This window comes from Paraglaciecola sp. G1-13 (assembly GCF_055809255.1).
This window is the reverse complement of sequence record NZ_CM147903.1, coordinates 2363102-2420772: the sequence shown is the minus strand read 5'-3', so window position 1 is coordinate 2420772 and position 57671 is coordinate 2363102. Positions and strand designations below refer to the sequence as shown.

The 57671-nt window shown below is 45.1% G+C and carries 51 protein-coding genes and 1 riboswitch (2 of these 52 running past the window's edge); of the genes, 21 read left to right on the top strand and 30 right to left on the bottom strand.

The window, feature by feature from the left end:
* The 4 genes from AC0L6N_RS10095 to AC0L6N_RS10080 all read left to right on the top strand — a co-directional run.
* Positions 1-628: the 3' portion of an ABC transporter ATP-binding protein gene (locus tag AC0L6N_RS10095; protein ID WP_473481002.1), read on the top strand. 227 nt of this gene lie to the left of the window's left edge; 628 of the gene's 855 nt are visible here — the last part of the coding sequence; its start codon lies beyond the left edge, outside the window; it ends in the stop codon at positions 626-628.
* Positions 629-821: 193 nt separating this feature from the next.
* Positions 822-2054: an alginate export family protein gene (locus tag AC0L6N_RS10090; RefSeq protein ID WP_473481000.1), complete on the top strand. Its 1233-nt coding sequence runs from the start codon at positions 822-824 to the stop codon at positions 2052-2054.
* 264 nt (positions 2055-2318) lie between these two features.
* The gene (locus AC0L6N_RS10085; RefSeq protein ID WP_006990913.1) at positions 2319-2516 is read left to right on the top strand and encodes a hypothetical protein; all 198 of its coding nucleotides are present in this window, start codon (positions 2319-2321) and stop codon (positions 2514-2516) included.
* Positions 2517-2522: 6 nt separating this feature from the next.
* Positions 2523-3260, top strand: coding sequence for an SIMPL domain-containing protein (locus AC0L6N_RS10080; RefSeq protein WP_473480999.1), 738 nt, complete (start codon positions 2523-2525; stop codon positions 3258-3260).
* 195 nt (positions 3261-3455) lie between these two features.
* Here the strand turns inward: AC0L6N_RS10080 and AC0L6N_RS10075 are convergent, their stop codons facing one another.
* From AC0L6N_RS10075 to AC0L6N_RS10025, 11 genes are all read right to left on the bottom strand, one after another.
* A complete protein-coding gene (locus AC0L6N_RS10075) occupies positions 3456-3899 on the bottom strand; it encodes a hypothetical protein (protein ID WP_473480997.1) in 444 nt (147 codons plus the stop codon).
* 136 nt (positions 3900-4035) lie between these two features.
* Positions 4036-4407 carry a glutathione S-transferase N-terminal domain-containing protein gene (locus tag AC0L6N_RS10070; protein WP_006990910.1) on the bottom strand — a complete coding sequence of 124 codons (372 nt, stop codon included), beginning with the start codon at positions 4405-4407 and terminating at the stop codon, positions 4036-4038.
* Between the two features lie 217 nt (positions 4408-4624).
* Positions 4625-5176, bottom strand: coding sequence for a TMEM165/GDT1 family protein (locus AC0L6N_RS10065; protein WP_473480995.1), 552 nt, complete (start codon positions 5174-5176; stop codon positions 4625-4627).
* Between the two features lie 5 nt (positions 5177-5181).
* Positions 5182-5369: riboswitch (yybP-ykoY riboswitch) on the bottom strand.
* A 37-nt stretch (positions 5370-5406) separates the two neighbouring features.
* Positions 5407-5829, bottom strand: coding sequence for a hypothetical protein (locus tag AC0L6N_RS10060; protein ID WP_473480993.1), 423 nt, complete (start codon positions 5827-5829; stop codon positions 5407-5409).
* A gap of 193 nt (positions 5830-6022) precedes the next feature.
* Positions 6023-7276, bottom strand: coding sequence for an ABC transporter permease (locus AC0L6N_RS10055; protein ID WP_473480991.1), 1254 nt, complete (start codon positions 7274-7276; stop codon positions 6023-6025).
* A 7-nt stretch (positions 7277-7283) separates the two neighbouring features.
* On the bottom strand, positions 7284-8600 hold the full coding sequence (locus AC0L6N_RS10050; protein ID WP_473480989.1) for an ABC transporter permease: 1317 nt from the start codon (positions 8598-8600) through the stop codon (positions 7284-7286).
* A 9-nt stretch (positions 8601-8609) separates the two neighbouring features.
* Positions 8610-9353, bottom strand: a complete 744-nt coding sequence (locus tag AC0L6N_RS10045; protein ID WP_473480988.1) for an ABC transporter ATP-binding protein — start codon at positions 9351-9353, stop codon at positions 8610-8612.
* A gap of 194 nt (positions 9354-9547) precedes the next feature.
* Positions 9548-10879 carry an efflux RND transporter periplasmic adaptor subunit gene (locus AC0L6N_RS10040; RefSeq protein ID WP_473480987.1) on the bottom strand — a complete coding sequence of 444 codons (1332 nt, stop codon included), beginning with the start codon at positions 10877-10879 and terminating at the stop codon, positions 9548-9550.
* Positions 10880-11256: 377 nt separating this feature from the next.
* On the bottom strand, positions 11257-11721 hold the full coding sequence (locus AC0L6N_RS10035) for a pyridoxamine 5'-phosphate oxidase family protein (protein ID WP_473480986.1): 465 nt from the start codon (positions 11719-11721) through the stop codon (positions 11257-11259).
* 261 nt (positions 11722-11982) lie between these two features.
* Positions 11983-13164: a PepSY-associated TM helix domain-containing protein gene (locus AC0L6N_RS10030; protein WP_473480984.1), complete on the bottom strand. Its 1182-nt coding sequence runs from the start codon at positions 13162-13164 to the stop codon at positions 11983-11985.
* Between the two features lie 89 nt (positions 13165-13253).
* Complete coding sequence (locus tag AC0L6N_RS10025; protein WP_473480982.1) at positions 13254-15395, bottom strand: TonB-dependent receptor; 2142 nt, start codon at positions 15393-15395, stop codon at positions 13254-13256.
* 257 nt (positions 15396-15652) lie between these two features.
* On the opposite strand from AC0L6N_RS10025, the gene AC0L6N_RS10020 reads away from it, so the two are divergent.
* The gene (locus AC0L6N_RS10020) at positions 15653-16630 is read left to right on the top strand and encodes a DUF2608 domain-containing protein (RefSeq protein ID WP_473480980.1); all 978 of its coding nucleotides are present in this window, start codon (positions 15653-15655) and stop codon (positions 16628-16630) included.
* Positions 16631-16756: 126 nt separating this feature from the next.
* Here AC0L6N_RS10020 and AC0L6N_RS10015 read toward each other — a convergent pair whose 3' ends face one another.
* Complete coding sequence (locus AC0L6N_RS10015) at positions 16757-18835, bottom strand: 2,4-dienoyl-CoA reductase FMN-binding domain-containing protein (RefSeq protein ID WP_473480978.1); 2079 nt, start codon at positions 18833-18835, stop codon at positions 16757-16759.
* A gap of 158 nt (positions 18836-18993) precedes the next feature.
* Here AC0L6N_RS10015 and AC0L6N_RS10010 point away from each other — a divergent pair, with 158 nt between their 5' ends.
* The gene (locus AC0L6N_RS10010) at positions 18994-19914 is read left to right on the top strand and encodes a carbon-nitrogen hydrolase family protein (RefSeq protein WP_473480976.1); all 921 of its coding nucleotides are present in this window, start codon (positions 18994-18996) and stop codon (positions 19912-19914) included.
* Between the two features lie 70 nt (positions 19915-19984).
* Here AC0L6N_RS10010 and AC0L6N_RS10005 read toward each other — a convergent pair whose 3' ends face one another.
* Positions 19985-20596 (bottom strand): lysozyme inhibitor LprI family protein, encoded by a 612-nt coding sequence (locus AC0L6N_RS10005; protein ID WP_473480975.1) that lies wholly within the window; start codon positions 20594-20596, stop codon positions 19985-19987.
* 460 nt (positions 20597-21056) lie between these two features.
* Positions 21057-21323: a DksA/TraR family C4-type zinc finger protein gene (locus AC0L6N_RS10000; RefSeq protein ID WP_006990895.1), complete on the bottom strand. Its 267-nt coding sequence runs from the start codon at positions 21321-21323 to the stop codon at positions 21057-21059.
* Positions 21324-22003: 680 nt separating this feature from the next.
* Between AC0L6N_RS10000 and AC0L6N_RS09995 the strand changes: the two genes are divergently transcribed.
* The 5 genes from AC0L6N_RS09995 (at position 22004) to AC0L6N_RS09975 (ending at position 30302) form a co-directional block, all read left to right on the top strand.
* On the top strand, positions 22004-23188 hold the full coding sequence (locus AC0L6N_RS09995) for a cation:proton antiporter (RefSeq protein ID WP_473480974.1): 1185 nt from the start codon (positions 22004-22006) through the stop codon (positions 23186-23188).
* A gap of 259 nt (positions 23189-23447) precedes the next feature.
* Complete coding sequence (locus AC0L6N_RS09990; RefSeq protein ID WP_473480972.1) at positions 23448-23891, top strand: hypothetical protein; 444 nt, start codon at positions 23448-23450, stop codon at positions 23889-23891.
* A gap of 242 nt (positions 23892-24133) precedes the next feature.
* The gene (locus AC0L6N_RS09985; RefSeq protein WP_473480970.1) at positions 24134-25594 is read left to right on the top strand and encodes a TolC family protein; all 1461 of its coding nucleotides are present in this window, start codon (positions 24134-24136) and stop codon (positions 25592-25594) included.
* The gene (locus AC0L6N_RS09980) at positions 25591-27168 is read left to right on the top strand and encodes an efflux RND transporter periplasmic adaptor subunit (RefSeq protein ID WP_473480968.1); all 1578 of its coding nucleotides are present in this window, start codon (positions 25591-25593) and stop codon (positions 27166-27168) included. Before AC0L6N_RS09985 ends, AC0L6N_RS09980 begins: the two co-directional genes overlap by 4 nt.
* Positions 27165-30302 carry an efflux RND transporter permease subunit gene (locus AC0L6N_RS09975; protein WP_473480967.1) on the top strand — a complete coding sequence of 1046 codons (3138 nt, stop codon included), beginning with the start codon at positions 27165-27167 and terminating at the stop codon, positions 30300-30302. The genes AC0L6N_RS09980 and AC0L6N_RS09975 overlap by 4 nt, the downstream gene beginning before the upstream one ends.
* A 73-nt stretch (positions 30303-30375) precedes the next feature.
* On the opposite strand, the gene ahr is transcribed toward AC0L6N_RS09975, so the two are convergent.
* From ahr to AC0L6N_RS09960, 3 genes are all read right to left on the bottom strand, one after another.
* Positions 30376-31377 carry an NADPH-dependent aldehyde reductase Ahr gene (ahr, locus tag AC0L6N_RS09970; RefSeq protein ID WP_473480966.1) on the bottom strand — a complete coding sequence of 334 codons (1002 nt, stop codon included), beginning with the start codon at positions 31375-31377 and terminating at the stop codon, positions 30376-30378.
* A gap of 233 nt (positions 31378-31610) precedes the next feature.
* Positions 31611-32651 (bottom strand): adenosine deaminase, encoded by a 1041-nt coding sequence (add, locus tag AC0L6N_RS09965; protein ID WP_473480964.1) that lies wholly within the window; start codon positions 32649-32651, stop codon positions 31611-31613.
* 268 nt (positions 32652-32919) lie between these two features.
* Positions 32920-34770: a M61 family metallopeptidase gene (locus AC0L6N_RS09960; protein WP_473480962.1), complete on the bottom strand. Its 1851-nt coding sequence runs from the start codon at positions 34768-34770 to the stop codon at positions 32920-32922.
* A gap of 216 nt (positions 34771-34986) precedes the next feature.
* Between AC0L6N_RS09960 and AC0L6N_RS09955 the strand changes: the two genes are divergently transcribed.
* The 5 genes from AC0L6N_RS09955 (at position 34987) to AC0L6N_RS09935 (ending at position 39142) form a co-directional block, all read left to right on the top strand.
* Positions 34987-35613, top strand: coding sequence for a PilZ domain-containing protein (locus AC0L6N_RS09955; RefSeq protein ID WP_473481309.1), 627 nt, complete (start codon positions 34987-34989; stop codon positions 35611-35613).
* A 92-nt stretch (positions 35614-35705) separates the two neighbouring features.
* Positions 35706-36167 carry an Mpo1 family 2-hydroxy fatty acid dioxygenase gene (locus AC0L6N_RS09950; RefSeq protein ID WP_473480960.1) on the top strand — a complete coding sequence of 154 codons (462 nt, stop codon included), beginning with the start codon at positions 35706-35708 and terminating at the stop codon, positions 36165-36167.
* A gap of 136 nt (positions 36168-36303) precedes the next feature.
* Positions 36304-37386, top strand: coding sequence for a sensor histidine kinase (locus AC0L6N_RS09945; RefSeq protein WP_473480958.1), 1083 nt, complete (start codon positions 36304-36306; stop codon positions 37384-37386).
* Positions 37376-38194, top strand: a complete 819-nt coding sequence (locus tag AC0L6N_RS09940; protein ID WP_473480956.1) for a LytR/AlgR family response regulator transcription factor — start codon at positions 37376-37378, stop codon at positions 38192-38194. The genes AC0L6N_RS09945 and AC0L6N_RS09940 overlap by 11 nt, the downstream gene beginning before the upstream one ends.
* 105 nt (positions 38195-38299) lie before the next feature.
* On the top strand, positions 38300-39142 hold the full coding sequence (locus tag AC0L6N_RS09935; RefSeq protein WP_473480955.1) for a DUF6279 family lipoprotein: 843 nt from the start codon (positions 38300-38302) through the stop codon (positions 39140-39142).
* A gap of 158 nt (positions 39143-39300) precedes the next feature.
* On the opposite strand, the gene AC0L6N_RS09930 is transcribed toward AC0L6N_RS09935, so the two are convergent.
* The 6 genes from AC0L6N_RS09930 to AC0L6N_RS09905 form a co-directional block, all read right to left on the bottom strand.
* Complete coding sequence (locus AC0L6N_RS09930; protein WP_473480954.1) at positions 39301-40470, bottom strand: cupin domain-containing protein; 1170 nt, start codon at positions 40468-40470, stop codon at positions 39301-39303.
* A 66-nt stretch (positions 40471-40536) separates the two neighbouring features.
* Entirely contained in the window at positions 40537-41760 is a 1224-nt protein-coding gene (locus AC0L6N_RS09925; RefSeq protein WP_473480953.1) for an adenylate/guanylate cyclase domain-containing protein, read from the bottom strand.
* A gap of 137 nt (positions 41761-41897) precedes the next feature.
* A complete protein-coding gene (gene purB / locus AC0L6N_RS09920) occupies positions 41898-43265 on the bottom strand; it encodes an adenylosuccinate lyase (protein WP_473480951.1) in 1368 nt (455 codons plus the stop codon).
* Positions 43266-43278: 13 nt separating this feature from the next.
* Complete coding sequence (hflD, locus tag AC0L6N_RS09915) at positions 43279-43938, bottom strand: high frequency lysogenization protein HflD (RefSeq protein ID WP_473480950.1); 660 nt, start codon at positions 43936-43938, stop codon at positions 43279-43281.
* Positions 43938-45071, bottom strand: coding sequence for a tRNA 2-thiouridine(34) synthase MnmA (gene mnmA / locus AC0L6N_RS09910; protein WP_473481308.1), 1134 nt, complete (start codon positions 45069-45071; stop codon positions 43938-43940). Before mnmA ends, hflD begins: the two co-directional genes overlap by 1 nt.
* Positions 45072-45180: 109 nt before the next feature.
* Positions 45181-45759: a pseudouridine synthase gene (locus AC0L6N_RS09905; RefSeq protein WP_011575172.1), complete on the bottom strand. Its 579-nt coding sequence runs from the start codon at positions 45757-45759 to the stop codon at positions 45181-45183.
* Positions 45760-45985: 226 nt separating this feature from the next.
* Here AC0L6N_RS09905 and AC0L6N_RS09900 point away from each other — a divergent pair, with 226 nt between their 5' ends.
* Positions 45986-48217, top strand: a complete 2232-nt coding sequence (locus tag AC0L6N_RS09900) for an NADP-dependent isocitrate dehydrogenase (RefSeq protein WP_473480949.1) — start codon at positions 45986-45988, stop codon at positions 48215-48217.
* A gap of 61 nt (positions 48218-48278) precedes the next feature.
* On the opposite strand, the gene cspD is transcribed toward AC0L6N_RS09900, so the two are convergent.
* The gene (gene cspD, locus AC0L6N_RS09895) at positions 48279-48497 is read right to left on the bottom strand and encodes a cold shock domain-containing protein CspD (RefSeq protein ID WP_006990872.1); all 219 of its coding nucleotides are present in this window, start codon (positions 48495-48497) and stop codon (positions 48279-48281) included.
* 201 nt (positions 48498-48698) lie between these two features.
* Here cspD and clpS point away from each other — a divergent pair, with 201 nt between their 5' ends.
* Positions 48699-49019: an ATP-dependent Clp protease adapter ClpS gene (gene clpS, locus AC0L6N_RS09890; protein WP_006990871.1), complete on the top strand. Its 321-nt coding sequence runs from the start codon at positions 48699-48701 to the stop codon at positions 49017-49019.
* Between the two features lie 20 nt (positions 49020-49039).
* Entirely contained in the window at positions 49040-51307 is a 2268-nt protein-coding gene (clpA, locus tag AC0L6N_RS09885) for an ATP-dependent Clp protease ATP-binding subunit ClpA (RefSeq protein ID WP_011575169.1), read from the top strand.
* A gap of 108 nt (positions 51308-51415) precedes the next feature.
* Here clpA and infA read toward each other — a convergent pair whose 3' ends face one another.
* From infA to trxB, 4 genes are all read right to left on the bottom strand, one after another.
* Entirely contained in the window at positions 51416-51634 is a 219-nt protein-coding gene (gene infA, locus AC0L6N_RS09880; protein ID WP_006990869.1) for a translation initiation factor IF-1, read from the bottom strand.
* An 80-nt stretch (positions 51635-51714) separates the two neighbouring features.
* Complete coding sequence (locus tag AC0L6N_RS09875) at positions 51715-52410, bottom strand: arginyltransferase (RefSeq protein ID WP_473480947.1); 696 nt, start codon at positions 52408-52410, stop codon at positions 51715-51717.
* Positions 52410-53114: a leucyl/phenylalanyl-tRNA--protein transferase gene (aat, locus tag AC0L6N_RS09870; protein ID WP_473480945.1), complete on the bottom strand. Its 705-nt coding sequence runs from the start codon at positions 53112-53114 to the stop codon at positions 52410-52412. The genes AC0L6N_RS09875 and aat overlap by 1 nt, the downstream gene beginning before the upstream one ends.
* Before the next feature lie 51 nt (positions 53115-53165).
* Positions 53166-54116 (bottom strand): thioredoxin-disulfide reductase, encoded by a 951-nt coding sequence (trxB, locus tag AC0L6N_RS09865; RefSeq protein WP_006990866.1) that lies wholly within the window; start codon positions 54114-54116, stop codon positions 53166-53168.
* Positions 54117-54374: 258 nt separating this feature from the next.
* Between trxB and yfbV the strand changes: the two genes are divergently transcribed.
* The gene (yfbV, locus tag AC0L6N_RS09860) at positions 54375-54821 is read left to right on the top strand and encodes a terminus macrodomain insulation protein YfbV (protein WP_473480943.1); all 447 of its coding nucleotides are present in this window, start codon (positions 54375-54377) and stop codon (positions 54819-54821) included.
* Here yfbV and AC0L6N_RS09855 read toward each other — a convergent pair.
* Together AC0L6N_RS09855 and sppA are read right to left on the bottom strand one after the other, a co-directional pair.
* The gene (locus AC0L6N_RS09855; protein WP_473480942.1) at positions 54818-55348 is read right to left on the bottom strand and encodes a SprT family zinc-dependent metalloprotease; all 531 of its coding nucleotides are present in this window, start codon (positions 55346-55348) and stop codon (positions 54818-54820) included. The two genes, yfbV and AC0L6N_RS09855, sit on opposite strands and share 4 nt — an antisense overlap.
* Positions 55349-55455: 107 nt before the next feature.
* Positions 55456-57318: a signal peptide peptidase SppA gene (gene sppA, locus AC0L6N_RS09850; RefSeq protein ID WP_473480940.1), complete on the bottom strand. Its 1863-nt coding sequence runs from the start codon at positions 57316-57318 to the stop codon at positions 55456-55458.
* Positions 57319-57549: 231 nt separating this feature from the next.
* On the opposite strand from sppA, the gene AC0L6N_RS09845 reads away from it, so the two are divergent.
* Positions 57550-57671: the 5' end (the start) of a VOC family protein gene (locus AC0L6N_RS09845; protein WP_473481306.1), read on the top strand. Its footprint extends 232 nt past the window's final position; the window shows 122 of its 354 coding nt (coding positions 1-122); the start codon lies at positions 57550-57552; the stop codon falls past the right edge of the window.

Here is a 57671-nt window from a genome sequence, read left to right as displayed (position 1 = left end):
GCCGGGACCTGAGCGCGCTGTTGTGTTTCAAAACCATTCCTTGTTGCCTTGGCTAACGGCGTATAAAAATGTCGAACTAGCGGTCAAGCAAACCAGTAAAGGTCGCAGTAAAGCAGAAATGCGCGACTGGGTTGAGCACAATTTAGAGCTGGTACACATGAGTCATGCGGTAGACAAACTGCCTGCTGAAATATCCGGTGGTATGAAGCAACGCGTCGGTATTGCCAGAGCGCTAGCCATGGAGCCTAAAGTGCTATTGATGGATGAGCCATTCGGTGCGCTAGACGCGTTGACTCGGGCGCATTTGCAAGACTCCATCATGGAAATTCACGCCGACCTAGGTAACACAGTGGTGATGATCACCCATGATGTTGACGAAGCGGTGCTTTTGTCAGACCGCATCGTGATGATGACTAACGGGCCGTCAGCCACCATAGGCGAAATTTTGGAGATTGAGCTTGCTCGTCCTAGAGACCGTTTGGCACTGGCAGACAACCCTCAGTACAACCACTATCGTCACGAAGTACTGACCTTCTTATATGAGAAGCAGCGCAAGGTCGAATCGGTAGCTGCTCACCGCAAAAAATCACAGGTCAATAACAAGGATAAAAGCGCGAATGTCGCCTAATACAGGCTAATGGCGATACGGGTTATCTGCCATTGATGTAAGTAGAACAAGTGGATAAACAGACATAAACGCTGAACAGAATGAACCTAGCCGCTTAGGCTGGCGAAAGGCTCTGTGCGACTAAAAAATCAAATATAAGCTCGACGTAACGGGCACAAACACATTTTACATCACACAATATTAAGGGATATACATGAGCACGCACATCGTAAAACTTAACAAAAAGAAATCTGCACTTGCGCTAATGGTTGGGTTGGTATGTGCTGGGGCGACCATGGGACAGGCACATGCAGCAGAGCAAAGCAGCATTACCAGCGCCTTAAAAGAAGGCACTGCAGCGGTTAACCTGCGATTGCGCTACGAAGATGTTGATCAAGATACCAACGATGCCAGTGCATTAACCTTGCGCACCATGCTTAACTATACCACTGATAGCTACAAGGGTTTTTCAGCCAAAATTGAAATTGAAGACACACGCATTGTATTGGGGCAGGGCGACTACACGGTGGGCCCAAGTGGCTATAATCCTGGGCAATATTCGGTTATCGCCGATCCAGAGCATACAGAGCTTGATCAAGGCTACGTGCAATACCAAAACGCCGGTGTCACGGCAAAGTTTGGTCGTCAAATTATCACCATGGACAATCACAGGTTTGTGGGGCATGTAGGGTGGCGTCAAGATTGGCAAACGTTCGACGGGGTGAGCGTAAAATACGTGGCCAATAAAGATTTAACCTTAAACTACGCTTATTTAAGCCAACGCAATCGCATCTTTGGCCAAGACGCTGATTTAGACAGCAAAGATCATCTCTTCAATGTTGGGTACAACACCGCATTAGGCAAATTAGTGGGTTACAGCTACTTGTTAGAAGTTGATAACGACATTGACAATTCACTGGATACCTATGGTTTTAGCTTTAATGGCGGCACAAAAATAGCGGATACTTCAGTGTTGTACGGCATTGAATATGCCACCCAGAGTAGCGAAACCGCCACCACTGATTTCGACGCTGATTACTTGATGCTAGAAGCAGGGGTGAAACTGTCGGCAGTGACCTTAAAACTTGGTTACGAGTCATTGGGCTCTGACGATGGCGCATATGGCTTTTCGACGCCACTTGCTACTCTGCACAAATTCAATGGATGGGCTGATACCTTCTTGAGTACCCCAGCAGAAGGGCTGGTGGATGTGAGTGTTTCTGCATCCGGCAAATTGGCAGGTGGTGGATGGTCTGTGATTTATCATGATTTCAGTGCCGATAAGGACTCAAGCACGGTTGATGATTTAGGCAGTGAGATTGATTTCAGTTATGTGCGTAAATTTGAAGGCGGCTATGCCACGGGTATCAAATACGCTGCTTATTCAGGGGACAGTGGCCGTCAAGATACTGATAAGTTGTGGGTTTGGGCAAGTGCTGCATTCTAAACGCGATTCTAGTATCACTATCTGACGGTTTTGAACGGACCTCGTTTTTACGCTAAGTGTTCAATACCTAAATAAACCACAAGCGAGCCAGAGGCAAGCCAGAAGCAAGTACGTGCGTCGTTAAATGTTTAGCGGCGTCCAACTTGCTTTTTTTTCATCATATTATCCTAAAGTCGTAAAAAAGCAGCGCGATTGAATTAGCTTTGATAAGCTAGGGTACGAACGCCATTTCGCACGCTATTTTTATTAATTTCAAGGATATATATGTCGGAATTTGAATCCATCGCCAATACAAGCTCTTATTTTGTTGGCTGGTTTACCCTCGCACTGATTAACGCCGGTTTAGCACAAGGCAAAGGCCGTAATGGTCTTATTTGGTTTATCGTATCTTTGTTTGTGGGACCCTTTGCGACGTTACTGATAGTCGTATTCGAGAACCTTAATAAACAACGCCATTTTTAAGTTCCGATGAAGAATACCCAGGACGTGAATACCCAGAGCAAAGGCGCAGCTTTTATATTAGGCACGTTTTTGTGTGCCGGGTTGGTTGTACTGGGTTTTCAGATAAGCAGTGCGGTAATCGAGTACCGCCAATTCGAGCGCAGTGTCACAGTAAAAGGCTTATCTGAACAGGAATATCCCGCAGACATTGTCATTTGGCCAATTCAATACACGGTAGCGGATAACTCACTTGACGCACTTTATGCATCGATTGAAACCAACACCGGTCTCATTTCAGACTTTTTACGTCAACATCACATACCACAGACTGACATCAGCGTTTCTGCGGCGGCCATTACCGATAAATCGGCCCAGCAATACGGCGGTAATGCCACGCCCACCTTTAGGTTCACCGCTGTACAAACAGTGACTGTCTATTCTGGCAATATCAGTTTGGTGCGCGAGGTCATGGGGAAGCTAACTGAGCTGGGTAAAAAAGGCATAGTACTTAATCAAAATAACTATCAAGCCAACGTCGAATATATTTTCACACGTCTAAATGATGTTAAACCTTCGATGATCGAAGAAGCCACCACAAAAGCCAGAGAAGTCGCCGAAAAGTTCGCTAAAGATTCAAACAGTGTGCTTGGTAAAATAAAACGTGCCTCACAAGGGCAATTTAGCATTACCGCGAGAGATAGAAACAACCCCCACATTAAAAAGCTGCGAGTGGTGTCAACAGTAGAATATTACCTGTCTGATTGATGGCATTTTTATCTCAGGGATGGCACGACATTCTTAATGTCTTTGTGCCGTTTTCATTGGCTAAGGGATTTTTGCATCGCTTCTAGCTTGATTTGAAAAACAGGGTTGTGAAGGACCTAAGAGCCGTTAACCTCAAATTTACTCTTATGGAATATATTTGTTCTGATAACTGACTTGCGAAACAGTTATTGTCAGCTATGGATCCTGTCGCCATAACCGCATTGTACCTAATAAATAAAATGTACCGTAGATGCAGCATACAATGGAACTTACCATCCAAAACGTCATTGAATTTTGGTGAATAACGGGATTCGTGGTAAAAAAAGGAACGACCAAACCAGCGCCCCCACGCACCAAGTAAATAACGCTAATGGCGACTAAACACGTCTTGATAAAGGGCAATTTAAAGATTAACCCTGCACCAGATAAAGCATAAAGCCCCCAAACTGATAAGACTGTCGCGATAACCAGTGTCACAATGGTTGGGTATGAGTCTCCATTAGCAGCCATTTGGGCCATGTGCTCACCAGCTCCAAAGAAACGATACCAGTCTGGGCCTCCATAAATGCAACTAACGTGAAGTAGTGCTGCAAAAAAGCTCAAGTAGCCAGCGCTAACAAGTAAATTATTCCTTTGCATTTATACCCTTTTGGCCCTTAGGCATATTACATTACTACTGCATAACACCGTCTAACAGGCTCAGCATATTGCCCAGATAATTCTTGACCTCAGAAATGCCTAAGTTATGCCGCTTCTTCTTTTAGCCTTTAATTATTTAGGCAAATTTTTGCTGTAAATAATTAATGATTTCAGATGACTCGTACATCCAGGTGTCTTGACCGTCTTTTTGAATACGCAGGCAAGGCACTTTTACGGCACCGCCGCCTTGTAATAAGGCTGCTCTGTGCTCTGAGCCTTCTTTAGCGTTACGCTTTTGCATAGGTAAATTCAGTTTGTGTAACGCTCGGCGCGTTTTGATGCAAAACGGGCAGGCGTAAAACTGATACAACGCATAATTGCTTAACTCGGCTTCTACTTTAGCTTGTGCTTCAGGACTGCGTTTCTGTTTGCGAGGGCGGGTGATTAAATCAATTAAAATGATCAATCGACCTAAGGCTTCGCGGATAAACTTAATAATAAATTTCATTTCTTGTACTTAACTCTTTCATTTAACCCATTGAACCAATCGGCGCATTATAAGCATTAATGCCGCTAAAAGAGAGCCAATAATGATAACAAAACATTTCACCTATTCTTGCGATGCTTTAAGAGCAGCAGCTGATTCAATTAAATGGAGTCCATTAATTTTTTGCCAAGGACTCATTATTGAATGAAATTAGTCTTAATAAAACAGCACGAGCATCTCAAAAAAATCCGTACACACCTATCGCAATAAATACTACTGCTGCAAGCACACGGGTCAGGGAGAATGGAATGTGCTGCATGATGTAGTTACCTGCAAATACCACTGGTACATTTGCCAATAACATGCCGAGTGTAGTTCCCATGGTTACCCATACAAAGGATTGGTACTGCGCGGCTAACAGTACTGTAGCGATTTGGGTTTTATCTCCGATTTCAGCGATGAAAAACAGCACCAACGACACCACAAACGCGCCATATTTATCCAAGCTTGTATTTGGCGCATCGTCTTTATCGGGAATAAGCAACCACAATCCCACTGTGATAAAGCTGGCGTTGATGATGGTTTGACCCATATCGCTGGTGAGAAACTGGCTTATCCAACTCCCAAACCATGCGGAAATGCCATGGTTAAGCAAAGTAGCGATTAAAATGCCGGCGATGATTTGCCACGGCTTTTGCAAGCGAGTCACGAGAAGTAAAGATAAAAGCTGAGTTTTGTCGCCCATTTCGGCAAGGGTAACGGTCAGCGCTGAGGTAAATAAGGCGTCCATTTGAAGATACTCAAGCGGGATACTAAACCAAAGGCAAATAGTCGCCTCCCGCAATGGGGCGCTATTTGCCTTAGGTCTTGCCGATATCAACAAATGTGCATGTTAATACGAAACTGCCATAAGCCATGAGGGCTCAAGTATGTTGACAGTCTCACTCGAATGAACGAGCGGGCTACTCCCCTAAGACGCAGGGGAGATTAGCGAAATAATTTCAATTCTTCAAGCATTACCTATCCAATATCACTGTTTCTTGAGGTCAATGAGAATCCACTCTGGGATAGCCAAGCTAATGCTAATGATGTGCTCGAAAAGATAGCCACCGTGTCTTTTTTCAGATTATTGCCAAGATATTTTTCGAGAGTAAAACGTTTAATTTGGGCGAGCTCTTCACCAACAACAAAAGCTAAATGAGATCGATTATGCGTTCTGGCCCAACTTTCAATCTCTATCAAAGTGTCATCTATTTCTAAAGCGCTTAGTTCCCATTTTTCGGCCAAAATAATGTTACCCCACGGAGCTCCGCAAAGAGGTGTTATTTGCTCTCTGACTTCCTTAAACATTTTGCGATACATGACCTTATCTATGGTTCCGGTAATTTCGGTAACAAGAATATTGCCATCAAGGGCGATGTAGTGAGTAGCGGATTGACGCATTCGTTACCTATATGCAACAGGGTTGCGACTGATGACTAAGAGGCAGCTAAAAGCTGTCATCGAGGTACTATATTATTGCGTAAGGTGGGTGTTAACGCCAAGACAATAATCCATCTTGGCTGACAAATGTGATCAATTTATCAATGCGACCTCGTCATCTTTAACATGACGAGGTTGAAGTGCTATTCATAGGCTATGCGTTTCTCGTGGCTAGCGCCGGGGGAATGTTTGCTGCCTTTTTAGCTGGGCCATATACGGCTAATTGCCCCACAACCCAAAGCGCTAGCATGCCTAGAGGGATGTAATACCAAGTCATTGGGTTTAGGCTGAAAACGTCTACCAGCACGATATTCAGCCCTATGGTGAACATTGCGCCCAAGACCACACCCACAGTACTTATTAGCAAGTTTTCTAACATAAAGTAGCGAACAATCGCTTGCTGACTGGCGCCTAAGGCTCGACGTGTGCCTATCTGTTTTTTACGTTGATTCACGCTAAAGCTTGCTAGCCCCACAATGCCAAGGCCAGTGACAATGACCAAGACCACCATAACCGTTACCAAAATTCGGATCATTGCACTGTTGTCGCGATAGGCGCGAACTCGCGTTTCGTCAATGCTACGCATATCTCGCACAATACGACCCGTGTTACTTTTCGCTAGCAGGCTTTCCACTTCGGTCATAATGCGGTCACGTTGGCCGGGTTTGGTTCGAATGAAATAGCGGCTCGTTTCAGCATCGCGAATTTCTGGGGTCAGTATCACATTATCGACGTTGTCCCAGCCCACCCAAGGCGCTTGCAATTTGTCGATAATGCCGGTGATTATCATGGGTTCGATATCGTTAATGTACACCGTCTTACCCAGTGCCCCTAAGCCATCATCCGGGAATAAACGATTCGCCATAGCAAGTGTGATGATCACTTTATCTGGCCAGTGGTTTTGACTCACAACACGCGTCTGAATGTCGGTTGGGCTGAAGTTTTCACCAGCCACTAACGCCACATCCAAGGTGTTTAAAGCGTGTTCGTCGACCATATAGACAGCGCTGCCCGTGCCATCAAACTCGGCTCCAGGCTGGGTTTGTAAGCCCATTGACCAACCACTGTTGCTCATTGGAATGGCGTTGATTTGAATGGCATCCACCACGCCTTCAAGAGATCTAATTAAGTTTAAGTCTTCTTTGATCGTCACTAACGTGTTGAAGTCATGGGTAAAGCCAACGCTTGAAAGATAAAAACTGTTGGCTTCATCGATACCACTAGGGCGCTTCATCTGTTCGCTGCGCTCATGAATAATATAGATAGCGTTAACGACTATGGTCATGGTAAAGGCGATTTGCAAAGCAATCAGTATGGCGCCGACTTTGTTTCGCAGCAGTGCTCTTAATATCGGGCCCACTTCCCAGTTTTCAGCGAAAAAAGACTGCTCTTTTAGTTTATTCATCATTCAATCCTTATTGACTTTTAAGCTGACTAGCAGGGACTATGTTGCATGCGCGCCACGTTGGGTAAAGGCCAGCACAAACACTGGCAAATAACGACAACAGTAGTGCAGTAACAATCATGGTGCTGTCCAATGTGGCTAAATCATTAAGCTCATCGCCGTAAAGGTGGCGAATGCCCACCAAGCCGAGCAGGGCAAGTAATAAGCCCATTGCTCCACCCGCTAAACCAACCGCGCCGGTCTCAACTGTATACTGTAAAAATAAATCTTGTTTGGTCGCGCCCACCGCTCGGCGCAGGCCAATTTCAGCAGATTTCGCGCTGAACTTAGCCAGTTGCAAGCCTATGGTATTGAGCAAGCACACAATTAAAAACATGAAAGACAGCCACATCATAATTTGAGCGTCATCAGCCACGACTTCCTGGTCGTCCATCCACTGCATCACATTGAGTAATTGATTGTTTAGGGGGCGAGGGAAGCGGCCAAGTTTTTTTTGGTCATTCACGTAATTGTTCAGAAATGTCAGATACGCTTGTTTATCTTGCTCGGTTTCAAGCTCTACCCACATTTGAAAGTTAATGCATTCTGATTGTAAAAATGCCTGAAAGCCTTCCCCTTCGGGGGATTTCCAGCAGTTGGTATTGCCCCAATTTGGCAGCTCAAGTTCTTGCTTTAGATAGAAGGGCATAAATAGATCTTCGGGATCGTCAAATGCGCCGTTGTTAACGTCATAAAATTTTGGCAAGGGTTGCCAAGCATCGAGTACGCCGATAACGCGAAACGATTTGCCGAAGATGATGATGCTTTTACCCACGGAGTTTTCTCCGCTAAACACCTTGTCATTCGTCTCTTTACTCAACACGACAACCAGTTGGCGGTCTTCGTCGGCTTTTTGGTCCCAGCTGTTTCCATATTTAAAGGGCACGTTAAACATAGGGAAAAAGTCACTAAAGGCTAAGCGGATCGAGGCCTCGAACGGATTTATGTCCGGATTATCAGGCTGAATAATGGCCCCAGATTTGGCCATGGCGGTTTGCCGAAAAGCTTTCTTCGCCGTCGTAAGGTTAGTGGCTTCTGTCCAGGTCAGCTGATTAGGCGGGGTGTTTGGCTCATCGTTAAAGCCAGTATTGGGGTCCCAGCTGTCGACTTGTACATGAAATAACTGGCTGCTTTTTTCAGGGATAGGATCCCCAGACATCAAGTAATTGACTGTGACTGTGGTCATGCTTGCACCGATGCCAAGGGCGATAGCCGCAATCATTAACCCTGTGAGTATCGGATTACGTTTGAAACTGTTAAAGGCAAGTTTTAGGTAATAGTTAAACATGGGACGTCCTTATTTAACCAGAGCAACAGCAGGGCCGGTATGTGTGGTCGCCAGATTTGGCATATCGACTTTGGTGACAATGGACTCATTCATTTCACTGACCTTGCCGTCACGCACATGTATGTTGCGCGTTGCTTGCGTTGCCAAACCCGCATCATGGGTGACCATAATGATGGTGGTTCCATTGGCATTGATGTCTTTGAGTAATGACATAACGCTCTGGGCCATATTGCTATCAAGATTCCCTGTGGGTTCATCAGCGAGTAAAAATCGTGGCTCGCCGGCCAGCGCTCGCGCGATGGCAACGCGTTGTTGTTGTCCACCTGATAGTTGAGCTGGAAGGTGTTTCATGCGCTTGGCTAAGCCGACCATCTCAAGGCTATTTTCGATACGTTTTTTTCGCTCTTGGCGATTAAACCCGCGATAGCGCAGGGGCACATCAACGTTATCAAATAAGTTCAGGTCGGGGATGAGGTTAAAACTTTGAAAAATAAAACCTATTTTTTGATTGCGCAGGCGACTGCGAGCGGCATCGTTTTGGTGACTGATATCAACGCCATCTAGTTCAAAGCGGCCCTCTTCGAACGTCTCAAGCAGCCCGGCGATATTCAAAAAGGTGGTTTTACCTGAGCCTGAAGGGCCGGTCACCGCAACGAAGTCACCTTCATTTACTTGTAAGTTGAAATCACGTAGCGCGTGAGTTTCAATTGAGTCGGTACGATAAATTTTCTTTATGTCAGTCATGGTCAGCATGATGTTGTTCCCTGTATGTGTAAACGTTTTTACCGCGTATTAGTGGGTGTTTGTTTATGTCTTTTTAAATGAGCTTTCGTGTTATCTTTTTTATGAATTCGTGTGTTTTCGGTGTCTAAATTTTTATGGGCGCTTTGTTTATCTGGATGTTCTCTACCTGGTCGCTCTTAGCAGCATTATTCTTGTGTCCTGCTTCACTGAGTAATAAGCACGGTTTGCGCATCATTGAATTGTTCAGTGCTTGATATGATTACCTGTTGATCAGCGGTCAGACCCGACAATACTTCGACATTGGATAAACTGCGTACGCCAGTGACAATATTGGTACGTTTGGCTAAGTTACCTTCCACGACATAGGCAATGCGTCCTGAACCACTTTCTAAAAATTGACCGCGAGATAGCATCAATACATTAGGACGTTTGTCCATCAGAATACGCGTGGTTAAGCGTTGATTTTGGCGTAAGCCCTGGGGTTGAATTAAATCATTGCCTTGAGCGTCTTTATTGGCAAAGCGGACCCTTCCGGTAACTTGGTTATTTTCGATTTCTGGGGAAATAGTGACTAATGTGGCAAGGTGCTCATCACCGTTGATATTGACAATCGCTGACATGTTTATCGCTAAGTCATCGGCGTAACTTTCTGGAATATCCACTTCGAGTTCGAACTCAGATAAGTCAACCACACTTAAAATCGCTTGATTCTTTGCTACCTGATTTTTTTGCTGGGCCGCTAAATTGCCTACAATGCCGCTAACAGGTGAGCGCACGTCAAGTGTGTCGACTTTCCTAGCCAAGTCGCTGACTAACAACGCTTGGCGCTTTACTAATAGCTGTTTTGATTGCACTTCAAACGCCAAGCTCTCTTTGCTCAAAGCGGCATCTTGCTTGGCATGTTGAAACACAAGCTTGGCATTTTCGAGCTCATCTTGGGCCTTTTCGAAATCTATTTGGCTAATAGATTGGGTGCCAAAGGCTTTATCGGCTCGACGCTTTTCACGGCCAGCCGCGACAAGGGCAACATTGGCTAAGTCCACCGCTTTTTGATTTTCCAGTGCTTGCTTTTTAGCTTGAATTCGCTGGCGGTCAAGCTCCATTTTGAGCTTTTGTAGGCTTGATTCCTCTTGTTGTAACTCGTTAGTTAATTCTGGACTATCGACACTGGCGACAACTTGCCCCTTGGTGACAGAATCCCCTGCATCTACCAATAGGTTTATCGTGCCTTGTGCTGGGCTATACAAACGCGGGCTAACTGCTGCTACAACCCGCCCCTGAACGGATAAATCACGCACTAAATCACCCCTAACAACTTTGCCTAGGTGAATGCGTTTGGCGGAAATACTGGTGTCGGATGATTGCCAACTGTTTACTGCTGGGGCAACCGCCCAATATAGAATGAGTACGCAGATAACGCTCAACACCGCTATCCACCGTGCATTAGATGACTTCTTTTTTTGAATTATTGTGTCTTGAGCGCTGGTATCTGAAATACCATCATTTTTTGCGCGCCCAGTGTTTGGCGTGTTCATGCTTATCCCTGTTTTTTGCCTTAATCATTGGGTAAGTCGAAGGGAAGGGGAGAAAGGTTTAAATTTGGCGATAATTAATTTAACGAGGCGCTGCACGCTCATCGTTATTTGCTACATTCCTTTTTGACCAGTGCGGTGAATACCTCACAATTAAGCGTCGCCACTAATACGCAGCAAATAACAGTAAACTGTATGGCTGTAAGCGTCTAAAAAATAGTGTGGACACGCCTGAAAGAATGTTAATAGGCATATAAAAAAGCCAGCACTGTGATGCTGGCTCATAATGGGATACGCGTATTACAGACTACGCGTCGCAGATGCGATTTATTTTGCACCGGCGCTTCTTAACAACGAAGGTTCTCTACAACGAAAGTTCTCTACAACGAAACTTTTTCGTGCTCGCCCATTTTTTCTGGTTGCACTTTGCCACCAAAAGTGAGGCTTATCATCGCTTTAAAATCAGGATCAGCGTGCCAGACCTCAGCTTCATTTAATTCAAAACGCAGCATTTTAAGGCTAGGGTCGTCTTTACCGTCTTTGTACCATGCTGCAACCTGCTTAGACCAATACTTGTCTATGATCTTAGGATCGGTTTCTTCTACCAAAGTGCCGGATATGCAAGCAAAGACCTTGTGATCTTTACTGACGAACTGTGCCATGGCACTGCCACCTGCAGCACTACGATTGGTTTTGGTGGTATAGAACCAAAAAGCACTATCGGCGTCTTTATCTAATTGGGCGTGCATGGGCTCTTGATGAGCATCTGAATCCGTAAGGCCAAGCATGACGATGGGGCTATCAGCCATGGCTTTCCACATTTTTTCGCGAATATCGTTAGACATTGTGTTCTCCTATTAGCAGTGGCGACACCTTATAATGCTCATGAAGAACATCTGTGCCCCACTTTGAGTAAAGATACTTAACGTTGAAACTACTAAAGCATGGACTGTACCAGACGAGATAAAATCAGACGTCTGCTGCTGAACCTCAATTCACAAGCGGTGTGCAAAGGATGCGTTGCTCTTTAAAGCCAATACCATATACAGATCAGTGGGAAACAAATTTAAGAGAGGGAAGAAAATTATTCATGCTTGGTATAATTGTTACCGAGTCGCACCATTGATAGCCCTGGTGCGTTTATTCTTTTGAGTCGTTAATTTGTCTTTCTTTGCTCTGCGTCGAGTAAAATACAAATAAATGCCTGAGCCCACAAAAAATAACGGTAGCAGGCTCAATATTAGCCATATGAATTTGATCGGTAGGGCAATAAAGTCGCCAATGTGAAAGGCGTATTTAAAGTTCCATACCCGAGTTGCTAAAGAGGTATCACTTGCATCAAAGCTCTCGATAGCGTGCCCCGTCGAGACATTTGACCAACTGTAGCTATATGCATGACTTTCATTTGGCATACGTATTCGAAGTTTCAGTGGGGCATTTCGCGTTTGTGGTAAATACACACGATACAGCCAGCCACCCGGCAGTTCAGCCTGAGCAGATTTAACCGCTGCATCAAGTTGATATTGCTCATTGCTTGACTTATTCCACAAGTTTCGCTGAGAAAAGGTTCGATTATCGCTCAGTACTTTCATTGGTCGCGGGGTTTGAACTGACGAAAATGTCAATGTTTCTACGATTGCCTGAGTTTCATTTTTAAAGTAAAAAGCGAGGCCACTGAATCCAATTAAAAACAGAGGGAGCAAACTATAAACCCCCAACACATTGTGTAATTGCATAAAGCGGATTTTGTTTTTCGCTTTCCATTTCACGTTAAGGCGTTTTAAGCGGTTCTTGGGGCGAACCCACAAGTAAAAGCCGAGTAGCAATTCGCCACACAAAATTAATGTCGCAATAGGGGGTAATAAGGCAAATGGCCGAGCATCATCTGCGGTGTATAGTAACCATCGGTGCCAGGCCATGGTAAAGCCATAAAACGTTTCATCATATTGGTAATGTAACAGGACATTGGCGTTGTATTGGTTAATGCTCACATAACTTTTATCAGCGAGGCGAACTTGCCACGCCCTAAAAGGAGATTTGTCTTGTTCAATAAAAACGATCGGTGATTGAGTCGTTTGATAGACCTGTTCGGCTAGTTGGCTAACAGGTAATGGGATGGGCAGTACATCGGCGATTTGAATGGGCTGTACAGACCAATACTGAGGGTTTAGCCACGCCTGAATATCTTTAGCAAAGACTAAAAATGCACCTGTCACGCTTAAGTTAACGATAAAAATAGCGCTGACTAACGCCAGTATAAGGTGTACTCGTCTTAACCAGGTTTTCAAATTAGTCCTTCAAAGTATGAATACTAGCTGCACATGTGTTGCCCATTGCATCAGGTTACGTGATGCAATGGGCGCGACCATGGGGTGCGTTAAAATTGGTAAGTCGCGCCAAAGTTAACGGTCATTCCTAAGCCTTTGTGGTTATATCCGTCGTAGGTATAGACTTGTGAGCGAGCAGGGTAGTAATCATTGTTCAACAGATTCTCAATGCCCATAAATACTTGCCATTGATTACCTAAATCATAACTGCCGTTAATATTGATCAACTGGTAACTATCAACCGGCCCCTGATCGCCAATATATTCGCCATCAACTTGACCAAAGCGTTTTCGTGAACCTACGTATAAGTAATTTAGTGCCAGGCGAGCACCATCAACGGGTTGCCAATTTACATTAAAGGTGCCTTTTGGAGCACCAATATCTTTACCTCCTAAATACACATCTAATTCAGTATTTTTACCTTCAACCCAAGAGTAAGTCGCTGACAGGTCTAAATTGGACTGCACTTTATAAGTGGCCAACGCTTCGTAGCCATATATTTCTTGTGGGGCACGAACGGGTAAATATACCCCGGTCTCAGCATCATAAGAATTCGTCGTGCCTAACTCTGACGTACTGCGATAGGCGGAAAACTCGACGCGTAGGGCGTCGATTTCAGACGTAAAACCGAGTTCGTAGTTATCAATAATTGAGGCTTGGGTACGAATAAGGGCGATGTCTGTGACGGTTGCAGTGCGCAGCAGGCGGCCGGTATCTGAGATGTCTGCGCCCTGCGAATAACTGATAAAGGGTCTAAATGCATCACTTAAGTTATAGCGAATGGCTGCATTGTAGGTAGTGGCTTTGTAATTGAGGGTATCACCGACGACGTCAAAGGCGACTGAGCATTGGTCGGCCGTGCGGCACAAGCGAAGGGTGCTAAAATCAGCCACTTTTAAATCAATGTTTTCATGACGAACGCCGGCTTTGACAATAATGTCATCATTTACAATCCATTTGCCTTGCACGAACCCAGCGATGTTTTCCATATCCATTTCAGGCACCCATACACGGCCGTCGACTAATGGCTGTGAGGTAACATCGTTTAATGCGTCGATGCCGTAAATTAACGTGGTATCAATGTCCTGCAAGGTAAACTGGCTGTTGAATGTGGCCCGTAGGCCTTTTTTCTCAGACTCTATAATGGATTGGCCTCCATCAAATCCTTGTTCTGGGTTGGCTAGATTTGTCGAAAAGAAGAAAACATTTTCAATCCGCTGGGTGTATGCATCAACCACTAATTGGGTTTGACTAAATATCTCGTCATCTGTGTACTTAAGCATGACATTGTGGTTTTCTGGGCCTTGAGGTTCACCGATAATAGACGAGCCGTCGGGGGATTCAATAGCATACGTTTTATCGCCTGAATTGATATTGCCAACCACATTAATCAAGTCAGTATCTTGCTTTGACTTAAAATAATTGTAGGTCAGTTGTAGCGTCTTCTCGTCATCAAACTGATAACCAAATTTAGTAAAATAATTTTGCGAATTAGTATCCGATAGCCCATAAGTTAGACCAAGAATATCGCCTTGTGCATCCCGTTGAACGCCGTTTTCTTCATAGCTTGCATTAAGTACATAGCTAAATTTATCCAGCTGCCCATTCATGCCCGCATCCACCCGACTACCTAAGGTGTCTTCGAGTTTTATCGCACTAAAACGCGAAGAAATGGTGACGTGACCGGCCATCGCTTTATCACTGGCGGCTTTTTTAGTGATGTAGTTAATAATCCCCCCAGCAGCGCCATTACCATATACCGAGGTTGCCCCTTTAATGACTTCGATACGCTCAATGGTGCTAGCATCTAAACTGCGTACTCCCAATGAACCGTTGCGTAATGGTGTGGACTGAGGCACGCCGTCAATCATGATCAAGGGGGCTCGGCCTCGTAGTGTTTGGCTTGAATTACTAGACGTGCCAGTTGATGGTGCTAGACCTGGAACAAGTGTTGATAGTAGCGACTGTAACTCACTGGTTACTTTTAACTGATCTTGAATTTGTTGCTGGGTGATGATCACGATTGATGCTGGGACTTCATCAATGCTCTCCATAATACGGCTACCCGTCACTATCATACGCTCGATAGTTGGGTTATCGTTTTGCGTGTTACTTTGAGCCTGAAGTGCTGTGCTAACTAAAACGCTGAGGATTGATAAATAGCTGATAGGTGTTAAACAGGTGTACCGCATTGAATATCCATTTAGGGTCATGAAAAAGTGCATGGATGTTAATGCTAATTATTATCATTTACAAATTAAAGTTGAACTTTTCTGTTATTCATTAACATGTGAATTTGATAGGGGGTGTGCAGAAGCCTAGCCACATATACTGTTAAATAACGAGTTAATAAGTTGGTTTCACTACTTTAACGCGGAATTGTGGCTACACGATATACGGTAAGTGTTGTATTATCTTCGCCTATTTTGCATAGAACGATAAAATATTAATGCTTAAAAACCTTAGTGTAAATCAGGCCAATGTAACGCGCCTGCAGCGTAAATCATTGATGTATGCCGGTATGTTTGGGCTCAGCGTTTCACTGCTTTTAGGAGGCTGCGCCTCAGGCCTAAGCAGTAATGGCAATACGCAAGCCTCTACCGCGCAAACTGCTACCGCGACAAGCATAGAGCACGGACAGATCATTAATGTGGTCTACTCATCAAATGACCTACAAGATGCCGTTAATAAGGTTAATGCCTTAGACGCACAATCTACGTTGCTGGTATTTGATATAGACGACACCCTGCTGACCGCGACGGAGTTTTTTGGAAGTGATAAATGGTATGACTGGCAACGAGGCCGAGCCATTAGTCCTAGCGGTAAAGTCATTGCTACCCAAGACAGCGAAAAAGTGAATTGTTTGTTCGATACCTTAGGCATGGTGTTTGAAATAGCGGTGAACAAACCTACGCAAGCTGATATGGCGACATTGGTGAACGGTGTGAGCAACGACGTGGTTATTTTAACCGCACGCTCTGGAGCCTATCGTGCGGGCACCATGCGTGAGTTAGCGCGCAACCAACTGGACTTTAGCGATAAGTCTTTAACTTCACCTGATGTTGGCTTGCATTATGACTATACCCTCGGTGGGCGTACTGCAAATGTGAGCTATGTGGACGGCGTATTTATGGTCCAAGGCATGAATAAAGGCGTAATGTTGCTTGATTTACTGGCACGCACAGGTCATGAGTATTCCTCAGTGGTATTTGTGGATGACAAGCAGCACAATATTGACAACATGGCTAATGCCCTTAAAAGTGCCGGTGTGAATTTTTATGGTTATCACTACACGCGTATAGCAAAGACGGTAACCGACGAAGAAGTGGCGCAAGCCAACGCCGCACGTGAGGCGTTAAGCGATTTGCTCAGTGCACACTTTGCTGATAGGGCAAAGCATATCAATCAGCGCCAATGCGATTATTGATTGCCAATCAATCATCTTTACACTGCCATGAGGCGTTTACTAAAAGATAAAACAAAACCGCTATGGCTCATCCCTTAGCGGTTTTTTTATTACCATTTCTAAGAGTACTAGCGTGTGCTAAAGGCGCTAAATTTTAGCTGCCAGCTCAGCACCTTGCCTGATTGCCCGCTTGGCATCTAATTCTGCTGCAACATCAGCGCCGCCAATAATATGCACAGGTACACTTAGGGATAGTAAGCCGTTGTGAAGTTCTCTTAGGGGCTCTTGACCAGCACAAACAATGACATGGTCTACGTCTAATACGCGTGGCTTACCTTGAATATTAATATGCAGCCCCGCATCATCCACTTTGACGTATTCAACTGAGTTGATCATTTGCACATTGTGGTGGGCGAGTGATGCACGGTGCACCCAGCCGGATGTTTTACCCAGTCCCGCACCAACTTTGCTCGATTTGCGTTGCAGCAAGTACACCTCCCGGTTTACTTCTGATATTTGAGGTGCTGTTAACCCTCCTGGGTGAGTCACGGTTTTGTCTATTCCCCAATGCGCTAACCACTTATCAAGGTGGATGGTCAGGGCTTCGTCTTCTACTAGAAATTCAGCTACATCAAAACCAATGCCACCGGCACCTATAATGGCTACTTTTTGCCCGACCGGTTTGTGATCTCTTAGCACCTCAATGTAGCTCATGACTTTTTCGTGGTCACTGCCTTCAATATCCCAATGCCTAGGCTTAATGCCGGTCGCCATGACGATTTCGTCAAATTTCTGCTCAGCCAGCAGCCCTGCATTTACCACGGTTCTTAGATGTAAGGTCACTCCGTATACCTCAATCATGCGGGCGTAATAGCGCAAGGTTTCGTAAAACTCCTCTTTGCCTGGGATTTGCTTGGCGTAATTAAATTGCCCTCCAATTTCAGATGCTTGATCATATAAGTGCACATCATGGCCGCGCTGTGCAGCATAGGTTGCAAACGCCAAACCTGCAGGGCCTGCTCCAATGACCGCCAGTTTTTTTGGGACTGAGACTGTTTTGAAAATAAGTTCAGTTTCATAACACGCTTGTGGGTTGACTAAGCAACTGGCTCGCTTTTGAGCAAAGGCATGATCCAAACAGGCTTGATTGCAGGCAATACAGGTATTGATTTGGTCTGATTCGTCGCGCATGGCCTTGGCGACAAACTGTGAGTCTGCCAAGAAGGGGCGCGCCATCGACACCATATCGGCTTGGCCCTCAGCTAATATTTTTTCGCCGATCTGAGGAGTATTAATGCGGTTGGTGGTGATAAGCGGAAGCGAAACCTCAGCTTTCATCTTTTGCGTTATCCAGCTAAATGCTGCCCGGGGAACGGACGTAACTATGGTAGGTACTCGCGCTTCATGCCAGCCAATCCCTGTGTTGATAAGTGTTGCACCAGCTTGTTCAATGGCTTTAGCTAGGTAAACCACCTCGCTCCATGGTGCACCGCCCTCTACTAAGTCCAGCATGGATAAGCGATAGATGATGATAAAATCGCTACCGACTTTTTGCCGTGTTTGGGTGACTATTTCAACGGCTAGGCGGGCTCTGTTTTCTACGCTACCGCCCCATTCATCGTCCCGTTGATTGGTACGCTCGCAGAAGAACTGGTTTATCAGGTAGCCTTCAGAGCCCATTATTTCCACACCATCGTACCCGGCGACTTGGGCGTAACTTGCACAGGCCACATAATCGGCAATGGTGCGTTTAACTGCACGTGAGGTGAGTGCCTTGGGTTTAAATGGCGCAATAGGCGCTTTAATTGCTGACGCAGAGACATTAAACGGATGGTAACCGTAGCGACCTGAGTGCAAAATTTGCATGCAAATTTTGCCTCCTTCATGATGCACCGCATCTGTAATGATTTTATGTTTTTTGGCGTGGCGCAAACTGCTCATGCGTCCAGCAAACGGGGCTACCCATCCGGCAATGTTAGGGCTTATGCCGCCGGTAACGATTAAGCCGACACCGCCTCTGGCACGCTCTGCATAAAAAGCGGCTAACTTATCGAAACCCCCTTTTTCTTCCTCTAAGCCCAAGTGCATTGAGCCCATCAGCGTGCGGTTTTTTAATGTGGTAAAACCTAAGTCCAATGGGCTGAGCAAATACGGAAAAGCAGAAGCGCTCTGTTCCTGTGTTCCAGCGTGGTTTTCTGTTTCAGGTGTTACTGTCTGTGCTGTCATGGTTAGGCCTTTTTATTTTTTATCTAAGAGTAAGGCCCACAGCACACCAGTGCAAGTGAGGGAATAACTGCTAAGCATGAATAGGCATATTGACAGCACGTCGAAAAATGCGGCACATTCACGCTACGACTTGGGAATATTGGGAAGCACACATATTAATGAACACTAAAACGATTGCAGCATTACAACTTGGCTCATCTGCCTTAGGCACGAGCGACACGCTAAAGCGGATATTGGGCTTTAAAGACGCCATTATTGATAGCCAGTGTGATGTATTGGTGATGCCTGAAGCCCTTTTAGGGGGATACCCAAAAGGCTCGGATTTTGGCACCCGTGTGGGTTATCGCACCGAACAAGGGCGTGAACAGTACATGGCTTATTTTAAGCAAGCGGTTGAAATAGATGGCCCTGAGGTGCAAGCCTTAATCGAATTAGCGCGTGAATGTAATACTGCAGTGGTGATTGGCATTATTGAACGGGGCGGCAGTACTTTATATTGCACCGCGTTATTTATCACTCAAGCGGGGGAGGTGCATAAGCATCGAAAACTGATGCCAACTGCCAGCGAACGCCTAATATGGGGCCAGGGCGATGGCTCGACGATCCCTATTGTGGAGACCTCGGCAGGGCGTGTGGGGGCTGCCATTTGCTGGGAAAATTACATGCCGTTACTTCGCAGCACTATGTACGCCAAGGGTATGGATATTTGGTGCGCACCTACCGTGGACGACCGAGATATTTGGCAGGCAAGTATGCGCCACATTGCCTACGAAGGACGAAATTTTCTGGTCAGCGCCTGCCAATATCAAGGGCCACCTAAACCGGGCGAAATGCTCGATCAGGCATGGCCAGCGGATAAGCCATTAATTCGTGGTGGCAGTATGATCGTATCGCCAATGGGCGAAATACTCGCTGGGCCATTGTATAACGAAGAAGGCTTGATCAGCGCTGAAATCGACTTAGATGACATTATTAAGGCGCGTTACGATTTAGACCCTGCTGGGCATTACTCGCGCCCTGATGTGTTTAAACTGACTGTGGATGAGCGGCCAAGACCGCCGTTTGAAGTAGAACAATAATTTAATGGCTAAAATCAGTATGCGCTTTATTGTTACGGGCCTCTAATTGTGATGCGGTAAGAAGACCAGCTTATTCACAAAAGGTTGTATTTGGGAAGAGGGGATCGCAGATGATCCCGCCCCATTGATAGGCTTTTTGACCGTCAATTTCAATTTGAAACCAAGGGTAGCCATTAAGCATGACATCAGTTTGTGATAGCACTTTGATAGGTTGTCGCTCTCTTGCTGAGCCTAAACGCGTTGCGCTGGTACTTGGTGTTTGGCGATAGTTACCCCCCCAAGAAAAAGCACTCTCGGTGCGAGACAATGCGATGAGTGAATTGATCCTTTTTCGGTAAACTCGCTTTATACAATCAAAACTGAAATGACACGCCTTGCGTTGTGAAAGCCACTGGGTTTGGCTGCGCTGAATTTCAAGTTTCTTTGCCGGCTGAGCTTGATTGTTAGCGATGGCGACTTTGTACCGTTTGCTGAGTTGTTCATCTAACGTTGACAGCTCTACACTTCCGCATACTATTTTTTCGTCAGTTTGGGCCGCCTTTTGGCAATTAAAACTAGCTGAAAACGCATTGCTAGCCATCATTACAAGGATTGTTGCGCAGCCTAATTTCAAAGCGAGTAGTGTAAATATTTTGCTAAAAGTGGACTCTTGCAGCTGGCTTAAGCCATTTTTGTTATTCATGTATTGACCTTATTACGCCCTGTATTTCGCGCGCTATTTTCAACAAGCTGTATTTCACATGCTATATGTCGCGATAAAAAAAACTGTTCATTAGGACAGCCATCTTACCAGCAGCCATGCTACCAGTAAAAATTGACGTTAAAATGACAAGGGATAAAAACGCCCATGCTCCATGTCATGTAGACTGGGGATTAGCCTTACGTGGCTATAAGAGCTGTGTTTGGTTTCTCTGGCTTAAACACGTTTGTTTTGCTTATTGGGTGTAAATCATCCGCTTTAAGCAATTCGGTTTACATCATTCAGTTTAACCAATTTGGTTTACACCAGTTGGCTTGGATAGCTTTAAAGACCATATATATCAAACCTTAGAGTCAAGCATTGTGACTTCAGGAGGCGAGCTTGATAAGCCAATCGTCAATTCGATGTCAGGCAGCAAAGCTATGAAGGGGAGCGCTGCGGATCATCTTAATTGGCTGTCTTTACTGCCGCGGCGATTAATAGAGGAGGTAACACTTGCGTGCTTTTCTATCTCTGTTTGGCAATTGATACACAACTGAACCCCGGGTAATGCGACGCGTCTGCGCTCAGGAATAGGTTCATCACATTCTTCACAGAATTCAGCACTTTCGCCTTTCAACATCTGACTCTTTGCGCGGGCTACCGCTTCTTCAACGCTCGCGTCTATCTGGTCTTGTACTGCACCGTCTTTTGCCCAACCACCAGCCATTTTACCTCCCGTTTACTTTTTGCACTCTTTGTCGTGTTTATAATGCGCGAGTTTCGATTTTTGATTTTCTATTCGCAATCCGCAATCCGCAATCCGCAATCCTCTGTCTTCCAGGCGTTTAGTTCTCTGTCATTCTATTTATGCGGTGCTAACGCCAACAGCAGCAACTCACTTCTAGATTCAAAGTAGCAAGGAAAATACCGGATTTAGCATTTGGGGCTTAGCGTCCTAGAATAAAGGTTTCCAGCCAATGACAGCGCTAAATGATGTGCAAAAGCTTTGGTCTCTTTGGTTGCCTTTGAGTACCTACTACACCTGATAGGGAACATTTTTCATACTTCATTCAACGAAGTGCGCCAAACAAAGTGTGCCAATAGAGTGCGCCAATAGAGTGTTCCAATAGCGTACGCCAATAAAGTAAATCAAAAAAATGCGTCAATAAAGTACATCAATTATCAAAGCCCTGAAGCTATCTCTGAGCAGCCCACCAACAAAACAAGATGCAACGTTGTCGATTTACACCACATAGCTGCCCATCGGATAGCGCTAACACTGCTGAGTACGAGCAGTCAGCACGGCGTTTAAGCGACTACTTAAAAGTGTGACAAAGCTTGTCAAACGGGAACCTTTGGCCTAGCCGCTGTCTTTTTAGTAGATGAAAAACTTGTAAATTGAGCACTATGCATTTTGACCCTGTTTTACCCGCAGTAGTGGGAACCACTTTGATTGGACTATTTCTTTCACTTGCCTTTAGGTATTTCAAACTCCCTCTTGTTTTGGCTTATATAATGACGGGGCTGATTGTTGGCCCCCAATGTTTAGGCCTAATTAACGACATTAATGTGATTGAGACCATGGGCTCGTTCGGCGTCATACTGCTGCTTTTTTTCATCGGTATGGAGGTGAGCCCTGATAAGTTACGGCGTAGTTGGCGGGTGTCTATTGGCAGCACAGGGTTACAAATTGTTCTGTGTGTGGCATGCGTGTACTTGGTCGGTAGTCTGCTTGATTGGTCGCTGCAGCGTATCGTGTTATTGGGCTTTGTGCTGAGTTTGAGTAGTACGGCTGTGGTGCTTAAATTGATGCAAGACAGCAACGAGTTGCATAGTGAGCAAGGTCAGCATGTGTTAGGCGTGTTACTGGTGCAAGATTTGGCTGTGATCCCCATGGTCATTGTGATTGGCATGATGGATGAAACCGGGGTGCAGTCCGATGTGATCGCCATGCAGGTTGGGGCGGGCATAGGTGTGTTGTTACTAGTACGTTGGTTGCTAAATCAAGAATACATTGAATTCACGTGGTTGAATAAGCTTAAGGTGAACCACGAACTTCAAGTTTTTGGCGCGCTTTTATGTTGTTTTGGCTTAGCCTTGTTGTCTGGGTTGATGCATTTATCGACTGCACTAGGTGCCTTTGTTGGCGGCATGCTGGTGGCGAAAATGAAAGATTCGATGTGGATCAGAAGCAGCTTACAAGCCTTTCATGTGGTGTTTATTGCGTTATTTTTTATGTCTATCGGCATGTTGCTAAACGTGCAGTTTATCGTGCAAAACAGTACCTTATTAATCTCATTGCTGCTCATGGTGCTGGTGGGTAATACCTTGATAGCGACCTTCACACTGCGCTTGTTACACGTCAGTTGGACAAAAAGCCTTTATGCTGCGGCGATGCTTGCTCAAGTCGGGGAGTTCAGCTTTATCTTGGCTACGCTTGGCCGCCAATCAAAGCTTATCAGTGATTATGGTTACCATGTGACCGTGGCAGTGATAGCCCTGAGTTTATTTGCCAGTCCGTTTTGGGTGGCTTTGGCACGTAGGGTATTGCCGTCACTGCCTAGAGCAGTTGAGCCGGGAGGTGAAGAGTAGAAAGCGACAGAGTCAAAAGCAATAGACTGTAATACAGCAGCGCGAAACGCGGCGGTATTGAATATGACGGCGCATAGCAAGCTTAATGCGCTGACAATTTGTTGTCGTTATGCTGCTGACGAATTAATAAGCGCCAACACAACCATTAGCAATACGCCTGCAAATTTGTCGTGCAAGTTACCGTAATTAAAGGATAAACTAAGCTTACTTGGCATATTGACGCCGAATTTTTAGTGCACAAGATGAGTATTTGCATTTCATGAGTCATAAATTTACATCTTACCTGTTGATCGTATTGCTGCTTGCCATGCAATCTTTTGGTGTGAATGGAATGACATGTATCAGCATGCAAATGGGCGCTGATGATGCTTCCATGCCGCGCTCGCATACTCAAAATCAAACGCTAAATACCGCCCAAAGTGATGACGATGCGCCGTGTTTGATGCAGGCGTCGCACACGCTCGCTAAGTCAGGTATCGCCAGCGACCACCAGGCTCAGGCCAGTGATATGCAAATGGCGTGCTGCGACGAAGACACTGCCGATTCTTGCCATTGTCCCGAAAGTGCTTGCGGTGCAGGGGTGATAATTGCCTCTACTACTGATATGACTTTCTTTCGCTCAGACGACAAAATCATCAGTGTTTTGTTCTCTACCGCGAACCCCTTCCAATCTAGAGCAAAACGCCCTCCTATAAGCGGTTAACACAATCTAATTGGGCTTAAATTTGCCCAAATATTGTTTTAATCGAGAAAGCGAGGTGAATGACTCACTCTTTCTCTTCGAAATAACGCAAGCGATGTGAAACTGACTATGCGCCCTGTGCTATGCACCTCTTACCGTGTAAAGAACGCAGAATGTAACGCTCAGAATAAAGAGCGCAGAATATAACGCTCAGAATAAAGCGCTCAGATCGCATCGCTTAAAAATGTTTGTCGAGACACATCATGACGTTGACTATTTTAGTGCACCCTCTACGTATCAAAATATTGGGTCAAGTCAAAAACAAAGTGCTGCTTACAGCTTGCTTGCTGTTATCCCTAGTATTTGCATCATCAATGAGTTGGGGAATGTCTTTATCCCAAGCCATTTTACAAGCTCAGCAGCAAGACCCATGGTTAGACGGTAGCCAACAAAAAGAATACGCGTTGCGTGCTCAAGGGCTGGCCAGTGATTCTTTACCTAATCCTGAACTGTCATTTGGTTTATTGAACGTACCTAGCGACGGCTTTGCGCTAGATCAAGAGCCCATGACCCAGTTTAAGGTGGGGGTGAAGCAATCGTTCACCCGTGGTCAAAGTCGCCGTATTAGCCGCCAGCGTTACCAACAACTTGCTGCTGTTCAACCTTTTCTGCGTGACGATCGTTTGAAGCAAGTCGCATTAACCGTGACGCTGATGTGGTTAGACTTATACCAAGCAAATCAAGAGATTGCATTGGCTCTGCAGTTGCGAGAGACATTGCAGCAACTGATTGATATTAGTAAAGCGAATTACGCGACCACGTTTGCCAGTCGCCGTAACAGAGCCACCCAAAATGACGTGCTGATGGCGCAACTCACCTTGGCCAAAGTGGACGACAGAATTGTTGAAATCAATAGCAGCAAACGTTCAACACAAGCCAAGTTGTGCCAATGGTTAGCTCGGGAAGATGGATATGATGACAAACCCACTATTGCCCATGACGAAGTGCGGCCGTCGTCGCAGCTACAAGCCTGTCATTTAAATGAAGATGCTGGTCAGCACTTGCCATTATTTGCTGCTGTACCTCGCTTTGTTGAACAAGAGCCCATTAGCGCACAAGCGACGCTGAACACATTACAGGCACTTGTATCGCAACACCCCCGTGCTAAAGCAGCACAGCAATCTATTAGCGCTAGCGAAGGGGACGTTAAGTTAGCAGCAGCACAATATGCTCCGCTGTGGGGGGTAAATCTAGGTTACGCCTATCGGCAAGACGACGCCTTCAATCAACGTCGCGCCGATTTTTGGTCAGTAAGTGTGAGCATGGACATGCCGCTTTTTTCTCGTGCTAAACAAGATAATGCTTTGGCTGCAGCACATCATCAAAAAGAAGCGATGCGAACAGAGTATCGCTTGGTTATGCGTGAAATGGTGGGGCAATTAAATGACTTAGCTGTGCAATACCGCCAATACCAAAAGCGTGTAGCGCATTACGAGGGGGTTATTCTGCCGAATATTGCTGAGCAAAAAGAGGTTAGCGTGGCGAATTTAAGCCACGACTACGGGAGTTTAGCACTGGCATCAGAGGTATTGATCACAGCTAACGAGGCGGAGTTTGAACGTCTTGCCTTAGTGGTAAAGCAGCAAAAAGTGCGCGCTAAAATTAACTACTTTCTACCTGGGCAGTCACTGCTGTCTTCGCATTATCAGGAAAATCGCCCATGAAACCCTTTTTCAGTGTCACCATTTCGTTTGTTGTCGGTGCAGTTATTGCCCTTGTTATTTACTCACAGTTAAACGAGCAAGCATCGAATACGGGTATGAGTCACTCAAGTGACGCCGCCCAAACGCAACTTAAAAAAACGCCTTTGTATTGGGTGGCGCCAATGGATGCAAATTTCCGCCGTGATGAACCGGGTAAATCCCCCATGGGCATGGATCTTATTCCGTTTTATGGTGCTGGCGATGATGGCAGTGGCACTTCGCAAAGTGAGCAGGCAGGACGGGTAAAAGTGTCACCCAATGTGATGAACAATTTAGGTGTACGTACAGACTTTGCGCGCAATGCCCCCCTTGAAAACACTATTCAAACAGTGGGATACGTGGGCTATAACGAAGACAAAATTGTGCATATGCACCCAAGAGTTGAGGGTTGGGTTGATGCCTTGTATGTCAGCACCGCAGGTGAAGCTGTTACCAAAGGGCAAAAAGTATACGGCATCTATTCACCCCAGTTGGTCAGTGCTCAGGAGGAGTATTTACTAGCGAAAAAAGGTAAGAGCCACGCTTTGATAAAAGCAGCGCGTTTACGGTTGCAGTCATTACACATGCCACAAGAAGCATTAGTCCAACTTGATAGTAGCAATGAAGTAATGCAAAGCGTGACGTTTTACGCGCCTCAATCTGGGGTGCTGGAACACCTTAAAATACGCCACGGGTTTTATGTAGAGCCGGGTACAACCTTGATGTCGATTGCCAGTTTGGATGAGGTCTGGGTAGAAGCTGAAGTCTTCGAGCAACAAGTTGACTTGCTCGAAGAAGGGCTTGGGGTGACGATGAGCGTGGGGTACTTACCAGGGCGACGGTGGCAAGGAAAATTGGATTATATTTATCCGTCGTTAGATGAAACAACCCGGGCTTTACGTGTGCGTCTTCGTTTCGAAAATCCCGATCGCCTGCTAAAGCCAAATATGTTCGCAAATATTACGATCAAGGCAAACTCAAGCCTGCCCGTGGTACTTGTGCCGCGCAGCGCCGTTATTCGAACGGGTGTTCAGGATCGCGTGGTACTCGCTTTAGGAGATGGTTATTTTAAATCTATAGAGGTTAAGCTTGGGCGCATGAACAGGGACTTCATCGAAATACTAAGTGGCATTCAAGCGGGAGACGAGGTGGTAGTTTCGGCGCAGTTTTTATTGGATTCACAGAGCAGTATTTCGTCAGATTTTAAGCGTTATGAGCACCATGGTGCGCCAAACATGCAAGGCATGGCTGATACGCAAGACATGCCTGATATGGATACCCACTTTGGTGCGAACAAGCCAAATATTCAACGAGCAAGTGTTCGCGGTGTCATTAATAGCGTTGATGTGTCTACTAGGCAGGTAAATATCAGTCGCGCCGGGATTGAAAAATGGAATCGCGGGCCTGCGACGATGAACTTTGTGCTGGGTCGTGAGCTTGAATACGCCCAAATTAATAGGCTGCAAGAAACCAAGTCGATTCAATTTACCTTCGAAATACGTGACGGTGACTTTGTGATCACTAAGCTCTCATTCGCCGATGAGGAAACACCATGATTGTGCATGTCATTCGTTGGTCCGTGAACAATCGGCTATTAGTGCTGCTGTTAACAGGGATGATGGTTGGTATGGGGCTTTTTAGTCTCAAGCATACGCCTGTGGATGCGATCCCTGATTTATCTGACGTGCAGGTTATTATTAAAACCAGCTATCCCGGTCAAACTCCACAAGTAGTGGAAGACCAAGTAACGTATCCGCTCACCACGGCCATGTTGTCTGTGCCTGGAGCAACAACCGTTCGTGGTTTTTCATTTTTTGGCGACTCTTACGTATACGTCATTTTTAATGACGATACCGACCCATATTGGGCCCGAACGCGGGTGCTGGAATATTTGTCTCAGGTGAGCCCCAATTTGCCGTCGCAAGCCAAACCGCAATTGGGCCCTGATGCTACAGGCGTGGGCTGGGTGTATATATATGCCCTCAAGGACGAAAGCGGGCAACATGATTTAAGCGAGCTGCGGGCATTACAGGATTGGTTTTTAAAATTCGAATTGCAAACCGTACCGGGTATTTCCGAGGTCGCTGCTATTGGCGGCATGATTAAGCAGTATCAGGTGGTGGTCGACCCGAATAAACTGCGTGCTTACAATATTCCGTTAAGCTTAGTACAAACCGCGATACAGCAAGGCAATCAGGAAGTGGGGGCGTCAGTGGTTGAGATGGCCGAAGCTGAGTATTTGGTTTCAATTAATGGTTATGTGCAACAACGTGACGATCTTGCTCGCATTCCACTTGGTGTTAACAAGCAGGGAGTACCTGTGTTGTTGCGCGATGTGGCGAGTATTGCACTAGGCCCTCAGATGCGCCGGGGCATTGCCGAGCTAAACGGTGAAGGGGAAGTCGTTGGCGGTATCGCCGTTATGCGTTTTGGCGAAAATGCGCAAAAGACCATTGAAGCCTTTAAAGCAAAACTTGAGGTGCTTAAGCAAGGCTTACCTGATGGTGTAGAGGTGGTACCGGTATACGACCGCTCAGAGTTGATCAACAGCGCTGTCACGCATTTATGGTCCAAGCTGCTAGAAGAGCTGTTGATCGTGGGGCTAGTGTGCGCGTTGTTTTTGTTTCATGTTCGCTCATCTTTAGTGGCCATTGTCAGTTTACCCCTGGGGATACTCGTGGCGTTTGCGATCATGTATTGGCAGGGCATTAACGCCAACATTATGTCTCTTGGAGGAATCGCTATCGCTATAGGGGCGATGACCGATGGGGCGATAGTGATGATTGAGAACATGCATAAACATATGCAAGACACACCACTGACAGACGCCAATCGGTGGGATATTGTGGCCAAGTCTGCTTCTGAGGTCGGGCCCGCATTGTTTTTTAGCCTGTTAATTATCACCGTCAGCTTTTTACCGGTTTTCATGCTTGAAGCACAAGAAGGGCGAATGTTTGCACCGTTGGCATTTACCAAAACCTACGCGATGGCAGCCTCGGCCGGCTTAGCCATCAGTGTGGTGCCTGTGCTGATGGGGTATGTCATACGAGGAAAAGTCATAAATGAGCACAGAAACCCGATTAATCGCGGCTTGGTCGCCTTGTATATGCCCGCACTAAAAACCGTTTTGGGCTATCCAAAAACAACGTTAGTGGCAGCGGGTGTGATTACTGTGGTTGGTTTTTATCCACTTAAACACATTGGCTCTGAATTTATGCCGCCTCTGGATGAAGGGGATTTGATGTATATGCCCAGCACGTATACCGGTATTTCTATCGGCAAAGCGCGAGAAATATTACAACAAACTGACAAACTTATACGCACCGTGCCAGAGGTAAAAAACGTGTTTGGTAAAATAGGCCGCGCAGACACCGCCACTGACCCTGCGCCGTTGACCATGATTGAAACGTTCATTCAGTTCAAACCTGAAAGCGAATGGCGCGACGGCATGACGAAGGAGGATATTCGCCACGCTCTGGATGACGCATTGCAGCTTCCTGGGATCACTAACGCTTGGGTGATGCCGATTAAAACTCGCATAGATATGCTAGCGACCGGTATTAAGACCCCTGTGGGCATCAAAGTTGCCGGTGAGGACCTAGACGTCATTCAACGAATAGGGCGAGACATCGAGCGGTTATTAACGCCTATGCAAGGCTCAGCATCTGTATACGCCGAGCGGGCAGTGGGAGGGCGTTATATCAAGCTTGATATAGATAGAGAAGCCGCAGCCCGATATGGCTTGAGCATTCGCGCTATTCAACAAGATGTATCAATGGCGATAGGCGGCGTTAATGTGGGTGAGTCGGTAGAAGGCTTAGCGCGTTATCCTATCAATGTTCGCTACCCAGAGGCCTATCGAGATTCACCAGAGCAAATTAGTTTGCTACCCATTGTGACAGCAGATGGGCAGCATATAACCTTGGGTGAGGTGGCTCGGGTTTATCTCGACGATGGTCCAGGGGCAATCAAAAGTGAGAATGCTCGTCTTAATGGCTGGATATTTATCGATATCCAAGATATCGATGTCAGCCACTACGTGGAAAATGGTCAGGCATTACTTGCACAGAAGCTAGACTTACCTGCTGGCTACAGCGTCACGTGGGCCGGTCAATACGAATACATTGAGCGTGCAAAAGACAAGCTCACGTATGTCGTACCGCTGACGTTGGCGATCATCATTTTGTTGTTATATCTGAATTTCAAGCGCTTTGCCGAGGTTGCCATCATCTTAGGTACGTTACCACTGGCGATGATAGGGGGGGTGTGGCTACTGTATTTAGCGCAGTACAATCTGTCTGTGGCGGTTGGCGTCGGTTTTATCGCGCTGGCGGGGGTGGCGGTTGAAATAGGCGTCATCATGTTGGTGTATCTGAATCAGGCATATGCACAATTGCAAATAAATGCGGCTCGCGACGCCAAGCACATAACCTTAACGGATCTACGAGAGAGTGTTATCCACGGAGCGGGATTAAGAGTGCGCCCTGTCATGATGACAGTGGCAACGATAGTGATAGGTTTGCTCCCTGTGATGTATGCGAGTGGCACCGGCTCTGAGGTGATGAGTAGAATTGCTGCCCCAATGGTGGGTGGCATGGCAAGTGCTTTGATATTGAGTTTACTGGTGGTGCCGGTCGTGTATTTCTTGTGGCGCAAACAGGACCTTGAAACGTCACCACCTCGGGGCTGATTTAGTATCGAAGGGATTCACGTTGCGCCCTTGGGCAGATAGCCTAAGGGCGCGATGCTATAGCATCAAACGCTTAGCGCTTCAAAACAATGCGGTATTTCACATCCCCTGTACGCAGGTGCTCGAGTGCCTGATTTATCTCATCGAAAGAGTAGGTTTCGATAACAGGCTTAATGTCATGTAGCTTAGCGAATTCAAGCATTTTTGCGATGGTTGCGGGGCTGCCAACAGGTGAGCTTGACACGCTGCGCTGTTGTGACATTAACGAGAACACGCTGATGTTTAACGGCTCGGTAATGGCGCCAACAAAATGCAGTCGTCCTCGAGGCGCTAGGGTGCTTATATATGCTTCCCAATCCAATGTAACTGCCACGGTTGAAATAATAAGGTCGAATTCCCCTGCGGCTTGTTTGATGTCGGTTTTGTCTCGGGAATTGATAACGCGGTGAGCGCCTAATGACAGCGCTTCTTTTTGCTTGGATTCACTTGAGGTAAATGCGGTGACTTCACAGCCCCACGCGTTTAAAAACTGCAAGGCAAGGTGCCCCAAACCGCCGATTCCGATAACCGCCACCTTATCCGTGGGTTTGATATTGAACTCGCTTAAGGGGTTAAAAACCGTAATGCCGCCACAAAATAGAGGGCCAGCTGATGCGAGATCGATTCCATCAGGAATAACCACCACAGCGGTTTCTTGGGCACGAACTTTGTCGGCAAATCCGCCGTGATGACCAACGATCGTCGGTCGTGCTTTGGCGCATAAATTGTGATCCCCAGTGTCGCATTGGTGACAATGAGTGCAATAGCCAGCATGCCAGCCTAAGCCCGCAACTTGGCCGACTCTCAAGCCTTTTACCGCATCGCCGATTTGGCGAATTCTCCCCACTACTTCATGACCGCCTACTGCTGGGTATTTACTGATCCCCCATTCGTTATCAATGACGCTCAAATCACTATGGCACACGCCGCAATACATAACGTCAAGTTCGACTTCGTTCGGTTTTAGTTCGCCCGGGTCGTATTCGTAGGGGGTTAGTTCGCCTTTTGGCTCGTGTGCAGCATAGGCCTTTATCATGGTTGGTCCTTAACGGTTCATTTGAAGTTATCCCCTTATAGTGCGCTTCACAGCGCGGGGATAACAATCAAAATGTGTATCACAACCATTGATAAACGTTCGCGGTTATCAGTTATACATCCGTTTAGCTTCTTGAAAATAAGGCTAATGACCATTAGCCTCACCCACAATAAGCTCTATGGTTAACAGCGCTAAATAAGCGCTAAATTGGCGTTAAATTAGCGAGAAAGCGCTTAAGCCGCTTGGTATTCAGCTTGTTTTACATACTGGCTTACCTGATAAAGATATTGACTGATTTCAGTGTCTTTTAACCATGAAACTTTGAAGGCATTTTCCACTAAAGTAACCATCTCTTGTGCGCTAAATTGCCCTTCTTTTTGTAGCTCGATAAAGTTTTCATTTAGGTAAGCGCGAAAATATGCAGGATCATCAGAATTGATGGTAACCAGTAATTCATGTTCAAGCATTTGGCGAACCTCATTAGAGGTTAATGATTGCACCACGAATCGGTTGGAAATAGGACATACGGTTAAGCCCAGTTGCTTGTGCTTAATCTTTTCTAGCAAAGCGGGATCTTGTAGGGCATTTACGCCGTGGTCGATACGGTCAACCTGAATGTCGTCCAAGCACTGCTTAATGTGCACCAGAGTGTTGTGCTGATTGACGTCGCAATGCATCGTTAACTTTAGATCCAACGCTTTGGCATATTCGAACACTTCGACAAACTTAGCGGGTGGGTTATCGCGCTCATTAGAATCTAGCCCCACGCCCACTAACCATGGTAGATAGGGCATAGCAAGTTTAAGGTGCTCCATTGCTGACTCAGCGCTAAGCTCGCGCAAAAAGCACATAATCAGTTGACTTCTAATGCCAAGCTTTTGCTCTGCATCTAACTGCGCTTTATGAATGCCGGTAATAATGGTTTCAAAACTTACCCCACGGCATGTATGCGCTTGGGGATCAAAAAATAGCTCTGCGTAGACGATATTTTCGCTGGCTGCTTTGGTCAAGTAGTCCCAGGTAAGCTGATAAAAATCTTCTTCTTTTATCAGTACATTCATGCCCGCGTAGTAAATTTTTAAAAATGAAGGCAGGTCGTGAAAATCATACGCGGCGATGAGTTGCTCTGGGGTGTCAAACTCCAACGGAATACGGTTTTTTACAGCTAAGGCAAAACTTAGTTCAGGCTCCAGAGTGCCCTCAAGGTGTACGTGCAGCTCTGCTTTTGGCATATCCGAAATGAATTGCTGTATATCGAGTGGTTGTGTTTGCAATGGACGTGTCCTTTTTATTATTTGAATAAATAGCAAATTTACAATGCGCTAACGTATACAGCAAAGTTCATGCCCGAGATATATTTGGCTATGACCTTCATTTAAAAGAGAATTATAAAGTACGGCTGGGATAAAGCAGTGATACCTGCACCAATTTTGCCGGCAAAGCAGTCAAATGTACAAAAATGGTGCAAGGGCCAGGATTAACTACCCTTCTTGGTGATTTTGCTGTTCTCTTTAGGGGGAGCATCACCATGAGCGAAGCGTTTTATTTGCTTACAGGCAGCCAGTTTTTCAACTTTTGCACATCCGATATGGTCAAGTAAATCGTGTCTCGCGTGGCACTTTCTACGGTGAGGTCAAGTTGTTTAAGCCGTTGGTGACGCAGAGCCGTTACCGTCACGTTACTTTTGGCAGCATATTGATTATAAATTGTCAGTAAGTTTGCAGCGGACACTTGCCAGTCATCAAAACTGATCAGCTGATCGCCCACTTGTAGTCCAGCGTTATAGGCTGGCGTATTTTCGCTAACTTGGGTCACTAATACCCCGGTATCTGCAGCTTTAAAGGCTGCGCCAAACTGAGTTTTTTGGACCCGAGGAGCTGGCTTTCCACCCGCATCGCTGGCATCAATACGTGGGCGCTTGTGCAATGTCACCCCAAAGTCATGCAATAGGTCGCTGACCGGGAGCTCTTTGATTGTGTGCAATGCATCTTGCAGGAACGCAGCGAGTGGTAAACCCATCTCGTTGAGTACGATATGTTGAATAATGTCATCCGGCGTGCCTATATTCATTTTGCCATGGTGCTGCCATAAGTAACGCATGACATCGTCTAAGCTTTTGGTGTGTTGACTTGCCGCGCGTATGTGCAAATCAAGACACAGCGCGATAACAGCCCCTTTGACATAATAACTGACAATGTTGTTGATGGCGCTAGCATCTTGTTGATAGAACTTGGTCCAGGCGTCAAAGCTTGAGGCTGTAACGGTTTGTTTAAAGCGACCCGCATTACGCTCTAAACGCGTAAGCGTTTGGCCTAATACTTCTAAATAGCTTTCATTGTTCGTCACATGACTGCGGGTAAGGCTTAAATCGTCGTAGTAGCTGGTGAAGCCTTCGTAAATCCATAGTTGGGGAGTGTACGCTTCATGACTAAGGTTGCTGGCCTGCAGCGCAGCGGGTTTGGTACGTTTTACATGCCAAGTATGCAGAAATTCGTGGCTGCATAAACTCAAAAAAGTACGATAACCATCAGGCATGTGATCTGCTTGGACGGTACTGGGCAAATCATCTCTGCTGTAAAGCAATGCTGTAGAAGACATATGCTCAAGGCCGCCAAAATCTTTGCCTGTTAGCATGGTGATAAACAGATAGCGCTCAACGGGCGGCGTATCGCCGAATAAGGCGAAATGATGGGCGCAGAGTTTACGCAAGTCTGCTGCCATGCGCTGGGTATCGCTGCGATGTCCGCCGGCCAGAATTAACTCAAAGTGACAGGTATGTTCAGTGCTTTGTTGCGAAGAGGTGCTGGCTACTGGGGTAGCAACGTCAAAAGGCACGATATCGTAATTTCCCATTAAAATGGGATGGTCTATCAAGTCGTTGTAATTGTCAGCGCAGTAGTCCCCGAAATCGTGGTGCTTGGTGGCTTTAGCAAGGGGCAAGGTAGTTGCCACGCGCCAATGTTGACATTGGGCTTGTTCAGGCTTGATTAGGGTTACTAGCACAGGTGCTTCGCGGTGCTCTTTGATCGCTAGGAAAGTACTTGTGCCGTTAAAAAAGGCAAAATCGTCAAATACGTAAGCACTGCGTACCGATAAATCAAACGCGTAAACACTGTAATTTACCGTTATTGGGCCAGAGTTTGCTGGCAGTTTCCAAGTTTGTTTATCTAGTTTATGTATCGATAATGCCTGACCTTGGGCGTCTTGAGCGGATATTTCAACGATATTTTTCGCGAAATCCCTGATCATGTAACTGCCGGGTATCCAAGCGGGTAACGTCAGTTCATGACCATCACTTGAGGGCATATTAATCTGTAATGAGACGTCTAGCATATGCCCGGCAAGAGAAGAAACGTTGAGGGTGTAGTGGATATCAGCAGAATGTTGAAGCATGAACTAAAACCTTAAAAAACATGGAGATGACTGAAGTCGATTCGCATTGAATAAATTCAATTTGAGGATGAATCTTTACGAAAACACTTTATATTAAAGTAAATTTTACGTTAAATGGACAAAGTACAGTTTACTTTGTTTTTGATACTACAGGATATTTGACCTTTGCCACACAATAGCGGGCTATCAAGTGATGATTTATTTAAGCTGCGATCGATGCGACCGGGCATGATTGTAGACTTGCAAATTCACTCGCCAACATTAAAAAGACGAGTAAAAACGGAATTCGTGGGCATAGATGGGAGCCGAAATCTGATCTTCCGATTCCCTGATGAGAACAAGTGGGCAGGTCTTGGTGGCGCAATTTACATGAATAATACTATGATTGTGCGCTGCATTTTAGAAGATGAAACGGGAGAGATAGTCGCATTCAAAGTCAAAATAATCATAGTGATCACCCGGCCATCTAAGTTGGTATTTACCTCATTCCCGGAAAGTATTCAAAGTCACGGTTTACGCGCTGAACAGCGAGCCCAAACGCGCATCGCTGCGTTGTTAATTGATAGCCAAGAGCGCAGCCACATTGTACCTTGTTTGGTGCGCGATATTTCGAATCAGGGTTGTATGATCAGTATTGGGCGCGACGCAAAAGGGGTAAAGCCAACTGTGGATCAGGAGCTTGAGTTACTGATACCAAATTCAGAGGGGGATGACATCAGTTTGTCCGGTCATGTGCGAAATAAGAAAGAGGATGATACTCGGCATTATTTCGGGATCCAATTTTGCGATGATGAAAATGACGTGGCCAAGCTGCTGAGCCAACTATTAATCAATACCGAATAGCCTTGGCAAAAAGGCGGATAGACGGGACATTAGGTTTTCGGTATCCTCAAGCCAACTGTTAAATTATTGTTAAAAATAGAGCGAGAGTGTACATGCGCCGTATAGAAATCCTGTTGAATGAGTATGGTCACAGCCATACCAATAAGTTCAATATCTTAATTCACGCGATTGCCGTGCCGGCAATTTACTTTGTTACGTTGGGGCTACTGTGGTCTATTCCTCGCCCTGAACTGTTGATGCACTTCGATGTGACGTGGGCGCACATTGCAGTCATTCCAATGTTGGTGTACTACTTTCGATTATCAGGCCCTATTGGGGCCGCTATGACCCTATTGAGCGTCGTGTCTTTATACGGAATTATGCTGATTGAAAGCTCAATATACGAAGTATGGATTGTCTGTTTGGCTATCTTTGTGGTGATGTGGATCCTGCAGTTTGTGGGTCACAAAATCGAAGGTAAAAGCCCGTCCTTTTTCAAGGATGTGCAGTTTTTACTCGTAGGGCCTGCTTGGTGGTGGGTACATTGGCTTAAACGCATGAATATCGCGTACTAAACACCTCATCCCCGTTTTGAGCCATAATAGCTCTCAAGATGCGATAAACGGGGAAGGGCGCACGCCCAACCGTCAGCACTTGCTTCTTCTTTCCCGTATAATCGTGATTTAATTGGATTTTAATGGTGTTTCTTAAATGAAGTGGCAGGCGTTATTTGACACCCGTGAACGAATGTTTTGGACGCTACACACGCTTGGGTGGTGTGGTTTCGCGGTAATTTATTATATAGGTTCATTCCTGCACGATATGCGCAGTATTTGGCTGTTCGTGATTATCTTAAATGCCTATGCGGGTTGGTTATTGACCATTCCTTTGCGTTACATTTACGCCCGAGCTATGAAGCTCAGCCCGTTAAAAATGTTGATGGTGGTGTTAGTTAGCGTGTATACGATTGCGCTAATGTGGGCATTAGTGAAAAACATCAACTATTGGGAAATATATAAAAAGGGATATCGTCCTGAAGAATGGTACATGTATTTTACCAATACGGTGAATTCCTTAATCATGATTGGCTGCTGGACTGGGCTCTATTTTGGTATTAAAAACTACCAAATGTTGCTCAAAGAAAAACAAAATAGCCTCAGAGCATCCACCATGGCGCATCAAGCACACATCAAGATGTTACGTTACCAGCTTAATCCGCATTTTTTGTTTAATACCTTAAACGCCATTTCGACACTGATTTTAATGAAAGACAACAAAACCGCTGAGTCTATGGTAACTCGCCTCAGCGACTTCTTGCGCTATTCCCTAGATAAAGACCCTATAAAAAAAGTGCCATTGCGCCAAGAAATTGAGGCATTAACCCTTTATTTAGCCATCGAAAAAGTGCGCTTTGAAGACCGTTTGACTGTTATCTGGGATATTCAACCCAGTGCAAATGAAGCATTAGTGCCTAGCTTGATTTTGCAGCCATTAATCGAAAACTCCATCAAATATGCTATTTCAAAATTAGAAGAGGGTGGCTGTATTGCGATTTCAGCTAAAGTATTTGGCCGAGATCTGATGCTAGAAGTGACCGATAATGGGCCAGGGGCGGACATTGAAGAAGGCCAAATGTATCGCGAAAATGGCGTGGGTCTGCAAAATATTCAAGAGCGTTTGGACTCGTTATACAAAAATGATTTCTCATTTAGTATTTCTAATAGCCAGCCTTCTGGTATAAAAGTGTTTATTCGTATCCCATTTGAGACACAAGAAGCAGTGCATGAAAATTAACACTATTGTTATCGACGACGAGCCTCTAGCGCGCAAAGGCTTAGCGATGCGCTTGGGTCAGTTCGAAGAAATTAATCTTGTTGCCCAGTGTAAAAACGGACTTGAGGCGGTGACCCTCATTCCGCAGTTACGCCCAGACCTCATTTTCCTCGATATTCAAATGCCAGGCTTAAACGGCTTTCAAGTGATCAACAAGTTGCGTGAGCTTAACCAGCCTGTACCCATGATTATCTTTGTGACCGCTTATGACACATATGCAATAAAGGCATTTGATGCGCATGCGCTAGATTATGTGCTCAAACCCGTTGATGAGAAACGTTTGCGTGCAGCGGTAGATAAAGTCATCAGTCACGTGATGTTGCACAGTGAGTCAGATCATAAGCAAACGCTGGCCAAAGTAGTGGCTGATTTTACTGGGGATGATTGCGAGGATATTTTACGCCGATTAGCCAGTGGTGAAGCGCTCAATACCACGCAATACGGTGATGTGTTAGCGATTAAAGATGGCACAGAAGTAACGCGTGTCGCCGTCGCTGAAATTCAATGGATAGATGCCGCTGGCGATTACATGTGTGTACATGCGCTAGAGCAAACACATATTATGCGCCGGACCATGAAAGAGTTAGAAGAAGAGTTGGATCCGCGCATATTCGTAAGAGTGCATCGCTCAGCGATAGTGAATATCAAATATGTGCAAAAACTCGTCAGTCATATCAGTGGCGAATACCACTTAATATTATCCAATGGTACCGAGTTAAAGGTCAGCCGAAGCCACAGAGATAACGTTAAGAATATGATTAATAGCTAATATTTAGTAACAATCAGAGTAGAGTGAGTAGGCGAAATTGTCACGACTTCGAGTGACTAAATGGTTATATTCGGGTATTAGTTCACCTGCGTGATTGAGACAGACATGAATAAATTAATTTTAGTCGTTTTTACCCTTGGTATGCTACTTACAGGGTGTAGCTCAAAGTTCGCTTATAACAATATAGATTGGCTAATGTATTGGTACATAGACGACTACGTGGAGCTGGATAAAAGTCAGAAATCACTTTTAGATAACCACGTTGAACAATGGATGCACTGGCATCGTCAAGACGAACTGAGTGAGTATAAAGCCCACCTACAAACGGTTTATCAACAGGTTTCTGCGGGGCATGTTAGCAAGGCCCAGTGGTTGAATCATTTTGAAGAAGGCAAACAGCATTGGGTACGCTTTAGAGATCATGTTAGTCCTGAACTTGTTAATTTAGCCCCAAAATTAACCGATGAACAAGTCAAAGATTTGTTTGCCCAAATACAGAAGCAAAATGAAGAGCGCATTGAAAAACGCGCAGATCGCACATTTGACGAACGATTAGAAAAGAACATTGAAGATACTCAGGATAACGTTAAAGAGTTCATAGGAAAGCTAAGCAAAGCACAAAAAGAGATAGTGGTGAATTACGCTGATGACTTTAAGAGTAGCTTTGATTTATGGATGGATTATCGCCAACATATCCAGCAGGCGGCCTACGATATGTTACTCAACTCGCGTCATGAAGAAGACTTTACGTCGCGCTTTTTAGCGCTTTTGTCCCACCCTGAGCGCTATCAAAGTGACGAACTGACGGCTATTTCAGCCCATAATAATCAAGTATACGCTTCTATGCTTGAAGCGTTAGGCCAATCGCTAAGCCCAAAACAAAAGAAAAAAGCCCTCAATGAAATCGAAGATTTAATTGAGGACATAAGCGACTTGCAAGAAGATTGATAGCCGTTGCCGTGCGCAGAGTTGCCTATGCCGAGCGCTCAATAGTAGCCGAGCGCACAAACGTTGCATGCACAGAAATGCTGCGAGTAATACTATAGCGCGCACTTACAATAGCTCGTACTGATTTTGCTGTTCAGCAATACAATATTGATTGATCGCTAGAACATTTCTTCTTGAGGTAACCAGGCGCCAGCATTAACCAATTCGCTTATAAGCTGTACCCAAAAGTGATTGATCGTGAGCGCGGTGCCTTTATCCGTCTTCAAATCATATTGCCACGAAGGCGATTGAAGAAGTGCTCGCACTGCTTCGGCGTGCTCTGGTGGAGCAAAAAATGCTTGGCCTTCAATAAAAAACTCCAATGATGTGTTCTGCCCCGATTGCGCTAAGTAAATAGGGCGTATACCAGGTTGGCGCTCAAACACTGTTTGTTGTTGGAATAATACGAGTATCTCTTGCAAGGAATAATCAGGATTGTGTTGCTCATCGTAACCTTGATTTAGTTGGGTATCACTGAAGTGAGACGTCAGCCAACGCGTGAAGTCAGGGGAGTCGATGGCGTCATGCAGCATGTTTCGAAAACTGCGGATTTCCTCTTCGGCTAATTCACTGGGATCAGATCTTGGGGTTAATCCTTTGTCTTGGTAGCGTTTTTTAAATAAGCCTAAATCAATACTGTAATCCGCTAGTGATGAGAGTAAATCTTGTTGTGTTGGGGCGCGAAAGCCTACTGAATAATTCATGCAATCTTCTAATGCGACACCATTATGCGGGCAACCTGCAGGGATATATAGCATATCTCCCGAATGCAGTACCTCATCTATGACGGGGGTAAATCCCTGTATTTGACTGAGATCTGGATGAGGGTGGTAAGTTGAATATTCGCCTCGTTCACCCACTTGCCAGCGTCTGCTGCCCTTACCTTGAATAATAAATACATCGTATTGGTCCAAATGAGGGCCTACGCCGGCGCCGGCATTTGAAAAGCTCACCATCAGGTCATCTAAGCGCCAATAGGGGATAAAATTAAACATGCGAATAAGGGTGTCAGCTTCATCAACATGTTGATCAACACTTTGCACTAACAGGCTCCAGCTACCTTGGCAGGCATGTTCGAAGTCAGTGATTGGCCCGTGTTGAACGTGCCAGTTGGCATTTTCAGATGACACTACTCGCGAATCTATTCTTGGGTCTTGGGCTAAGCCCGCGAGCTCGTTTTCATCAAGAGGATCTACAAATTGCGAGAACGCCCCTTTGAACACGGCTGGGCGTTTTTGCCAGTGAGAGTCTAAAAATAGTGCTGGATCAAACTTGTCAAATACGTACATCGTGTGGAAAACCCTTGTGCCTTATAAAATTGCAGTGCGCTGAAAATAGGATGAATGAAGAAGGGGTTATTCGATTTCCCCTAGCAGCCAATAGGTTTTAATTTGCCCTAATCCTTTGATCTTGACTTTACCTCGTGGCTCGAAACAATACTTATGCTTTGCCATTTCGTAGGTAGACTGGGTCACTTGAATCTGGTTGGTTCGACCGTGGCTTTCCATTCTGGCCGCTAGGGTAACAGCTTCCCCCCACAAATCGTAACAGAATTTGCTGCGACCAATAACGCCTGCTACAACTTCCCCTGAGCCGATACCAATGCGTAGCCCAGTGGTTAAGTGATATTTACCTTGTAGCGCGCTAAAGGCTTCTTTTACCGCCAAGGCATAAGCACAACATTGTACCGCATGGGCGTTATTGCTTTCAGGTACGCCAGCTGCTGCCATATAGCCATCGCCAATGGTTTTTATTTTTTCCAATCCATGATGTTCACTTAATCGATCGAATTGACTAAAAACGTCGTCGAGTAAGTCGACCAACTCGTGGGCCTTAAGTGATTTTACCAGCAAGCTGAAATTCTCGAGATCGAGAAAGCATATTGAAGCTTGATCATACTGATCAGCGATTTTACCTTGTACGTTTTTTAAACGTTGAGCGATGGGGCGGGGCAAGATATTAAGCAGTAGTGCCTCTGAACGTTGATTGGCCATGGAAAGCTTGCGCTGGGTTCGCGTCATGTTTCGTCCAATATGCATACTGGCTAAGGTGCAGGATAAAGCGAGAAAAACGGCGCTGGAGAAACTGACGACCTGATGATATTCAGATAAATATTGTGGGTTAACTTGCCAAATATAAAATCCATCAATCAATAGAAAAACAATGACATGAGACTCAATACATACCCACATGGCGATAGTTTGGGTGTTAAAGATAAAAGGGCAAATGAACACGCCCAACAGTAAGTAGTAATGTACGTTCACATTAGCTTGCCAGACCACACATGACCAGGTGATGTAGCTGATAAAGACACCAACCAAGATGAATTTTGCTTCGCGTTGCAGACCCATACGATTCAGAAGAGGAACGAGACAAAAAAGCGCGCCGTGACTCACGACTAGGGTTACTTTATATCCGCCACCGAAGTGCCAATAATAAATAATAATGGGTACTTGTAACAAAAGTATAAATATCACCATTAGGCTGATGATATTGCTTATCCGCGTCGGATTAATGTCAGCCGTTGTATTTTGAGGAATGCCACACCAAATCCATGCATGCAATAATCGAGTGACCATAAGGTCTTCCATTTGACCGTGAGGGATTGAGTATAGGCTAAAAAGATGGGGTGTAAATTTGGGCGTTCAGGGAGCGAATAGCAGTGCAGTGTGGGGCACACAAGAGGGGAATGAATTCCCCTCTGATAATCTACATCTTAAATCTGGTTTACAAGCTCAACAGCTTGGCCGATGTAATTGGAAGGCGTCAGTGCTTTGAGCTGCGTTTTCGCTTCGTCTGGCAATTCGAGTCCATCGATAAACTCAGCCATGATTTGCTGATTTACTTTCTTGCCACGGGTTAATTCTTTAAGTTTTTCATATGGCTTTTCAATGCCATAACGACGCATAACGGTTTGAATCGGCTCTGCGAGTAATTCCCAGTTGTTGTCTAATTCATCCAGTAAACTCTGCTCATTCACTTGTAGCTTGCTGATCCCTTTCAGGGTGGCTTGGTAGGCAATGATGGCATAACCCACACCAACACCTAAGTTTCTTAGCACCGTTGAGTCAGTTAGATCGCGCTGCCAGCGAGATACAGGAAGTTTAGTGGCTAAGTGAACAAACAAAGCGTTGGCTAAGCCCAAATTACCTTCTGAGTTTTCAAAATCGATAGGATTCACTTTATGGGGCATAGTGGAAGAGCCAATTTCCCCCGCGATGGTTCTTTGCTTAAAGTGACCTAATGCAATATAGCCCCAAACATCACGGTTAAAATCAATCAGTATGGTGTTGAAACGTGCGATGGCATCGAATAACTCAGCGATATAATCATGGGGTTCAATTTGCGTGGTGAAAGGGTTCAATGTCACGCCTAAGCTAGCCACAAACTCTTCTGCAAACTGCGCCCAATCAAGATTAGGGTACGCGGATAAATGCGCGTTATAGTTACCAACGGCGCCGTTCACTTTACCTAGCACCGCGACGTTGGCAATTTGGTTACGCTGGCGCTCTAGACGATACGCCACGTTGGCCATTTCTTTGCCCATAGTAGTAGGTGAAGCGGGTTGACCGTGGGTACGTGCCATCATCGGAATATTCTGATATTCCTTGGCAAGGCGTTTAAGCTCGCTAATTAATTTGTCACTGTAGGGCAAGATAATGCTATCGCGCGCTTCTTTAAGCATCAGTGCGTGTGACATATTGTTGATGTCTTCTGAGGTACACGCAAAATGAATGAATTCATTTACTGCATTCAGCTCTGCGTTATCCGCTACTTGTTCTTTTAGAAAGTATTCAACCGCTTTAACATCATGGTTCGTGGTGCGCTCAATTTCTTTGATACGCCCTGCGTGGCTTTCATCAAACGTGGCCACTATGTTATCGAGTAATGTATTTGCCTCAGCGCTAAACGCGGGTACTTGCTCGATAGATGCAGTTGACGCTAATTTTTGTAACCAGCGAACTTCAACTTGTACCCGATACTTTAGTAAACCGAACTCACTGAATATACTGCGTAACTCTGCTGTTTTTTCAGCGTAACGCCCGTCAATGGGGGATACGGCGGTTAATGCGGATAACTGCATGAAATGTGTGCTCCTAACGTGATTGGTTAATTTGCGCTAATGCTTGTTCAGCGCACTCTAAAATGCGCTGCCGGTTGAATAATACTTGTCGGCGTTTACCGCCGAGCTGTCGCCACAATACAGCGGAGCGCAGACCTGCTAATAACAGAGCTCGCACCTTATGTTGATTATCACTTTGCTTGAGCAGCTCTGGGTCGCCAGATACTTGAATTTTCGCGGTAACAGGGCTAACAACATCACTGTATATACTGGCCAAATTAGACATCATTTGCCCTTCAAACAAATCTAAGTGAAGTTGTTGGCGTTTTATATGATTAATTCTGTCGCCCAATTCATTCATCCGCTTAGCTGAGCGGGCTAACTTGCGCTCAATACTCAGCAAATTAGCGATATAGCGAGTAATTTCTGTGTCTTTTGGGGTCGCGCTATTCCCAAGTTGCGCACGCAGCATGTCAAATCCGATTTTTAAATTGCCGATTTGGCCATACACCTGTTCGGTATTATCCGGTTCGATGATGATGATGCTTTCAATGCTCGCTTTGAATGCCTGCTCGTCGCACGTTCCATGCTTAGACACCTGTTTAACTAATGCTGCCGCTTGGCATACACCTGCTAATGCCAGACTTCTTTCTATTTCGCTGGTGTTTAAATTCTTCTTGTTCGAGTTTTGCATTAACGAATATAGCTCTCTATTATCCCGCCACCTAAGCAGACTTCATTTAAGTAAAACACGGCCGATTGCCCAGGAGTCACTGCTTTTTGTGGCTCATCGAACATAACCCGCACGTTGCCGTCAGATTCTGGTCTTAGTGTGCAAGCAATGTCTTCCTGGCGATAACGTGTCTTAACACTGCATTTCATTGGCGAGGTAGGTCCCGTTCGGTCGACCCAGTGCAATTGATTGGCAATTAAACCGTTAGAGTAAAGGCGAGGGTGGTCTGCACCTTGTCCAACAATCAAAACGTTACGCGCCATGTCTTTGTCAACCACGTACCATGGATCGTCACCGAACTCTTTCATGCCACCTATCATTAGCCCTTTGCGTTGACCCAAGGTGTGATACATCAGCCCCTGATGCTGGCCAATTTCTTGGCCTTCTGGCGTTTCGATAACGCCGGGCTGCGCAGGGAGGTACTGGGATAGAAAATCAGTGAATTTACGCTCACCAATAAAGCAAATGCCGGTGCTGTCTTTTTTATCGTGGGTGATAAGCCCTTGTTCTTGAGCAATTTCGCGTACTTGTGGTTTTTCTATATCACCAATTGGGAATAACGTCTGACCAACATGCTGTTCGCCTAAGGTATACAAAAAGTAGCTTTGGTCTTTGTTGTCATCCATACCGCGAAGCATTTGCCAATGGCCATCCACTTCACGGCGGCGCACATAATGTCCAGTCGCGATGTAATCGGCTTCAAGTTCTTCTGCGGCGAATTCAAGAAACGCTTTAAACTTAATTTCTTTGTTGCACATGATATCTGGGTTCGGCGTGCGCCCTGATTTGTATTCCTCAAGGAAATATTCAAACACGTTGTCCCAGTACTCTGCCGCAAAGTTAATTTGATGCAATACTATGCCGAGCTTATCTGCAACTGCTTGAGCGTCTTTTAGATCGTCAGCCGCTGCGCAATATTCATCATTGTCGTCTTCTTCCCAATTCTTCATGAAAAGACCTTCAACTTGATAGCCTTGCTGCAGCAAGATGTAGGCTGAAACAGAAGAATCGACACCACCTGACATACCAACAATAACCTTTTTCTGGCTATTACTGGCTAACTCGGTAGCACTAAGAGAATGAATATAAGGCATGATAAATAGTAAAGTCTCAGTAAAAATGGTGGCGAATTCTAGCAAATAACCGCGCATAGATCATCTGCATTGTAAGCATAATATGTGAAATTATGCTGTACGGGTGATGCTAATCGAGTTCCACATATTGACCGGTATCGATGCCGTCTAACGTCCAATTTCCGATTCGATAGCGAACTAGTCTAAGGGTAGGGAAGCCGATATGGGCAGTCATGCGTCTAACTTGGCGGTTTTTACCTTCGCTAATGGTGATAGATAGCCAACTGGTAGGAATGGACTGCCGAAAACGCACTGGCGGTGTGCGAGGCCATAAGGCGGGTTCGGGCATTGATTCAACCTTAGCAGGGCGAGTTAACCCATCTTTTAGTTCTACTCCGTCACGCAACGCTTGTAACTGTCGTTCTTGTGGGATCCCTTCCACTTGAACCCAATAGGTTTTTGACGTTTTCTTTTTAGGGTCGGTAAGTTTGCTTTGTAGTTTACCGTCATTAGTGAGAACAAGTAGACCTTCGCTGTCTTTATCTAAACGTCCGGATGCATAAATATCAGGAATAGGGATAAAATCCTTCAGGGTCTGTCTGCCAGTGGCATCGGTAAATTGGGTTAAGACATTAAAGGGTTTATTAAAAAGTACAATTTTTGTACGGCTGGCGGGTGTTTTTGGCTTTTTATATTGATCAATGTTCATTTCTTGTAACTTATTATGAATAAAACAGCTGAGTTATTTTGCACTCTGGCACGAATTGTTTATTATCTTCGGGCGAAATTTTCAATCTCACTTTACCTGATGTCAGGATCGGATGTGTTAATTCCTGATAAATTTACTAAATGACCGCTATTTAGCAGCAGCCAATGTGCTTTATATCAGTCTACACTAATCCGGTAGCTCTCTACCGCAACATTTGAGGTATATAATGACAACTCAGAAGTCAAAGATTATCTATACGAAAACTGATGAAGCTCCCGCGCTGGCAACATACTCATTGCTACCAATAGTTGAGTCGTTCGCTTCATCTGCTGACATTGAAATCGAACTTAGCGATATATCATTAGCAGCACGTATTTTGGCCAATTTTGCTGATTATTTGAGTGACGAGCAGAAAGTACCTGATGCCCTAGCAGAGTTGGGCGAGCTCACACAAGACGCAGCAACGAATATCATTAAGTTACCTAATATCAGTGCTTCTAAGCCACAACTTAAAGCTGCTATAAAAGAATTGAACGATAAAGGGTTCAATGTACCGGCTTACCCCGAAGACCCAGCGACTGATGAAGAAAAAGACATCGAAGCGCGTTACTCTAAAGTATTAGGCAGTGCCGTAAACCCAGTGCTTCGTGAAGGTAACTCTGACCGCCGTGCGCCTAAAGCAGTAAAAAGCTATGCACGCAAAAATCCACATTCAATGGGAGCGTGGAGCCAAGCGTCACAAACTCATGTTGCCCACATGCGCGGCGGTGATTTTTACTCAGGTGAAAAGTCTGTAACGGTGAAAAACGCCGGTCATGTGCGCATCGAATTCACTGACAATAACGGTCAAGTAAACGTATTGAAGCCACGAGTTGATTTGCTTGCTGGCGAAGTGATTGATGGCATGTTTATGAGCAAGAAAGCCCTTTGTGATTTCTTCGAAGAACAAATTGAAGATGCAAAGCAAACCGGTATTCTTTTCTCATTGCATGTTAAAGCGACCATGATGAAGGTGTCTCACCCGATTGTATTCGGTCATTGTGTTAAAGTGTTCTACAAGAAATTATTTGAAAAGCACGCTGCGTTATTTGAAGAATTAGGTGTAGATGCTAACAATGGTTTGGGCAGTGTTTATGACAAGATAGCCACTTTACCCGAGTCTCAGCGCGCTGAAATTCAAAAAGATATTAATGCCTGCTACGCTGACCGTCCTCCTATTGCGATGGTTAACTCAGATAAAGGTATTTCTAACCTTCACGTACCAAGTGACGTAATCGTTGATGCTTCAATGCCAGCAATGATCCGTTCTTCTGGGCAAATGTGGGGTCCTGATGGAAAACTGCATGATACTAAAGCGGTTATCCCAGAAAGCACTTACGCGACTATCTATCAAGAGATGATCAACTTCTGTAAAACCCACGGTGCATTTGATCCCACCACTATGGGGTCTGTCTCAAACGTTGGTTTGATGGCGCAAAAAGCGGAAGAATACGGCTCTCACGACAAAACATTTGAAATGACAGGTGCTGGTAAAGTACGTGTCATTGATCAAGACGAGAATGTGTTGATTGAGCATGACGTAGAAGAGGGCGATATTTGGCGTATGTGTCAGGCGAAAGACGCGCCTGTCCAAGATTGGGTTAAATTAGCAGTTAACCGCGCGCGCCAATCTGGCGACCCGGCAATTTTTTGGTTAGATGATGAGCGTGCTCATGATGCTCAGCTAATCGAAAAAGTGAATACCTACTTGAAAGATCACGATACAGAAGGCTTGCACATTGAGATAATGGCGCCTGTGCGTGCTATTCGTTATTCAATGGAACGCGCCCTTCGCGGATTAGACACGATTTCTGTAACAGGTAACGTTTTACGCGACTACCTAACAGATTTGTTCCCTATTCTTGAATTGGGCACCAGTGCAAAAATGTTGTCTATCGTACCTTTGATGGCCGGTGGTGGTTTGTTTGAAACAGGCGCTGGCGGTAGTGCTCCTAAGCACGTTCAGCAGTTTGTTGAAGAAGGTCACCTACGTTGGGATTCACTCGGTGAGTTTTTAGCAATTGCTGTATCAATTGAAGATTTGGCAATCAAAAATGACAATGCGAAAGCGAAAGTATTGGCTAAAGCATTAGATGCCGCGACCGAGAAATTGCTAAACGAAGGTAAATCACCTCAGCGTAAAGCAGGGCAACTTGATAACCGAGGCAGTCATTTCTATCTTGCGATGTATTGGGCTGAAGCGTTGTCGACGCAAGCTGAAGATGCGTCATTAGCGGCTAAATTTGCGCCATTTTTCAAAGCGCTTAGCAGCAACGAAGCTAAAATTGTTGCTGAGATTGATGCAACTCAAGGTTCGCCAGAAAACATTGGTGGGTATTACTACCCAGATGATGCATTGCTGACCCAAGCAATGTGCCCAAGTGCAACATTGAACACCATTCTAAAAGATTATAAATAAAAATTTTTAATTAAGCATAAAAAAGCAGACCTTCAGGTCTGCTTTTTTTATGACCAATCTTTTATTGTTCGGGCTCACCGTTAAAGTCGATGTTTTCAGCGTGTAGACCCTTAGGGCCTTGCTGCACATCATACTTAACTTCTTGCCCGGCTTTCAACGAGCGGTAACCTTCCATTTGGATAGTTGAGTAATGAGCAAAAATATCATCACCACCATCTTCTGGAACGATAAAACCAAACCCTTTTGCGTTGTTAAACCATTTTACTTTGCCAACAGCCATACTTCTGCTTCCTTTTAATCCCTTGAACTGACGCATATTTATCCCCACAATGAACCATGGGAAAGGCGAAAATGTTAAAATAACAGATGTCGCACTAGAAAATGTAGATTTTTTAACCTGTTTTTGTCAAGGGTAAATTGATAAATAAACGAATGTTAATAAAACTGCAAAATTTGCACTAAGGGCACTATTCTTCTTATTATGAGCAAAGACAACACAATAAACATAGAGCGTGAAAAGCAGCTAGACACGGTTAAGCAAAAGTTAGCGCCACCACCCATGTATAAAGTTTTGCTGAATAACGATGATTACACACCGATGGATTTCGTGATCGAAGTATTGGTTAGGTTTTTCAACTTGGACTCAGAAAAAGCCCATCAAATTATGTTGACCGTGCACTATCGAGGTCGAGCAGTATGCGGGGTTTACACCGCCGAGATTGCCGAAACAAAAGTAATGCAAGTCACCCAGTATGCCAAGAAGCATCAACACCCGTTGATGTGCACTATGGAACAGGTTTAGCGCAGTAAGAGGGTCTAAAAATGTTAAATAAAGAATTAGAACAAACGTTAAATGAAGCGTTTATCTTTGCTCGAGAGCATAGACACGAGTTCATGACAGTCGAGCACCTTCTGTTGGCTTTGCTTGACAATGGCTCTGCAACCGAAGCACTACAGGCGTGTGGTGCAAATGTCGATATTATCAAAAAAGAGTTAACCGATTTTGTAAAAGACACTACGCCATTATTACTTGAGGACGCAAATAACGAACGCGAGACTCAGCCCACTTTGGGCTTTCAGCGGGTATTGCAACGTGCGGTATTTCACGTTCAATCTTCGGGTAAAGAAGAAGTGACAGGAGCCAACGTTCTGGTTGCTATTTTTAGCGAGCAGGAATCGCAGGCAGTATATATTCTGAAAAAAGCCGATGTTACTCGCCTTGATGTGGTTAACTTTATTTCCCACGGCGTGTCCAAGAATGATGAAGAGACACCGCATTCTATTGAGCAGGACGAAGAGGGGGCAGGTCAAGAATCTGGTTCGTCTATGCTAGATCAGTATTCCACGAATCTAAATGAGCTCGCCAAAGAGGGAAAAATTGATCCTCTGATTGGGCGTGACTTTGAGGTGGAGCGCAGTATTCAAATACTCTGTCGTCGCCGAAAGAACAACCCTTTATTGGTAGGTGAAGCAGGTGTAGGTAAAACAGCGATTGCGGAAGGCTTAGCCTTTAGAATTGTTCACAATGATGTGCCTGACGTCATCGCTAACGCCGTAATTTACTCTCTGGACATGGGTACCCTCTTAGCGGGCACTAAATACCGTGGTGACTTCGAGAAGCGCCTTAAAGGGATATTGAAAGAGTTAGCTAAGGATCCCGATGCAATTTTGTTTATTGACGAAATTCACACCATCATTGGCGCGGGTGCAGCATCTGGCGGAGTCATGGATGCATCAAACCTATTAAAGCCCAAATTAAGTAGCGGAGAGCTGCGCTGTATGGGCTCGACCACGTATCAAGAGTACCAAGGTATTTTTGAGAAAGATCGTGCATTAGCACGTCGCTTCCAGAAAGTGGATGTTATCGAACCGTCAGTGGCTGATACCACAAAAATATTGATGGGCCTTAAGTCTCGGTATGAGGAGCATCACAGTGTGCGCTTCACGCAGAAAGCGATTCGCGCCGCGGCAGAGTTGTCAGCGAAATATATCAATGAACGCCACTTGCCAGATAAAGCAATTGACGTAATGGATGAGGCCGGGGCAAGTCAGCGCCTATTGCCGCCCTCGAAACGCAAGAAAACCATTGGTGTGACGGATATTGAGCACATCATTTCAAAAATTGCGCGTATCCCTGAAAAGTCTGTGTCATCCAGTGACAAAGAATCGTTGAAAAATCTTGATAGAGATTTAAAATTGGTGGTGTTTGGTCAAGATCAAGCAATCGATACATTGACTGACGCTATCCGTTTGTCTCGAGCAGGCCTCGGTGCAGAAACCAAGCCAATTGGTAGCTTTTTGTTTGCTGGCCCAACGGGGGTTGGTAAAACGGAAATTACCCAACAGCTTTCAAATATTATGGGCGTTGAGTTATTACGCTTTGATATGTCTGAATACATGGAACGTCACGCAGTGAGCCGTTTAATTGGTGCGCCCCCAGGGTATGTAGGCTTTGATCAAGGCGGGTTACTGACGGATGCTGTGATTAAGCACCCTCATTCTGTGGTGCTGCTGGATGAAATTGAAAAAGCCCATTCAGACGTGTTTAACATCCTATTGCAGGTAATGGACCACGGAACACTGACAGACAACAATGGCCGTAAGGTGGACTTCCGCAATGTTATTTTGGTGATGACCACGAATGCTGGGGTACAGGAAACTATTCGTAAATCGATTGGTTTCAAGCAACAAGATCATAGCCATGATGCAATGTCTGAAATCAATAAAGTGTTTACCCCCGAGTTTAGGAACCGTTTAGACGCGATTGTGTGGTTCAATCACTTGGAGCAAGACGTGATATTGCAAGTCGTTGATAAGTTTATTATTGAGCTGCAAGTTCAGTTGGATAACCAAGGTGTATCTTTGGAAGTAACAAACGAAGCAAGGCAGTGGTTAGCGCAAGAAGGCTATGATAGAAACATGGGCGCGCGTCCTATGTCTCGTGTTATTCAACAGCAGGTCAAGAAAGAGCTTGCCAGTGAATTGCTGTTTGGTGAACTTAGCCAGGGTGGAAGCGTCAAGATTTCGTTGAAGAACAAGAAACTGGTTTTCACTTTCAAAGCGTTGAAAGAAGAGAAATCTGAAGCCTAGAAAGCTGAGCAGGTAAGTGTGGGGGCCAAACGGCCCTCACCACTAAATTACAGACATAGAAAAAGGCCCAATGTTTTAGCAACATTGGGCCTTTTCTTTTACTGTATTCTAACGAGCGCGGTAAATAATACGCCCTTTAGATAAATCATATGGCGTCATTTCACATGTTACTTTGTCGCCTGTTAAGATGCGGATATAGTTCTTACGCATCTTTCCTGAAATATGTGCAGTAACAACGTGACCGTTTTCTAATTCGACACGAAACATAGTATTTGGAAGGGTATCCAACACTGTACCTTCCATTTCAATACAATCTTCTTTCGCCATGTAGCTCTGTTACCTCTGTAAATAATAAGTCTCAAAAATGCCGCGCAGATTTTGCCCAATAACGACGGCCGTGTAAAGCTTTACCAGTCTTTTTTTGAAATTAGCTGCCATTTTTGCTCAATAAAGCGCTCGTGGGGCAAAAAATTGCGCTTATACTGCATCTTCTGACAGTTATCGATTTGATAGCCTAAATATAAATGTTGTTTGTTTAACCGCTTGGCTATCGAAATTTGCTGCAATACCGCAAACGTACCTAACGAACGCTCAGCTAAAGAAGGTTCGAAAAAAGTGTAAACTGCCGAAAGTGCGTTTTCCAATGCGTCAGTTACAGCAATGCCGACTAATTCACCTGCCAAGTGTAACTCAATGTAAAGTGGGTCTAACCAATCACCATGGGCAAAGCTTGCGTATTGCTCTGGCGTGGCAGGGTACATGCTGCCGTCTTGGTGCCGCGTATTGATGTATTTCTCATATAAGGAGTAATAGTGGGCTTTGTCTTGCTCACTGAGTACGACCGTTATATCGCTGTTACGTTTGAGGATACGCTTTTGGCCTTTGGATGGTGCGAAGTTAGCTACTGGCACGCGAATAGCCTGACAAGCAGTGCAGGCGCTACAATGGGGGCGATAAACCTGAGCACCACTTCGGCGAAAACCAGCGGCCATTAGCATTTCATAATAGGTGTTGTGCTCTGTTTCCTCTGCGTACACGAGCAGTGTTTCCTGCTCATCAGGCAAGTAACTGCAAGGAAAACTCTGACTAATTCCAAATTTCATTATGGTTGCGTTAATTCTCTAGGAAGCCACAACGATTGATCCATTGGGTGTTTCACTGCTTCTTTGAGTCTGTTTAAAAACTCAGCCCTTGGCATTTCGATGCATCCTAGGCTAGCCAAATGATCATTCTGTAACTGACAATCAATGAACTCACAGCCGTTTAGGCGTAAAAGTTCCACTAAGTAAAACATAGCAAGCTTGGACGCGTTCGTCGCATAGTGAAACATTGATTCACCGCAAAATACATTACCGGGGGTAACACCGTATAAGCCGCCAACGAGTTCTTCATCATCCCATACTTCAATTGAGTGCGCGCCACCGCAGCGATGCAATGCTATGTAGGCATTGATCATGTCATCCGTGATCCAAGTTCCCGAAGATTGCCGTTTTACTTTGGCGCATGCATATATGACTTCATCAAAGCGCCGATTGACTGTGACGCGCAATGATGTTTTTCGAATAAATTTCCTTAAGCTCTTCGACACGCTAAAATTATCTAAAGGCAAAATGCCTCGCGGGTCTGGTGACCACCATAAAATTGGTTCATTCACACTGAACCAAGGAAATATACCTTGCTGATAAGCATGTAATAAGCGGCTTACCGACAAATCACCGCCAAAAGCGAGCAGGCCGGGAGGGTCGGTTAACGCGTGAGCAGGCGGGGGGAAATGCAAGGATTTATCTAATTGAAACAGTTCAATCATACTGACTCAGTGAAGTAAAAGGCCTCATGTGAGGCCTTATCTGTAGAACGTTTATAGGGCGTCTAAGAATTTCTCAGCATCTAGTGCTGCCATACATCCTGTGCCAGCTGATGTAATGGCTTGGCGATATACATGGTCACTTACATCACCTGCAGCAAATACACCCTCAACACTGGTTTGTGTTGCATTACCGGCGGTGCCACTGTTCACTTTGATATACCCGTCTTTCATCTCCAATTGGCCTTCAAATATCCCCGTATTCGGTTGATGACCAATAGCAACAAACAGCCCCATTACATCTAGCTCTTTACTTTCATCAGAGGTGGTCGACTTGATGCGCACACCCGTGACGCCCATTTGGTCGCCAAGCACTTCATCAAGCGTGCTATTCAAGTGTAGGGTTACGTTGCCGTTCTCTGCTTTATCTAATAAGCGTTGAGATAGTATCTTTTCGCTTCTAAAGGTGTCACGTCTATGAATAACATGCACTTCTGATGCGATATTAGATAAATAAAGCGCTTCTTCAACGGCTGTGTTACCGCCGCCAATCACAGCAACTTTTTGGTTACGATAAAAGAAACCATCACAAGTAGCACAGGCCGAAACACCTTTACCCATAAATGCTGTTTCTGATTCCATTCCTAAATATTTTGCGGACGCCCCAGTGCAAATAATCAGTGAATCACAAGTGTAGGTACCTGCATCACCCACTAAGGTGAACGGGCGTTTTGTCAGATCTGTTTTATTGATGTGATCAAAAATGATTTCAGTATCGAATTTTTCAGCGTGCTGCTGCATACGAACCATTAAATCAGGACCTGTTAGTCCTTCAGCATCGCCGGGCCAGTTCTCTACTTCAGTTGTCGTGGTTAATTGCCCACCTTGCTGAATGCCAGTTAACAGTACAGGGTTTAAGTTTGCGCGCGCCGCATAAACAGCAGCCGAGTAACCCGCAGGACCCGAGCCTAAAATAAGTAATTTTACGTGTCTTGATTCAGACATGAATGTCTCCAAAGTAATTTTGTGGGCGATTTTATGCAATAGCGCCAATGAGGTAAAGCGGTTCTCTTTTTATTACGCATAGAAATGCGTCTATACAGGTAACTTTCAATCTTTATGATATGAAAAATTAACTATAAGTAATATTTCATTGTTATTTAGGCCGAACTAATCCTAAGGATAACTTTCTAAACAGTGATCTTTTCGCTAATATTCTGAGTAACTCTGAACTGGGCATGTAATTTTATTAAGTAGGTTATCATGGCACAAACCGTATTTACTTTATTTAAAGATGGCCAGCAATATATGCAAACTTGGCCAATTAAAAAGGAACTGTATCCACTGTTTCCTGAATGTCGGGTTATTTCCGCCACTAAATTCGCCATTAAAACCATGCCACCTTTGGCAGTACTAACTGTCGCATCTGCTTATTCAATTACTGGGGTAGAGACCTTGCCCAATGCTGTGGCCATGGGTATTTTCTTTTTATCTATCCCTGTACAAGGACTGTTGTGGTTAGGCCATCGGGCTAATCAATGGCTTCCCCCTACGACCTCGAGTTGGTATCGCGATATCCATCAGAAGATGCAACAGCAAGGTTGTAAAGTTGGGGGGGCTAAATCTCGTCCGAAATACAAAGAGCTTGCTGTTTTACTCAAAACTGCATTTGACGATCTCGATAAGGCCTTTACTCAGCGCTGGTTCTAATCGTTTTTTGTTTCTGCGCAAGTCAACACGCTATGACACTGGCGGCAGATATACTGTTGCTGCTGCCGTTTAACTTTGTTGTGCCGTCTTATGCTGAGCTGAACTTCACCACATGCGCATCGATAGGGAAATCGCTTTCCGCTCACTTTAGTCACATCCATTTGATGGTAGGTATGGCCTGTTAACCCAAATATTTGTTGCATTATCCCTCGCCACTCTTTGCCGTGTGGCTTCACTCGCCCATAGAGGTTAAATACCACTAAATGTGCGACTTCATGGGGCACTACCTCGTTGATGAATGTAGTGTAATTGTCTGTCAAAAGAACCGGATTAAAACGCAACTCGTTCGATTGCAAGCGTGCACAACCGGCTATTCTACCTCTTTGGTTAAAGTGTATCTTAGGCATAGCTAGGTTGCTTTGCAGTTGCGTATTTGCTTGCTCCATGCAAATACGCACGCGTTCTACAACATTGCTTTGCATGTCTATCTGATTAAGTGAGGTAGTGGGGATGGAAGCCGTGTTCATTATCGGGCGCTTACTGTGCACTTATGAAGTAGAATGGTTTGAGGAATAATTAGCAGGCCAATGTATTATTCAATAAAAATAACACATTGACGCGGCTAAAAGATTTACTAAATATCGCAGGTTAGGCAAAAAGCGTAAACGCCCCGAGGATCATTAAGTTTTGCCACATTATCGAAATCGGCTGTTACTTTGTTGATCAGGCTCATTAGCTTACTGTCACTTTGAGCAAACTGGGTCCTCGCTAACATAACAGAGGCATTTGAGAATAACTCTTTCCAAAATAACTCACTGCTATTTAAAGAGCGCTCTACATAGGTAACGTCATATTCTGATAAATTAGCGCGGGCTGCCGCCGCAGAGACTGCGTCATCAATATAGCCGAGGTGGTCGACCAAGTTTAATTTCAAAGCGGTCTCACCAATCCACACACGACCTTGCGCTATGTTGTCCACCGATTCCTTGCTCATGTGACGTTCCTCAGCCACCAAAGATATAAATTGATCGTAGCCATGCTCAATACTGCGCTGCAATACTTGACCCATTTTCGGGTCAATGCCGCGAGTAATCCCCATGCCTGCGAAGTCAGTTGTACCCACACCATCGGTATGCACTCCAAGGTAATCCAGTGTGTTTTCAAAACTAACGAACATACCGAATATACCGATTGAGCCGGTTATCGTACTCGGTGCAGCCCAAATCTCATCGGCACTGGCTGAAATCCAATAGCCACCTGATGCAGCATAGGTACTCATGAGTGCAACTACTGGTTTACCCGCTGCCTTGAGGTTTTCAATTTCTTGCCGAATGATCTCAGAAGCAAATGCGCTCCCCCCTGGTGAATCCACATATAAAACTACCGATTTTATACTGTCGTCTAAACGCGCTTTGCGCAGTAATTCTGCGGTGCTATCTCCCCCAACGGTACCGGGTTTTTGCTCGCCGTTTAAAATCGTTCCTTTGGCAACCACGACGCCGACTTTATCAATACCAGTATTTAAATGGGGAAGGGGTGGGTTAACAATGTGTAAGTAATGTTTAAAGGTGATATTGGTATAACCGAGTTTGGCGTCTTCGTCTTTGCCCACGACCGACACAAGCTCTTGCAGCACTTGTTCTCGTGTTTTTAAACCGTCTACCCAGCCGTTGTCTAAGGCATACTGGGCGAAATCACCATTTGCGTCTTCAAACTTAACCATAAACTCATCTACTTTTTCGTCGAAGTTATCGGTAGACAGCCCTCTGGCTTCAGCAACGCTGTTTTTGTATTGTGACCACATACTGTTTAACCATGCCTTGTTGGCTTCTTTAGCGGGTTGTGACATGTCGTCGCGAAGCAGGGGTTCAACCGCTGACTTGTAAGTACCGACTTTGAATACGTGAGTGGTTGCTTTGATTTTCTCTAGGGCTGATTTGTAATACATGCCGAAACGACCATACCCTTCAAATAACATCCATCCCATGGGGTTCATGTAAACGTGGTCAGCATGACTGGCAATGTAATATTGCTCTTGAGTGTAGTAGTCACCGATGGCGTAAACGGGTTTTTCACTGAGTTTAAAATCGTCTATTGCTTGTGCAACCTGTTCAAGCTTGTCAAGACCTGCGCCGCTGAGTTCGTGCAAGTCGAGTACGAGTGCTTTAATTCGTCTGTCTTGCTTAGCGTTATCCAACGTGAGCAATATATCTTGTAACAAAACCTCAGGTTTTTCGTTTGCTTGACCTAAAGCTTCTTGCATAAACGCTTCGAAAGGATCAATGGCGTGCTTCTGAATAACGATGTCACCCTTGAGATTCAGCACTAATGCTGAATCTTGTTTCACACCTATTTGCCCGTTGTCCCTAAAAAATAACGAGATTATGCCTATGGCAATAACGAGAAAGATAAGATTAAAGAATAACTTACGGCTAAAATTGAGTACTGACCAGATGCCGCCAAATAGCGCCTTGGTCCAACTTTTATCGGTTGACATATAAAATTTGGTTCACTTACATAAAAACAATAATGCATCCTAACGAAAATCTTTACTCGTTAGAATCTACAAGTGTAAATTAATGTAACTTTTGCTGATTTTTACTGCAGAGATATTACCGTTAGCGACATTTTAACGAATTTTACATTTTTCATTTACGCTTGAATCTGTGAAAAAAATCGTATAATCATTAGGTAGGCGCATCTGCCAATCAACCATTGGAGACGAATGATGTCAATACACCATAAAATTAACTACATCGAAATTCCTGTCAAAGATATACGTATCACAAAGGCTTTTTTCACTGCGGTATTTGGCTGGGAGTTTACTGACTATGGTCAAGAATACACGGC

Bases quoted from the DNA above. Each gene is read 5' to 3' on its own strand.
- AC0L6N_RS10090 (WP_473481000.1), top strand. From the start codon at position 822: ATGAGCACGCACATCGTAAAACTTAACAAAAAGAAATCTGCACTTGCG.
- AC0L6N_RS10085 (WP_006990913.1), top strand. From the start codon at position 2,319: ATGTCGGAATTTGAATCCATCGCCAATACAAGCTCTTATTTTGTTGGC.
- AC0L6N_RS10080 (WP_473480999.1), top strand. From the start codon at position 2,523: ATGAAGAATACCCAGGACGTGAATACCCAGAGCAAAGGCGCAGCTTTT.
- AC0L6N_RS10075 (WP_473480997.1), bottom strand. From the start codon at position 3,899: ATGCAAAGGAATAATTTACTTGTTAGCGCTGGCTACTTGAGCTTTTTT.
- AC0L6N_RS10070 (WP_006990910.1), bottom strand. From the start codon at position 4,407: ATGAAATTTATTATTAAGTTTATCCGCGAAGCCTTAGGTCGATTGATC.
- AC0L6N_RS10065 (WP_473480995.1), bottom strand. From the start codon at position 5,176: ATGGACGCCTTATTTACCTCAGCGCTGACCGTTACCCTTGCCGAAATG.
- AC0L6N_RS10060 (WP_473480993.1), bottom strand. From the start codon at position 5,829: ATGCGTCAATCCGCTACTCACTACATCGCCCTTGATGGCAATATTCTT.
- AC0L6N_RS10055 (WP_473480991.1), bottom strand. From the start codon at position 7,276: ATGATGAATAAACTAAAAGAGCAGTCTTTTTTCGCTGAAAACTGGGAA.
- AC0L6N_RS10050 (WP_473480989.1), bottom strand. From the start codon at position 8,600: ATGTTTAACTATTACCTAAAACTTGCCTTTAACAGTTTCAAACGTAAT.
- AC0L6N_RS10045 (WP_473480988.1), bottom strand. From the start codon at position 9,353: ATGCTGACCATGACTGACATAAAGAAAATTTATCGTACCGACTCAATT.
- AC0L6N_RS10040 (WP_473480987.1), bottom strand. From the start codon at position 10,879: ATGAACACGCCAAACACTGGGCGCGCAAAAAATGATGGTATTTCAGAT.
- AC0L6N_RS10035 (WP_473480986.1), bottom strand. From the start codon at position 11,721: ATGTCTAACGATATTCGCGAAAAAATGTGGAAAGCCATGGCTGATAGC.
- AC0L6N_RS10025 (WP_473480982.1), bottom strand. From the start codon at position 15,395: ATGCGGTACACCTGTTTAACACCTATCAGCTATTTATCAATCCTCAGC.
- AC0L6N_RS10020 (WP_473480980.1), top strand. From the start codon at position 15,653: ATGCTTAAAAACCTTAGTGTAAATCAGGCCAATGTAACGCGCCTGCAG.
- AC0L6N_RS10015 (WP_473480978.1), bottom strand. From the start codon at position 18,835: ATGACAGCACAGACAGTAACACCTGAAACAGAAAACCACGCTGGAACA.
- AC0L6N_RS10010 (WP_473480976.1), top strand. From the start codon at position 18,994: ATGAACACTAAAACGATTGCAGCATTACAACTTGGCTCATCTGCCTTA.
- AC0L6N_RS10005 (WP_473480975.1), bottom strand. From the start codon at position 20,596: ATGAATAACAAAAATGGCTTAAGCCAGCTGCAAGAGTCCACTTTTAGC.
- AC0L6N_RS10000 (WP_006990895.1), bottom strand. From the start codon at position 21,323: ATGGCTGGTGGTTGGGCAAAAGACGGTGCAGTACAAGACCAGATAGAC.
- AC0L6N_RS09995 (WP_473480974.1), top strand. From the start codon at position 22,004: ATGCATTTTGACCCTGTTTTACCCGCAGTAGTGGGAACCACTTTGATT.
- AC0L6N_RS09990 (WP_473480972.1), top strand. From the start codon at position 23,448: ATGAGTCATAAATTTACATCTTACCTGTTGATCGTATTGCTGCTTGCC.
- AC0L6N_RS09985 (WP_473480970.1), top strand. From the start codon at position 24,134: ATGACGTTGACTATTTTAGTGCACCCTCTACGTATCAAAATATTGGGT.
- AC0L6N_RS09980 (WP_473480968.1), top strand. From the start codon at position 25,591: ATGAAACCCTTTTTCAGTGTCACCATTTCGTTTGTTGTCGGTGCAGTT.
- AC0L6N_RS09975 (WP_473480967.1), top strand. From the start codon at position 27,165: ATGATTGTGCATGTCATTCGTTGGTCCGTGAACAATCGGCTATTAGTG.
- ahr (WP_473480966.1), bottom strand. From the start codon at position 31,377: ATGATAAAGGCCTATGCTGCACACGAGCCAAAAGGCGAACTAACCCCC.
- AC0L6N_RS09960 (WP_473480962.1), bottom strand. From the start codon at position 34,770: ATGCTTCAACATTCTGCTGATATCCACTACACCCTCAACGTTTCTTCT.
- AC0L6N_RS09955 (WP_473481309.1), top strand. From the start codon at position 34,987: ATGCGACCGGGCATGATTGTAGACTTGCAAATTCACTCGCCAACATTA.
- AC0L6N_RS09950 (WP_473480960.1), top strand. From the start codon at position 35,706: ATGCGCCGTATAGAAATCCTGTTGAATGAGTATGGTCACAGCCATACC.
- AC0L6N_RS09945 (WP_473480958.1), top strand. From the start codon at position 36,304: ATGAAGTGGCAGGCGTTATTTGACACCCGTGAACGAATGTTTTGGACG.
- AC0L6N_RS09940 (WP_473480956.1), top strand. From the start codon at position 37,376: ATGAAAATTAACACTATTGTTATCGACGACGAGCCTCTAGCGCGCAAA.
- AC0L6N_RS09935 (WP_473480955.1), top strand. From the start codon at position 38,300: ATGAATAAATTAATTTTAGTCGTTTTTACCCTTGGTATGCTACTTACA.
- AC0L6N_RS09930 (WP_473480954.1), bottom strand. From the start codon at position 40,470: ATGTACGTATTTGACAAGTTTGATCCAGCACTATTTTTAGACTCTCAC.
- AC0L6N_RS09925 (WP_473480953.1), bottom strand. From the start codon at position 41,760: ATGGTCACTCGATTATTGCATGCATGGATTTGGTGTGGCATTCCTCAA.
- purB (WP_473480951.1), bottom strand. From the start codon at position 43,265: ATGCAGTTATCCGCATTAACCGCCGTATCCCCCATTGACGGGCGTTAC.
- hflD (WP_473480950.1), bottom strand. From the start codon at position 43,938: ATGCAAAACTCGAACAAGAAGAATTTAAACACCAGCGAAATAGAAAGA.
- mnmA (WP_473481308.1), bottom strand. From the start codon at position 45,071: ATGCCTTATATTCATTCTCTTAGTGCTACCGAGTTAGCCAGTAATAGC.
- AC0L6N_RS09905 (WP_011575172.1), bottom strand. From the start codon at position 45,759: ATGAACATTGATCAATATAAAAAGCCAAAAACACCCGCCAGCCGTACA.
- AC0L6N_RS09900 (WP_473480949.1), top strand. From the start codon at position 45,986: ATGACAACTCAGAAGTCAAAGATTATCTATACGAAAACTGATGAAGCT.
- cspD (WP_006990872.1), bottom strand. From the start codon at position 48,497: ATGGCTGTTGGCAAAGTAAAATGGTTTAACAACGCAAAAGGGTTTGGT.
- clpS (WP_006990871.1), top strand. From the start codon at position 48,699: ATGAGCAAAGACAACACAATAAACATAGAGCGTGAAAAGCAGCTAGAC.
- clpA (WP_011575169.1), top strand. From the start codon at position 49,040: ATGTTAAATAAAGAATTAGAACAAACGTTAAATGAAGCGTTTATCTTT.
- infA (WP_006990869.1), bottom strand. From the start codon at position 51,634: ATGGCGAAAGAAGATTGTATTGAAATGGAAGGTACAGTGTTGGATACC.
- AC0L6N_RS09875 (WP_473480947.1), bottom strand. From the start codon at position 52,410: ATGAAATTTGGAATTAGTCAGAGTTTTCCTTGCAGTTACTTGCCTGAT.
- aat (WP_473480945.1), bottom strand. From the start codon at position 53,114: ATGATTGAACTGTTTCAATTAGATAAATCCTTGCATTTCCCCCCGCCT.
- trxB (WP_006990866.1), bottom strand. From the start codon at position 54,116: ATGTCTGAATCAAGACACGTAAAATTACTTATTTTAGGCTCGGGTCCT.
- yfbV (WP_473480943.1), top strand. From the start codon at position 54,375: ATGGCACAAACCGTATTTACTTTATTTAAAGATGGCCAGCAATATATG.
- AC0L6N_RS09855 (WP_473480942.1), bottom strand. From the start codon at position 55,348: ATGAACACGGCTTCCATCCCCACTACCTCACTTAATCAGATAGACATG.
- sppA (WP_473480940.1), bottom strand. From the start codon at position 57,318: ATGTCAACCGATAAAAGTTGGACCAAGGCGCTATTTGGCGGCATCTGG.